At 45.6% G+C, this 57671-nt stretch carries 45 protein-coding genes (2 of these 45 cut by a window edge); 34 read left to right on the top strand and 11 right to left on the bottom strand.

Annotated elements, in window-relative coordinates:
* A protein-coding gene (locus tag BN1546_RS13930; RefSeq protein WP_013373372.1) for a cold shock domain-containing protein crosses the window boundary here: on the top strand, positions 1 to 67 show its end. Its footprint begins 131 nt before the window's first position; only the last 67 of its 198 coding nucleotides appear in the window; its start codon lies beyond the left edge, outside the window; it ends in the stop codon at positions 65 to 67.
* 159 nt (positions 68 to 226) lie between these two features.
* On the opposite strand, the gene BN1546_RS13935 is transcribed toward BN1546_RS13930, so the two are convergent.
* The 3 genes from BN1546_RS13935 to BN1546_RS13940 are packed head-to-tail and all read right to left on the bottom strand — an operon-like array spanning position 227 to position 2415.
* Positions 227 to 1447 carry a COG1361 family protein gene (locus BN1546_RS13935; protein WP_369690600.1) on the bottom strand — a complete coding sequence of 407 codons (1221 nt, stop codon included), beginning with the start codon at positions 1445 to 1447 and terminating at the stop codon, positions 227 to 229.
* On the bottom strand, positions 1360 to 1995 hold the full coding sequence (locus BN1546_RS27865) for a DUF11 domain-containing protein (protein ID WP_255305354.1): 636 nt from the start codon (positions 1993 to 1995) through the stop codon (positions 1360 to 1362). The genes BN1546_RS13935 and BN1546_RS27865 overlap by 88 nt, the downstream gene beginning before the upstream one ends.
* A gap of 18 nt (positions 1996 to 2013) precedes the next feature.
* Entirely contained in the window at positions 2014 to 2415 is a 402-nt protein-coding gene (locus BN1546_RS13940; RefSeq protein WP_016324801.1) for a hypothetical protein, read from the bottom strand.
* 435 nt (positions 2416 to 2850) lie between these two features.
* Between BN1546_RS13940 and raiA the strand changes: the two genes are divergently transcribed.
* The 4 genes from raiA to BN1546_RS13965 all read left to right on the top strand — a co-directional run bounded on the left by raiA (position 2851) and on the right by BN1546_RS13965 (position 8894).
* Positions 2851 to 3411, top strand: a complete 561-nt coding sequence (raiA, locus tag BN1546_RS13945; RefSeq protein ID WP_090737990.1) for a ribosome hibernation-promoting factor, HPF/YfiA family — start codon at positions 2851 to 2853, stop codon at positions 3409 to 3411.
* 411 nt (positions 3412 to 3822) lie between these two features.
* Positions 3823 to 6273: a preprotein translocase subunit SecA gene (secA, locus tag BN1546_RS13955; protein ID WP_013373368.1), complete on the top strand. Its 2451-nt coding sequence runs from the start codon at positions 3823 to 3825 to the stop codon at positions 6271 to 6273.
* Between the two features lie 510 nt (positions 6274 to 6783).
* Positions 6784 to 7897 (top strand): peptide chain release factor 2 gene (prfB, locus tag BN1546_RS13960; protein WP_129550094.1). Its coding sequence is split into 2 segments (ribosomal slippage): positions 6784 to 6855 and positions 6857 to 7897, totalling 1113 coding nucleotides; the frame shifts between segments, so codons are not numbered across the junction.
* Between the two features lie 97 nt (positions 7898 to 7994).
* Positions 7995 to 8894, top strand: a complete 900-nt coding sequence (locus BN1546_RS13965) for a YitT family protein (protein ID WP_090737992.1) — start codon at positions 7995 to 7997, stop codon at positions 8892 to 8894.
* Positions 8895 to 8987: 93 nt separating this feature from the next.
* Here the strand turns inward: BN1546_RS13965 and BN1546_RS13970 are convergent, their stop codons facing one another.
* Positions 8988 to 9872 carry an SMP-30/gluconolactonase/LRE family protein gene (locus BN1546_RS13970; RefSeq protein WP_176702334.1) on the bottom strand — a complete coding sequence of 295 codons (885 nt, stop codon included), beginning with the start codon at positions 9870 to 9872 and terminating at the stop codon, positions 8988 to 8990.
* Between the two features lie 382 nt (positions 9873 to 10254).
* Here BN1546_RS13970 and argC point away from each other — a divergent pair, with 382 nt between their 5' ends.
* The 13 genes from argC (at position 10255) to BN1546_RS14035 (ending at position 26658) form a co-directional block, all read left to right on the top strand.
* Positions 10255 to 11304, top strand: a complete 1050-nt coding sequence (gene argC, locus BN1546_RS13975; protein ID WP_016324796.1) for an N-acetyl-gamma-glutamyl-phosphate reductase — start codon at positions 10255 to 10257, stop codon at positions 11302 to 11304.
* Between the two features lie 105 nt (positions 11305 to 11409).
* On the top strand, positions 11410 to 12636 hold the full coding sequence (gene argJ, locus BN1546_RS13980) for a bifunctional glutamate N-acetyltransferase/amino-acid acetyltransferase ArgJ (protein WP_040102744.1): 1227 nt from the start codon (positions 11410 to 11412) through the stop codon (positions 12634 to 12636).
* Between the two features lie 117 nt (positions 12637 to 12753).
* Positions 12754 to 13593, top strand: coding sequence for an acetylglutamate kinase (gene argB / locus BN1546_RS13985; protein WP_013373361.1), 840 nt, complete (start codon positions 12754 to 12756; stop codon positions 13591 to 13593).
* Positions 13594 to 13645: 52 nt separating this feature from the next.
* Positions 13646 to 14896 carry an acetylornithine transaminase gene (locus BN1546_RS13990; RefSeq protein ID WP_090737996.1) on the top strand — a complete coding sequence of 417 codons (1251 nt, stop codon included), beginning with the start codon at positions 13646 to 13648 and terminating at the stop codon, positions 14894 to 14896.
* Positions 14897 to 14944: 48 nt separating this feature from the next.
* Positions 14945 to 15901, top strand: a complete 957-nt coding sequence (gene argF, locus BN1546_RS13995; protein ID WP_058830185.1) for an ornithine carbamoyltransferase — start codon at positions 14945 to 14947, stop codon at positions 15899 to 15901.
* A gap of 51 nt (positions 15902 to 15952) precedes the next feature.
* Positions 15953 to 17188 carry an argininosuccinate synthase gene (locus BN1546_RS14000; RefSeq protein ID WP_013373358.1) on the top strand — a complete coding sequence of 412 codons (1236 nt, stop codon included), beginning with the start codon at positions 15953 to 15955 and terminating at the stop codon, positions 17186 to 17188.
* An 87-nt stretch (positions 17189 to 17275) separates the two neighbouring features.
* Positions 17276 to 18688, top strand: coding sequence for an argininosuccinate lyase (gene argH, locus BN1546_RS14005; protein ID WP_058710910.1), 1413 nt, complete (start codon positions 17276 to 17278; stop codon positions 18686 to 18688).
* Positions 18689 to 19204: 516 nt separating this feature from the next.
* The gene (locus tag BN1546_RS14010; protein WP_090737998.1) at positions 19205 to 19456 is read left to right on the top strand and encodes a hypothetical protein; all 252 of its coding nucleotides are present in this window, start codon (positions 19205 to 19207) and stop codon (positions 19454 to 19456) included.
* A complete protein-coding gene (locus BN1546_RS14015; RefSeq protein WP_013373355.1) occupies positions 19449 to 21908 on the top strand; it encodes a glycosyltransferase family 2 protein in 2460 nt (819 codons plus the stop codon). Before BN1546_RS14010 ends, BN1546_RS14015 begins: the two co-directional genes overlap by 8 nt.
* A 23-nt stretch (positions 21909 to 21931) precedes the next feature.
* Entirely contained in the window at positions 21932 to 22939 is a 1008-nt protein-coding gene (locus BN1546_RS14020; protein ID WP_017427078.1) for a glycosyltransferase family 2 protein, read from the top strand.
* Positions 22902 to 23321 (top strand): GtrA family protein, encoded by a 420-nt coding sequence (locus tag BN1546_RS14025; RefSeq protein ID WP_013373353.1) that lies wholly within the window; start codon positions 22902 to 22904, stop codon positions 23319 to 23321. Before BN1546_RS14020 ends, BN1546_RS14025 begins: the two co-directional genes overlap by 38 nt.
* Positions 23318 to 24934 carry an ArnT family glycosyltransferase gene (locus BN1546_RS14030; protein ID WP_090738000.1) on the top strand — a complete coding sequence of 539 codons (1617 nt, stop codon included), beginning with the start codon at positions 23318 to 23320 and terminating at the stop codon, positions 24932 to 24934. The genes BN1546_RS14025 and BN1546_RS14030 overlap by 4 nt, the downstream gene beginning before the upstream one ends.
* 89 nt (positions 24935 to 25023) lie before the next feature.
* Complete coding sequence (locus BN1546_RS14035; RefSeq protein ID WP_090738002.1) at positions 25024 to 26658, top strand: glycosyltransferase family 39 protein; 1635 nt, start codon at positions 25024 to 25026, stop codon at positions 26656 to 26658.
* Between the two features lie 79 nt (positions 26659 to 26737).
* On the opposite strand, the gene BN1546_RS14040 is transcribed toward BN1546_RS14035, so the two are convergent.
* Complete coding sequence (locus BN1546_RS14040) at positions 26738 to 27526, bottom strand: alpha/beta hydrolase (RefSeq protein ID WP_090738004.1); 789 nt, start codon at positions 27524 to 27526, stop codon at positions 26738 to 26740.
* A 267-nt stretch (positions 27527 to 27793) separates the two neighbouring features.
* Here BN1546_RS14040 and BN1546_RS14045 point away from each other — a divergent pair, with 267 nt between their 5' ends.
* The gene (locus tag BN1546_RS14045; protein WP_090738005.1) at positions 27794 to 28978 is read left to right on the top strand and encodes an S-layer homology domain-containing protein; all 1185 of its coding nucleotides are present in this window, start codon (positions 27794 to 27796) and stop codon (positions 28976 to 28978) included.
* A gap of 72 nt (positions 28979 to 29050) precedes the next feature.
* On the opposite strand, the gene BN1546_RS14050 is transcribed toward BN1546_RS14045, so the two are convergent.
* Positions 29051 to 30469, bottom strand: a complete 1419-nt coding sequence (locus tag BN1546_RS14050; protein ID WP_090738007.1) for a VanW family protein — start codon at positions 30467 to 30469, stop codon at positions 29051 to 29053.
* 223 nt (positions 30470 to 30692) lie between these two features.
* On the opposite strand from BN1546_RS14050, the gene ftsE reads away from it, so the two are divergent.
* The 9 genes from ftsE to BN1546_RS14095 all read left to right on the top strand — a co-directional run bounded on the left by ftsE (position 30693) and on the right by BN1546_RS14095 (position 43348).
* On the top strand, positions 30693 to 31379 hold the full coding sequence (gene ftsE / locus BN1546_RS14055) for a cell division ATP-binding protein FtsE (protein WP_007432660.1): 687 nt from the start codon (positions 30693 to 30695) through the stop codon (positions 31377 to 31379).
* Positions 31369 to 32286 (top strand): permease-like cell division protein FtsX, encoded by a 918-nt coding sequence (gene ftsX, locus BN1546_RS14060; protein WP_016822951.1) that lies wholly within the window; start codon positions 31369 to 31371, stop codon positions 32284 to 32286. The genes ftsE and ftsX overlap by 11 nt, the downstream gene beginning before the upstream one ends.
* Positions 32287 to 32370: 84 nt before the next feature.
* The gene (locus BN1546_RS14065) at positions 32371 to 33654 is read left to right on the top strand and encodes a murein hydrolase activator EnvC family protein (protein ID WP_013373345.1); all 1284 of its coding nucleotides are present in this window, start codon (positions 32371 to 32373) and stop codon (positions 33652 to 33654) included.
* Positions 33655 to 33858: 204 nt separating this feature from the next.
* Positions 33859 to 35325 (top strand): S41 family peptidase, encoded by a 1467-nt coding sequence (locus tag BN1546_RS14070; RefSeq protein WP_090738009.1) that lies wholly within the window; start codon positions 33859 to 33861, stop codon positions 35323 to 35325.
* A gap of 164 nt (positions 35326 to 35489) precedes the next feature.
* Positions 35490 to 36806 (top strand): PDZ domain-containing protein, encoded by a 1317-nt coding sequence (locus BN1546_RS14075; protein WP_090738011.1) that lies wholly within the window; start codon positions 35490 to 35492, stop codon positions 36804 to 36806.
* A 178-nt stretch (positions 36807 to 36984) separates the two neighbouring features.
* Positions 36985 to 37542: a class I SAM-dependent methyltransferase gene (locus BN1546_RS14080; RefSeq protein ID WP_016324784.1), complete on the top strand. Its 558-nt coding sequence runs from the start codon at positions 36985 to 36987 to the stop codon at positions 37540 to 37542.
* A 273-nt stretch (positions 37543 to 37815) separates the two neighbouring features.
* Positions 37816 to 38199, top strand: coding sequence for a hypothetical protein (locus BN1546_RS14085; RefSeq protein ID WP_016324783.1), 384 nt, complete (start codon positions 37816 to 37818; stop codon positions 38197 to 38199).
* A 373-nt stretch (positions 38200 to 38572) separates the two neighbouring features.
* A complete protein-coding gene (locus BN1546_RS14090; protein WP_090738013.1) occupies positions 38573 to 42637 on the top strand; it encodes a glycosyl hydrolase in 4065 nt (1354 codons plus the stop codon).
* A 351-nt stretch (positions 42638 to 42988) separates the two neighbouring features.
* Positions 42989 to 43348 carry a BLB8/JUQZ-1 family protein gene (locus BN1546_RS14095; protein WP_064797862.1) on the top strand — a complete coding sequence of 120 codons (360 nt, stop codon included), beginning with the start codon at positions 42989 to 42991 and terminating at the stop codon, positions 43346 to 43348.
* 72 nt (positions 43349 to 43420) lie between these two features.
* Here the strand turns inward: BN1546_RS14095 and BN1546_RS14100 are convergent, their stop codons facing one another.
* Positions 43421 to 44557, bottom strand: a complete 1137-nt coding sequence (locus BN1546_RS14100) for a DUF4179 domain-containing protein (protein WP_090738015.1) — start codon at positions 44555 to 44557, stop codon at positions 43421 to 43423.
* Positions 44529 to 45104, bottom strand: a complete 576-nt coding sequence (locus BN1546_RS14105; RefSeq protein WP_017428690.1) for an RNA polymerase sigma factor — start codon at positions 45102 to 45104, stop codon at positions 44529 to 44531. The genes BN1546_RS14100 and BN1546_RS14105 overlap by 29 nt, the downstream gene beginning before the upstream one ends.
* 295 nt (positions 45105 to 45399) lie before the next feature.
* Here BN1546_RS14105 and BN1546_RS14110 point away from each other — a divergent pair, with 295 nt between their 5' ends.
* The gene (locus BN1546_RS14110) at positions 45400 to 46773 is read left to right on the top strand and encodes a helix-turn-helix domain-containing protein (RefSeq protein WP_090738017.1); all 1374 of its coding nucleotides are present in this window, start codon (positions 45400 to 45402) and stop codon (positions 46771 to 46773) included.
* Positions 46774 to 46839: 66 nt separating this feature from the next.
* Positions 46840 to 48237 carry a helix-turn-helix domain-containing protein gene (locus BN1546_RS14115; protein WP_090738019.1) on the top strand — a complete coding sequence of 466 codons (1398 nt, stop codon included), beginning with the start codon at positions 46840 to 46842 and terminating at the stop codon, positions 48235 to 48237.
* A 99-nt stretch (positions 48238 to 48336) separates the two neighbouring features.
* Here BN1546_RS14115 and BN1546_RS14120 read toward each other — a convergent pair whose 3' ends face one another.
* Positions 48337 to 48675 carry a helix-turn-helix domain-containing protein gene (locus tag BN1546_RS14120; RefSeq protein ID WP_255305360.1) on the bottom strand — a complete coding sequence of 113 codons (339 nt, stop codon included), beginning with the start codon at positions 48673 to 48675 and terminating at the stop codon, positions 48337 to 48339.
* Positions 48676 to 48819: 144 nt separating this feature from the next.
* Between BN1546_RS14120 and BN1546_RS14125 the strand changes: the two genes are divergently transcribed.
* On the top strand, positions 48820 to 50223 hold the full coding sequence (locus tag BN1546_RS14125; RefSeq protein ID WP_090738024.1) for a DNA-binding protein: 1404 nt from the start codon (positions 48820 to 48822) through the stop codon (positions 50221 to 50223).
* Between the two features lie 242 nt (positions 50224 to 50465).
* A complete protein-coding gene (locus tag BN1546_RS14130) occupies positions 50466 to 50693 on the top strand; it encodes an aspartyl-phosphate phosphatase Spo0E family protein (RefSeq protein WP_016822961.1) in 228 nt (75 codons plus the stop codon).
* A gap of 233 nt (positions 50694 to 50926) precedes the next feature.
* On the opposite strand, the gene BN1546_RS14135 is transcribed toward BN1546_RS14130, so the two are convergent.
* Positions 50927 to 51742, bottom strand: a complete 816-nt coding sequence (locus BN1546_RS14135) for a flagellar motor protein MotB (protein WP_013373324.1) — start codon at positions 51740 to 51742, stop codon at positions 50927 to 50929.
* Positions 51726 to 52553 carry a flagellar motor protein gene (locus tag BN1546_RS14140; protein WP_064961717.1) on the bottom strand — a complete coding sequence of 276 codons (828 nt, stop codon included), beginning with the start codon at positions 52551 to 52553 and terminating at the stop codon, positions 51726 to 51728. Before BN1546_RS14140 ends, BN1546_RS14135 begins: the two co-directional genes overlap by 17 nt.
* A 208-nt stretch (positions 52554 to 52761) precedes the next feature.
* On the opposite strand from BN1546_RS14140, the gene uvrB reads away from it, so the two are divergent.
* Complete coding sequence (gene uvrB / locus BN1546_RS14145) at positions 52762 to 54753, top strand: excinuclease ABC subunit UvrB (protein WP_013373322.1); 1992 nt, start codon at positions 52762 to 52764, stop codon at positions 54751 to 54753.
* Positions 54754 to 54922: 169 nt separating this feature from the next.
* Positions 54923 to 57671 carry the 5' portion of an excinuclease ABC subunit UvrA gene (uvrA, locus tag BN1546_RS14150; protein WP_090738026.1) on the top strand. 113 nt of this gene lie beyond the right edge of the window, so 2749 of the gene's 2862 nt are visible here — the first part of the coding sequence; the start codon lies at positions 54923 to 54925; its stop codon lies beyond the right edge, outside the window.

Genomic DNA, 57671 nt, shown 5'->3' on the forward strand with positions numbered 1-57671 from the left:
AGACGTGGAGTTCGACATCGTCGAAGGCGCACGTGGACCACAAGCCGCTAACGTAACCAAATTATAATCATCCCCGGCATAGCCGACCTACATAATTGGTAAGATGGTTAGCAATGGATAACGCGCTAGCAACTGCCCTGGAATATATTTCAGGGCTTTTTTATGTTTTCTAAATACATAAAAAGCCCCTTACCACCGGGTAAGGAGCTCAGTATAACAAAATGCTTTACTCTAGAGAACCGTCAAAGCCAGCCATCTCTACAAAAATGGTATTGGAGGAGGCAGATTGTTTCTCTACGCCTCCGTCTGGATAACGGAATTGATAGCGCAGAATGGCCTGGGCGATCAGATACGCGCGGAGTGCAGATTCGATATCGAATGAGAAGACGATAACGGCTTTGTGGTCAGGATCAAGCTGGCCTAATGGGATACCTTGGAGCAAATTAGGATGCGGAAGCGGCACTGAGTTCACGGTGACGGTTCTCAGTACAAGGAAATCTTCGGCTGAGAATGGTGCTGTGAGCAATAGCTCTTCCAATGGAGTATTTCCGATGTTTTCCACCTGGAGTGTAAAGGACAGGGTATCTTCTTGCGCGACACGCAAAGCGCTGGAGCTAAGTGTAAGTTTAGGAATAGCTGCGATGACAGTCAAATCTATGGTATTAGTTTGGATGGTTTCCTTCAGGGTCTCTCCACCACTACGACGTGAGCTATATTCGATGGTGGCCTGGTTGCTGAATGTTCCATCTGTAGGTGCTTCACGAATTTGTGCCTGGAGAGTAAGCGTAAGCGTCTCCCCTGGTGCAATATCCGGGAGTGTGATACCAGTGCCAGGATTAGCGCCTGGCTGCGTTTTATCTTGGATAGTCAGGCTGTTGGGTACATAAACAAGTCCATGCGGCAATGGGTCGGTGAACAATGGATACTGCGCTGAGATTCCTCCTTTATTTGTAATCTGAATGGTGAAGGTAAGTGTGTCTCCTACAGAGGCGTCATAGGTGTTCACCTGTTTCACCAATTCGAGCAGTGGGAATACCACTGGGATCGTCACGGTATTTGTAGTCAATGTGCCCGGTACGATTCTTCCTCCAGGCAATGTAAATGAGTAGGTAAAGGCAGCTTGATTTTCGATGTAGCCAGATGGAGGCGTCTCGGATACGGTTACTTGATAATTCAGGGTCAATGACTGACCAGGTTCCACAGATCCAAGACTAACTCCGACAGCAGGGTTGGCTTCTGCAAACGTTTGAGCGTTCAACTGGAGGCTGTCAGGAATGTAAAGGGTTCCGGCAGGGACAAAATTTTGAAAAATAACTTCTGAAGCAATGTTGCCAAAGTTATTATGGAGTACCGTGTAGGTCAGGTTTTCCCCTGCTTGGGCCTCCTTATGGTCTGTGGAGATGTTTGCGGCAAGCTTTGGACAGAAGTTTGGAAACTCACGATAAATGTATTTCCAGGTGCGACATTTCCAATGGCAATTCCAGCAGTTGGCGAGGCGTTAGGGAAAGGTACACCGTCGATAAGGACACTACCCGGAACGAAGGAAGTACCTGCTGGGATTGTATCGGTCACAACGGTATCTGTGACGGAATCCACACCGTTATTCGTAATGCTTAGTGTATATCTGATCGTATCTCCAACTACAGCAGCTGCCAGACTGGATGTTTTAGTCACCTGAATATTAGGTGCAGACACAGCGACATTAACTGTATTAGTGGTACCGAAGGTCCCCGTCGTGACCAATGTGCCGTCATCCCCGTTAATTTGGGACGCAAAAAAATTAGTCGAAAAATTGTTGGGCCCAGACAGCGCAGTTAAGTTGGATGTGGTAGGTCCAAACAACGCACGATCCCCGGTGATATCTACGTCACCCTCTTGGGCGCTAATTAACGCCCTGCCGCGCAAAGTCCCCTGTACAGGCGTGGCAAACCCGCTTATTACCACGTTGACCGAGCCAGTAGCGCTGCTGACCCCTGCGCCGCCTTGAATGACCAAATTTGTTACATTTGCGGTTCACACATAGGTACTGAGACTGGTGACGTTGATCGATGTTGCAGATTCGGGACTGACTGTAGTAGATAAAGCAGGCGTCTGAAATGTGATCGGATTGCTGGCGCTGGACAATACATTGGTATTGCCGTTGGCATAGCTTCCTCCCCAAATAAGTTCAGCATATAGCACGGTACTGCCCGCAGGGAGCACAAGGAATGCCGTCGATGAGTTACTGGCAAAAGCAGAAGTCGTGCCGAATGGATATGTGCCGAAGCGAGAGGCTGTATTGGTTGTGATGAAAGCGCCAATGCTGGTCACTGTACCTGGCACCCCCGCCGAAGCAGAGCGTGCCAGCCCGAGTGTATTTCCTATAAAGGTAATAGCCCCGGTCTGGTTCGTTGCATAACGCTGAATAAAAGCCATGGATTAACTTCCTACTTTCCATCTCTCCCCAATTAGCTGTCTTAGGATTTTTGCAGGGGAAGAGCCAGCTGGGCTGGGTGTAATGATCCTTTCGTATAAATTGCCTGCATGATAGTCAGGTCTTGCTTTTAGCATAGGTTCTATACCGGATTCAGTCTGACAAATAACTCCCTCCCCAGTCGATAAAATACATAGCATGAACTCGAAATAGTGGATTTGTCATGACACCAGCAGAGTAACTTTTTAAATTTCTCTTCATTATTCACATATGTATGCGAGCTGAATTTAAACATGACCCTTTTCATAGAATGGCGTTATGGGAAGCGTTTTGTCGAATCATGAGGAAAATTGTAAAAAATCTCCGAAATGTTGATCTCCTTTTTTACTTGGCGTTAACATATGTGTTATACTGAAGAGGCAAAGGAGGCGTGCCTTATGAACTTAACAGTACGAGGTCAACAGATCGAGGTTACCGACGCTTTGAAGGACTACGTTGAAAAGAAATTCAGCAGACTTGAAAAGTATTTCGATGCACCCCCGACGTCTGATGGAAGTGTAACGTTAAGCACAACCAGAGATTTGCACACTGTAGAAGTAACCATTCCTTTGCCGGGGCTTGTACTCCGTGCCGAAGACGAAAGCGATGACATGTATGCATCCATTGATGCCGTGGTAGACAAGCTAGAACGGCAAATTCGCAAGCACAAGACCAAATTAAACCGAAAATTCCGGCAGGAAGGCAGTTTAAAAACCCTTTTTGTGGAAGATCCGGCTGGTGGTGTGGCTGTTGCTGAAGATGAGGATGCAGAATTGAATGAGCTGGAAGTCGTCCGCACCAAGCGTTTCTTATTGAAACCTATGGATGTGGAAGAAGCTATTCTGCAAATGAACATGATTGGACATAATTTCTTCGTATTTGCTAACATTGATAATGAAGAAGTTAACGTAGTTTACAAACGCAATGATGGTAAATACGGTCTGATCGAACGGGAATAGCCTGTAAAGCAAGAACTTATTGCATTTTAAAATGAATAGAACTTTTTGATTGAAGCATGCTTCATGGATATCAGGAAAATGATAATAACACGAGCCTTATCCTTGCGAACCTGGCGGGATAGGGCTCTTTTATATGTTTATTGTAAACATGAATGGAAATTTAAACTTAGATCGATGTAACCAATTGTGTATTTCGTGCGTCAATTGTTTTGGTATCTTTAACCGGATGCAAATCTGCAGGCTGCTTGTGTTGCGGCATGTCCTACAAACTGTTACAATTTATGCAAAGAACATCGCACGATGGGCTGGTATAGCCGGGCCTGTCAAACATATCGGGAATCAATTTCATCATGGACCCTTTCTTATTGTGAAATTGATTCTATTAATTGTTTTGCGCGAAAGGGGTAAACCATGCTAGGAATTGTCAAAAAAATTTTTGGGGATACAAATGAACGTGACGTCAAACGTTTAATGAAGACGGTTGAACTGATCAATAAAATAGAGCCTGATTTTGAGAAGCTCTCGGATGAGGAACTGAAAGCCAAGACGGCGGAGTTTAGAGAGCGGATTGAACAAGGTGCTACGGCTGAAGAAGTGCTGCCGGAAGCTTTTGCAACGGTTCGTGAAGCGTCCAAGCGGGTGCTGGGCAAACGTCACTATGACGTACAGATGCTCGGCGGTATTGCGTTGCACGAAGGAAAAATCGCAGAAATGAAAACCGGTGAAGGTAAAACACTGGTGGGAACACTGCCGGTTTATTTGAACGCTCTGTTGGGCAAAGGTGTGCACGTGGTTACAGTCAATGACTATTTGGCACAACGTGACAGTGGAGAAATGGGACAAATTTACAATTTCTTGGGAATGACCGTAGGTCTGAACCTGGCCAATATGGATCATGCTGCCAAACAGGAAGCTTATGCATGTGATATTACGTATGGTACAAACAATGAGTTCGGCTTTGATTATCTGCGCGATAATATGGTGCTTTACAAAGAACAGATGGTACAGCGTCCGTTGTACTTCTGTATCATTGATGAAGTGGATTCCATTCTCGTCGATGAAGCTCGTACACCATTGATCATTTCAGGACAAGCTCAAAAATCGACCGAGCTGTATTTTGCGGCTGATCGTTTTGTAAAGAGTCTGAATGTTGAAGAAGATTACACGCTGGATATTAAGGTGAAGTCAGTTGCTTTGACCGAAAACGGCGTATCCAAGGCTGAAAATTTCTTTGGTCTTGAAAACCTGTATGATCAGGAAAGTGTTACAATCAATCACCACATCGTACAAGCCTTGAAAGCTAACGCTATTATGCGTTTGGATGTGGACTATGTCGTGGCTGATGGTGAGGTCCTGATTGTCGATGAGTTTACAGGTCGTCTGATGGCTGGACGTCGTTACAGTGATGGTTTGCACCAAGCTATTGAAGCGAAGGAAAACATCATTGTACAAAACGAAAGCATGACACTGGCGACAATTACATTCCAAAACTATTTCCGTATGTACCGCAAATTGGCGGGGATGACGGGTACAGCGAAAACAGAAGAAGAAGAATTCAAAAAAATCTACGGTCTGGAAGTGCTCCAAATTCCGACGAATAAGCCTAACCAGCGTGTAGATATGCCTGACGTAGTGTACAAGAGCGTGAAAGGTAAATTCCATGCTGTGGTAGACGAAATCCTGGAGCGTAACAAAAAGAACCAACCGATATTGGTAGGTACGGTTTCTATTGAAAACTCCGAGCTTCTTTCTGAAATGTTGAAACGCAAAGGCGTTCGTCATAAAGTGCTTAACGCCAAGTATCATGCCGAAGAAGCTGAGATTATTTCTCGTGCAGGTGAAGCTGGCGCGGTTACCATCGCTACTAACATGGCTGGACGTGGTACTGACATCGTACTGGGCGAAGGCGTTGCAGAACTCGGTGGTTTGCACATCATCGGTACAGAACGTCATGAATCCCGTCGTATTGATAATCAGCTTCGCGGACGTGCAGGACGTCAGGGCGATCCAGGCTCCACGCAATTTTACTTATCGCTGGGCGATGAGTTAATGAAGCGTTTTGGTGCAGACAACGTACTGAATATGATGGAGCGCTTGGGCTTTGAGGAAGATCAACCTATCGAGAGCCGTATGATTTCACGTGCTATCGAATCAGCTCAAAAACGTGTCGAAGGGAATAACTTTGATCAGCGTAAAGTCGTTCTCCAATATGATGACGTGATGAATCAGCAGCGTGCTATTATTTACAAACAACGCCGTGAGGTACTGGAATCAGAGAACATCAAGGAAATTGTGTTCGACATGATCAAGCCTGTCATTGAGCGTGTAGTGGAAGCTCACTGTGGTGATGATATCCCTGAAAACTGGGAACTGGATGAAGTAGCAGAGTATGTGAACAACAATCTGCTTGAGGAAAACACACTTTCGCGCGACGATCTGTGGGGTAAGGAAAAAGAAGAGATGGTCGATATGATCTTCGAGAAAGTTACCAACAGATACCACAGTCGTGAAGAGATGATCGGCGAAGAAATGGTACGTGAGTTCGAGAAGGTTATCGTACTACGTGCAGTTGACAGCAAATGGATGGATCATATTGATGCTATGGATCAATTGCGTCAAGGTATTCACTTGCGTGCTTATGGCGGTACTGATCCATTGCGTGAATACCAATTTGAAGGTTTCGAAATGTTCCATGCTATGATCGCCAGCATCCAAGAGGAAGTTGCGACATACATCATGAAAGCACAAATCGAATCCAACCAAGAGCGTCAGGCTGTCGTTGATGAAGATAAAATCTCTACAAGTGGCGAACCTGCGGCTCCTAAAAAGAAATCCGCTCCTTCGCGTCCGCGTAGAAAATAAGGATTGAAATTAAGGGATAGCTCTTGATATACACTATCCCCTGCAATGCATATAATGGCAGGCGGCAGTTCAACCACTGACCGTCGGCCATTTTGTGCCATCAGGGGACGACACTGATGTATTCAATATATCTCTTCTGTGAGATGGTCAGGTTGAATATGGCGATGACTGTGCTCTCCTAGTACTTTTAAAACAATTATGACAAGCAAGCAGGTCCCTGCTTGCTTGTCAGTCAATTCCGCAGTTGATCTGGCTCACATACCAGAGCCTGTTATTTAAAAGCAGTTTGACTTTACGGCGGTTGGGAGCGAAGCGGAGGATTTGAATCTGGAGAAGCGCCAGCGTTCGCCTTTGCAGTGAGATGCCAACCTTTGAATGTGTTATTTTAATCAGGGAATCTCGCTGCAACAGCGATCGTAAGATCAAATCATTCGCGCAGCGCCTACCCACCAGCCGTAACTCACAACGCTTTTATTCCCCCTAACCCTATATTAAAAGGAGAATGACATCATGATTGATCCAAGTGTAAAACATGATTTACGAGAAATAGGCAAGAAACTAACAAACCTTAGGGGGTCTCTTTGACTTAGATCTCAAACAGGAAATGATCGCGAACTTTGAGGAAAAGATGGCAGCGCCTGATTTTTGGGATGATAACGAAAAGGCCCAAGGCGTAATTGCTGAAATGAATGCTGTGAAGTCTTCTGTGGACAGCTATGAACAGTTGCGTCAGGAATATGAAGACGCAGGTATGATGGTTGAACTGGCTGAAGAGGAAGGCGATGAAGCGCTGGTTGGAGAAGTTGAAAACAGTATCAAATCCCTGCTGAGCAAGCTGGAGGAATTTGAGCTGCAATTGCTTTTAAATCAGCCCTATGACAAGCTTAATGCTATTCTGGAGCTGCACCCGGGGGCAGGCGGTACCGAGTCCCAGGACTGGGGTCAAATGCTGCTGCGTATGTATACGCGCTGGGGAGAAAAACGAGGTTTCAAGGTGGAGACCCTGGATTATCTGGCAGGGGATGAAGCGGGAATTAAGAGCGTAACCCTGTTGATCAAAGGCTACAATGCCTACGGTTATCTCAAGGCGGAGAAAGGCGTACATCGGCTTGTTCGCATTTCTCCATTTGATTCCTCTGGTCGTCGTCATACATCGTTCGTGTCTTGTGATGTGGTACCGGAAATTGCGGATGATGTGGATATTGAAATCCGCACGGAAGATCTTAAAATTGATACGTACCGGGCCAGCGGTGCAGGTGGTCAGCATATTAATACGACTGACTCAGCTGTTCGGATTACGCATTTGCCTACTGGTATTGTCGTGACTTGTCAAAATGAACGTTCCCAGATCAAAAACCGTGAACGTGCGATGACTATGCTTCGTTCCAAGCTCTACGAGCGCAAGATTGAAGAACAACAGCAGCAATTGGACGAAATCCGTGGTGAACAGTCCGACATTGCATGGGGCAGCCAAATTCGCTCCTACGTGTTCCATCCATACAGCATGGTTAAGGATCATCGTACCAGTGTGGAAACTGGCAATGTAGGGGCTGTTATGGATGGCGATCTCGATCCGTTCATCGATGGTTACCTGCGCAGCCAAATTAAGCTGGACGCAGAATAATTGCCTGTACGTTTTCCTACAGAACCGCAGTCCATGTGCCTGCGGCCTGTAGGAATTTTTGTGTGACGGTATTTTTTATTAAAGGAGAACATGAATGATGTCTCAATTGAATCCTCCCGCTTACCGCCGAAGAAGGCGTAAGCCTCTGATTGCCGCCAGTGGACCAGCGCGTAACGTGACCGATGTCCTGCTGATTATACTCGGCTCCTTTATTACAGCGCTGACCTTTAACATGTTCTTGCTGCCCAACCGGATTGCATCCGGGGGTGTATCTGGCTTGTCTATCTTGGGTGAGGACCTGTTTGGCCTGGAACCGGCCTATACGCAGTGGGGAATGAATATTCCGTTATTTATAGCAGGAGTACTGCTGTTAGGAAAAAAGTATGGCTTGCGTTCCCTGCTGGGAAGCATCATGCTGCCACTATTCGTTTATGTGACGAAGGATTGGGCAGTACCGACAACAAATCCGTTGCTGGCTTCGCTGTATGGTGGAATCGGAGTAGGATTGGGTTTGGGCACTGTGTTTCGGGGCAGAGGCTCAACGGGTGGACTGGCTATTTTGGCGCAGATTATTCAAAAGTATACCGGTTTTAGTCTTTCTCTTTGTGTCATGCTCATGGATGGCACGGTAATCACGCTAGCTGGTTTCGCCCTATCGCCGGAGCGGGCCCTGTATGCATTGATTGGCTTGTTTGTAACCGGCAAAGTCATTGATGCTGTAGAAATGGGGCTGGGCTACTCCAAAGTAGCTTATATCATATCCAATCAAAAAGAAAAAATTACGCAAACGATTTTACAGGATTTGGATCGGGGTTTGACAGAGCTTGCAGGACGGGGGGGTTACACGAACGAAGAACGTCCTGTACTTATGGTTGTAGTCGGGCAAAACGAGGTAACCCGCCTCAAAACGCTCGTCCGCTTGGTAGACCCGGAAGCTTTTGTGATTATTAGTAACACACGTGAAGTATTGGGTGAAGGGTTCAAAAGGGAAGGCTAACTTAATGTGACCTTCTGAACGCTTGCTCTTAACTGAATCAATGTAGAAGAGCTCACTGATGTAGTGGGCTCTTCTCTTTTCAGAACCGCTTTATCAATTCCTTTTTAGTAATAGATCAAGCCAATTTGCCGGTTGTCCTTGATTAAAATATGAGGTTGGTACTCCTTTTACCCCGGTTTTGACCATAAATAAACCACCTGCAAGTGGTTGGCTGGTATTATCGTCATCTTGAGCAGTTGTGATATACAACTCATCCAGATGTTCACCACCAAAAGCGCACGAAGTCACACGATTGACTGGAAGTAACACCTCAGCAATCACTTCTCCCTGAACAGGATGGATACGAGATACACGTTTACCGCCCCAACGCGCGATCCACAACATGCCCTCTGCATCGATGGTCATGCCATCGGGATATCCTTCACTTTCATCCAATCTAGCTACCAATTGCTTATTCCTAATAGTACCTTGTGTCACATCGTAATCGAAGGAGACCACTTCTAAGGTCGGAGTATCAATATAATACATGGTACGGTGATCTGAGCTCCAAGCTAAGCCATTAGATGTGGAAGCTTTATCAACCAGTAAGGAGACATTTCCTTTTGTACTCAGACTATACAATGCTCCTTGCGAACGTTCGCCATTTAGACTCATTGTTCCAGCCAAAAACCGTCCTGCAGGATCGCATTTACCATCATTAAATCGATTTCCTGGCCGACCTTCCTCAGGATCGTGGATCAATACTTTGGTCCCTGTCTCTATATCCAAACAGTATAGACCGCTGATCATTGCTACGATTACTTTATTTTTAAGATAAGGTACAACTGCACTAATATGTTCGCCTACATCTATAGTACGATCTGTGCCTATAGATGGATCGTAGATGTGCAATTGAAAGCCTTCAATATCGACCCAAAATAAACGTTGAGACTGGTGATCCCAACTAGGACCCTCGCCTAATTTGGCTTTAGCATCCATCACTATATTCGCTGTATAGGTTTCGATGTGTAACACTCCTAACGTATAGGTTTATTTTCGAACATACTCACTCTTTTTACCCTATTCAATGTTCAACGAATACATAAGTGCAGCAAATAGATAATCCAGATGAATACCAATATACAAGATAATATAAAAAAGGAACGATCTTTTTCTTTATGCAAAATAGCAGACTGGATTCACAAGGGGGTCTGTCTTTTTTGGTTTCCTCAGTTATAGCCTGTACAGCTTGTCGGTCAAAAGAATGGGCAAGAATGCATATTTTAAATTTTGAAGAATAACATGACATGAGGTGTTGTATTTATATGAATAGAGTCGTATAATAATACATATTTCATAGGGACGGAATGGAGGAAGGTCTGTGAGCAGTAAGCTAAAAGTGGCAATTGTCGGTTCCACTGGATATGGTGGGGTGGAGCTGATTCGATTTTTGGTTCATCATCCGCAGGTGGAGATTGTATCTGTTATTTCTTCGTCCAGCGCGGGTGTTCCGATTAGTGATGGGTTTCCACATCTAACGGATATTGTGATGCAGGATTTGGACGGTGTCGATATCCATGAAATTGCTGCCAAGGCTGATCTGGTTTTCACAGCTACGCCATCAGGCGTTAGTACCCAGTTAGTGCCACAGCTTCTGGATGCCGGACTGAAGGTGATTGACCTTTCCGGGGACTTTAGGCTCCGAAGCGGGGAAGTGTATGAAGCTTGGTATAAAAAGCCTGCGGCTTCACCTGAGTATCTCAAGCAAGCAGTATACGGACTCAGCGAGGTGTATGCAGAAAAGCTTGCTGGAGTTTCTTTCATTTCGAATCCAGGCTGCTATCCAACGGCAACACTATTAGGAATTATTCCTGCCTTGGAGGCGGGGTGGATCGACCATCGGTCACTGATTGTGGATGCCAAATCCGGGGTATCTGGCTCCGGTCGGGGAACAAGTCTTGTTTCGCATTATGCGGAGATGAATGAAAACTTTAAGGCTTATAAGGTCAATAAGCACCAGCATATCCCAGAGATCGAGCAGGTACTGGGTGATGTTGCGGGCGAGGATGTTACGATTACGTTTACGACACAGCTTGTGCCTATGACGCGAGGAATTATGAGTACAATCTATGTCACGTTGAAAGGTGATCATACGGATCAGGATCTTATCGGGTTATACCGGGATTATTATAAAGGTCATCCTTTTGTCCGTGTACGTGGCGAAGGTATATGGCCGGCAACGAAAGAAGTATTTGGTTCAAACTACTGCGACATCGGTTTTGCAGCAGATGCTCGTACCGGGCGTCTTACCATTATTTCTGTCATTGATAATGTTGTGAAGGGTGCCGCCGGACAGGCGATTCAGAATTTAAATTTGATGATGGGATGGGAGGAGAACCTCGGACTGGGCTTCATACCGGTATATCCGTAAGTAGCACGTAAACGCAACAGGCTGCGGGGACGACAGCGAGCAGGTTGGAGAACGCAAGCGTCCAGCTGTCATGACTCCTATATGTTGCGAACGAGGGCACATATTATGGGCAAAGTAGGCTTTACAGTAGTACATGAGGGCAACATCGTAACTCCGCGTGGCTTTACAGCTGGGGGATTGCACTGTGGATTAAAAAATACGAATCGCAACGATATCGGCGCGATTCGCTGTGAGGTAGAGGCGACAGCTGCTGCGGTGTATACCACCAATGTGTTTCAGGCTGCGCCGCTGAAGGTGACTCGCGAGAGCCTGACAGACGGTCGATTGCAGGCGATAGTAGTGAACAGCGGGAACGCTAATGCCTGTACGGGACAGCAAGGGGAGCAGGATGCTTACGCTATGCGTTCGGCCGCTGCTCATCAGCTGGGTGTGGCGGAGAGCGATGTAGCCGTTGCCTCGACTGGTGTAATTGGCGAGCATCTGAAAATGGATCGTGTGCTTGGCGGTATATCGTCACTACCTGAGCGGATGAGCGAGGCAAGCGATGGGGCGGAGCAATTTAGCCAAGCCATTCTGACAACGGATTTGGTTAAAAAGGAAGCGTGCGTGTCAGTTGAAGTGGATGGTGTGACTGTGCACATCGCCGGGGCGGCAAAGGGATCGGGTATGATTCATCCGAATATGGCAACCATGCTCGCTTTCATAACTTGTGATGCAGCCATTGGACAGACGGCCCTTCATCAACTATTAAAGCAGGCCACGGATACCAGCTTTAATATGATTACGGTCGATGGGGATACCAGTACGAATGATATGCTAATCGCTATGGCAAGCGGACTTGCAGGCAACAGCGAGTTGAACGTAGAGCATCCCGATTGGGAGGCTTTTGCCGAGGCATTCACTTATATCTGCCGTGAGCTGGCGAAGGCGATTGCCCGTGATGGAGAAGGTGCTACGAAGCTGGTAGAGGTGTCTGTAAGCGGAGCGATAAGCGATGCATCTGCCCAGGCGATAGCCAAGACTGTGATCGGGTCCAGTCTGGTGAAGTCAGCCGTTTTTGGCGCAGACGCCAACTGGGGACGGATTATTGCAGCCGTCGGACGTGCCGGAGAACCGGTGAATCCGGATACGGTAGACATTCGCCTGGGGGATATTATCGTGCTAAGCCAATCAAGTCCAGTAGCTTTTGATGAAGCCGAGGCGCTTTCCTATTTACGTGGAGATACGGTGCAAATTATCGTTGATTTGCATCATGGGAACGGGACCGCTACAGCATGGGGCTGTGACCTAACCTATGATTATGTGCGGATTAATGCGGCTTATCGGACATAGATACCCGATTTAATTACGGATGGATATTTAATAGTTAATAGAAGAAGCGAGCGAATATAGCTTCGGCATCATTTGAAAATCGCACAAAATTGTGCAGAGGAGAAAAGGAGAGATGATATGCAATCGGCAGTGGGACACGCGGATCAAGCGAAACATGCGGGAGTGGCACGTCGTAATTTTGTGATGAAATGCGGAGGAAGTACGCTGGCTGCGTTGCCTGATTCCTTTTTTGACGACTTGGCCCGTCTGCAGTCGGAAGGCCTTCAACCAGTCATTGTACATGGCGGTGGGCCTGCGATCTCTGACAATTTGGCGAAGCTGGGAATCGAAACGGAGTTCATTCATGGATTGCGTAAAACGACTGAACCCGTGCTGGATGTCGTGGAAATGGTGCTGGCAGGCAGCATTAACAAGCAGATTGTTCGCAGAATAGGGATGCACGGAGGGCGAGCGCTGGGTTTGTCAGGCAGTGATGGCTATTTAATTGAAGCAAAGCCTGTGACGAATGCCGCAGAGGTCGGCTGGGTTGGAGAGGTAACACATGTTCAAGCTTCGATTATTACCGGTGTGCTGGATATGGACTATATGCCAGTTATTGCGCCTATTGGCATTGATCGATCCGGTCAGCGTTACAACATTAATGCCGATACAGCGGCGGGCGCGGTGGCTTCTCATCTCGGCGTCAGTCGAATGATTGTTGTGACGGATGTACCCGGTATATTGAAAAAGAATGGTGTAGAAAAGAAGGTGCTGGAGTCAATTACCATACAGGAAATTGAAGATATGATCAGTACGGGTGAAATCTACGGTGGTATGATTCCGAAAGTGAGAGCGGCTATAGCCTGCATTCACGGTAAAGTGAAGGAAGTTGTCATTGTGGACGGCAGCGAACCGCAGGTACTCAGCCGTGTGCTGGGCGGAGAATCAATTGGAACACGCATTGTGCGTATGCAGTAATTGCGATATATGCTCAACCTATATAACCAAACGATAAAGGGGCGTGAACGATATGAGTAAGGAACCGAATACGCTGGTGAGCGAGGAAATGCCAAGTACGAATGGAAGCGGAGCGCAAGCGGCAAAAGTGCAGGCAGATAGCTCTCTTTTTCCAAACTACGCAAGATATCCGCTTACACTGGTGAAAGGACAAGGAAGCTGGCTGTGGGATGATCAGGGCAAACGTTATCTGGATTTCATGTCAGGTATTGCCGTTACCAATCTAGGCCATGCGCCTCAAGCTGTAGCGGAGCGTTTGAAAAAACAGATCGATGAACTGTGGCATGTATCCAATCTGTTTCATATTCCCGGGCAGGAACGGGCCGCTGCCTTGCTGACAGCCAATAGCAGCGCAGATGCCGTGTTCTTCTGCAACAGCGGAGCTGAAGCGAACGAAGCTGCCATTAAGCTGGCGCGTCGTTACCACCAGAAGGTGAAGCAGACCGGTCGCTATGAAATCATTACGTTCACGCAATCCTTTCACGGACGGACGCTGGCAACCTTGACTGCTACGGGTCAGGACAAAGTGAAAGAAGGTTTTTTACCGCTTCCCGCCGGATTCAAAAGCGTTCCGCTTCATGATCAGGCTGCGCTCGAAGCAGCTATCAATGAGAATACAGCGGCAATTATGCTGGAAATGGTGCAGGCCGAAGGTGGCATGTATCCGGTAGACCCTGCTTTCGTAGACGTGATTACCAAGCTGTGCCATGAGCATGGATTGCTGCTGATCATTGACGAGGTCCAAACAGGTATGGGGCGGACAGGTAAGCTGTTTGCCTTTGAGCATTATGGAATAGAACCGGATATTTTTACATTGGCGAAAGGATTGGGCAGTGGCTTTTCGGTCGGTGCAATGCTAGGCAAAGAATATTTGCGTGAAGCGTTCACAGCGGGCAGTCATGGTTCTACCTTCGGGGGTACACCGCTTGCTATGGCAGCAGTTCAAGCAACCATTGAAACGATTATTGATGACAAGCTGCCAGAACGTGCTGCTGAAATGGGAGATTATCTCTTTCATAGTCTGCAAAAACAGCTTAAAGATATTCCTTTTGTCCAGGATATCCGCGGAAAAGGTCTGATGGTCGGGATTGAGTGTGCGGAGCCGGTAGCTGAGCTTGTTTTGGCAGGACAAAAGAAGGGCATTCTGTTCATTACAGCAGGACCGAACGTGATTCGCCTGTTGCCTAACCTGTATGTAACGAAAGACGAAATAGATCAGGCTGTAACATGGATTGCTGAATTGATTCGGGAGCACGTAGCTTAGTGTAGAGCCAGAGGCATCCGAGATTAGAGTGTAAAAGGAGAGGATCGCATGAGTCAGGGCGGCGCATTGCAACAGGTGAATTTGAAAGGACGGGACTTTCTAGAACTGGACGACTACTCGCCAGAGGAAATCCAGTATTTAATTGATCTCGCCATTGAAATTAAGCGTAAACACAAAAACGGAGAAGCTTATCAGCCGCTGAAGGGGAAAACACTTGGACTGATTTTCGAAAAGTCTTCCACACGCACACGGGTATCCTTTGAAGTCGGAATGTATCAATTGGGTGGGCATGCCCTTTTCCTCAGCAAAAATGATATTCAACTGGGACGCGGTGAACCGATTAGCGACATGGCCCAAGTCATGTCACGTTATCTGGATGGCATTATGATTCGTACCTTCGGGCACGATAATGTCGTAGAGTTGGCCCGTTATGCATCCGTTCCGGTAATCAATGGCTTGAGCGATTTGGCGCATCCGTGTCAGGTACTGGCTGATTATCAAACCTTGTATGAGCAAAAGGGTAAGCTAAAAGGGCTCAAACTGGCTTATATCGGAGACGGCAACAATATGGCGCATTCTCTCTTAATTGGTGGAGCCAAGCTCGGAGTGCATGTCTCCATTGCAAGTCCGGCTAGATACGAGCCTGACCCGAGTGTGGTCGCGGTTTCCCGTGAGATTGCCAAACAGACAGGGAGTGAAATTGTGATCACGCAAAGTCCGCAGGAAGCAGTACAAGATGCCGATGCGATCTACACAGACGTGTGGGCAAGCATGGGCTTTGAGGAAGAGCAGAAGGAGCGTGAGCTTGCTTTTGCTGACTTCCAGGTGAATGAGGAGCTGGTTAAGCTCGCAAAGCCAGATTATTTATTTTTGCATTGTCTACCTGCGCATCGTGGCGAAGAAGTAAGTGCAGGAGTAATCGATGGTCCCAACTCGGTCATTTTTGATGAGGCGGAAAATCGTCTGCATGCACAAAAAGCGTTGCTAGTTGCTTTAATGGGATAAGGTTGATCGTTAAGAAGATAGAGGTATAAGCATTCGGGGAGGACTTCAACAATGGCAAAAGAAAAAATCGTACTCGCATATTCCGGCGGTCTGGATACGTCGGTCATTCTGAAATGGCTCAAGGAAACATATGATGCTGAAATTATTGCTTTCACCGCAGATATCGGACAAAAGGAAGAACTGGACGGTTTGGAGGAAAAAGCACTTGCTACAGGAGCCTCTAAAGTGTACATCGATGATCTGCGTGATGAATTCGCCAAGGATTTTATTTACCCGATGTTTCAGGCGGGTGCTTTATATGAAGGGCAATACTTGCTCGGAACGAGTATTGCACGTCCATTGATCGCTAAGCGGATGGTCGATATTGCGATTGCCGAGGGAGCAACAGCCATTGCTCACGGCGCAACAGGCAAGGGTAACGATCAGGTGCGCTTCGAGCTGAACGCGGCGGCGCTAACGCCGGACATCCAAGTCATTGCACCTTGGCGGCTGGAAGAGTTCCGCAATCAGTTCCCGGGTCGGGCAGAAATGATTGCCTATGCGGAAAAACACGGTATTCCGGTAACGGCTTCTGCAGCCAAGCCGTACTCCATGGACCGCAACCTGCTGCATATCAGTTATGAAAGCGGCGTGCTGGAGGACCCTTGGTTTGATCCGAGCGCTCCTGAAAATAAAGAAATGTTCTTGCTCAGCAACGCGCCTGAGGACGCGCCTGATGAAGCAGAATACTTGGAGCTGGAATTTAAAGCAGGCAACTGCGTTGCTTTGAACGGTGAACAGTTAACTCCGCTGCAAGTGATGGAAAAACTGAATGAACTGGGCGGCAAGCACGGGATCGGACGTGTAGATATGGTGGAGAACCGTTTTGTGGGTATGAAGAGCCGCGGAGTCTATGAGACGCCAGGCGGTACAATCCTGTTCACTGCTCATCGCAAAATGGAATCGATCACAATGGATCGCGAGGTTATGAATCTGCGTGATAGCCTGATTACCCGTTATGCTACCTTGGTGTACAATGGATTCTGGTTCGCGCCGGAACGTGTCGCTTTACAGGCTCTGGTTCATGAGAGCCAGAAAAATGTCAGTGGTACGGTGCGCGTGAAGCTGTATAAGGGCAACATTATTGGTGCAGGCGTTAAAAGTCCGGTTAGCTTGTACAACCCAGACATTGCAACCATGGAAGCTGATCCGACACAAGCCTACGATCAAGGCGATGCTACAGGCTTTATCCGCTTGAATGCTTTGCGTTTGAAGGTCAACGCGGGCGTAACACAAAATCATAAATAAGATGTAATCTAAAAAAATGTACGGAATGCGGGCCGTTCTTGTCCAAACGACGAGGGCGGCTTGTTATTGCAGAGAGGGGATCATGCAATGAGTAAGCTATGGGGCGGACGGTTTACAAAGCAAACGAACAAGCTGGTAGAGGAGTATACGGCTTCTATTGGGTTTGATCAGGCGTTGGCGGAAGAAGATATTCAAGGCAGTTTGGCTCATGTGGCCATGCTGGGCAAATGCGGTATTATTCCGCAGGAGGATGCGGACACGATCAAGGGAGGACTGCACACCGTTCTGGAGCGTATCCGCCGTGGGGAAATTGAATTTTCCGTTTCGGATGAGGATATTCACATGAATATCGAAAAAAACCTGATCGAAGTCATTGGTCCGGTCGGCGGTAAGCTGCACACTGGACGCAGTCGTAACGATCAGGTAGCAACGGATATGCACTTATATTTGCGCGGACGTGTCGTATCACTGGTGGGTATGCTGCATGATGTACAAGTTGCATTAATTGGGCAGGCCAAGGACAATCTGGACACAATTGTACCTGGATACACACACTTGCAGCGTGCGCAGCCTATTTTGTTCGCGCATCATTTGCTGGCGTATGTGTCTATGCTGGAGCGTGATATTGACCGACTCAAGGACAGCTACAAACGCATCAATGTGTTGCCGCTGGGCGCTGGCGCTCTGGCTGGAACCACTTTCCCGATCGATCGTCATTTTGTAGCAGAGCAATTAGGCTTTGACGGAGTCTATGAAAATAGCCTGGACGCTGTCAGTGATCGGGACTTTATCGTGGAGTTTTTGGCCGGGGCCTCGCTGATTATGACGCATTTGTCCCGTCTGAGCGAAGAACTGGTGCTATGGAGCAGCACAGAGTTTGGTTTTGTCGAGTTGGATGATGCTTTCTGCACAGGCAGCAGCATTATGCCACAGAAGAAAAACCCGGACGTACCGGAGCTAGTACGTGGCAAAACCGGGCGTGTCTATGGAAACCTCGTTGGTCTGCTGACCGTACTGAAGTCCTTGCCGCTGGCATACAACAAGGACATGCAGGAGGACAAGGAAGGGATGTTCGATACGGTTGCTACGCTGGAGGGAGCCTTGCAATTGTTCGCTCCAATGATCGCCACGATGAAGGTGAACAAGGATCGGATGCGTCAAGCGGTCAACCAGGATTTCTCCAACGCAACGGATATTGCGGACTTCCTGGTCGGCAAGGGGCTTCCGTTCCGTCAGGCCCATGAGGTTATCGGCAAAACGGTGCTGTATTGCATCCAGCAGGGCAAATATCTGCTTGATTTGAAACTGGATGAATTCCAGCAGTTTTCGGATCTGTTCGACGAGCGCATTTATGAGGTGCTTCAACCAGAAGCGGTAGTCAATGCTCGGAATGTGTATGGCGGAACCGCCACCGGTCAGGTGCAGGCAGCCATTGGACGCAGTGAACAGCTTCTAGTGAACACGTCAACATGGTATGAAAATCATAAGCCAAAAAAATAATCCATACAGAAAGAATTATTCTCTTGCACAGCAACGGGATGCTGTGTAAAATCAGATTTTAAGAATATTTGCCATCTATGTTTTCAAAGGCACCGTTCGCGGTGTCTTTTGTGTTTTCTGAGGTATTTGAATGATTTATGATCAGAATAATCATGAACTACATAGATTTATTAGAAGAATATCGTTCAAGATGTTTAATATCTAGTTCTATATACCTATCTATACATTAGTGTGAAAGTTTCTAGAATTTACATTTTTGTATACTACACCTACTAGGATTATGGTAGAATAGCACTAAGTTTTTCATTGAATTACCAATTCGATAGAACAAGAAGCATATGCGATAAATCATTTTCAAGTTTTTATTGGTTTTTTTGACCAGGGAAATTGCATAAATGTGTAAATGAAGGGCTTGAATGAGAAAGCAGGTGTGTCCTGGTTTTGGAAGAAAGCCAGTAAAAATATTGAAGTAGCGACATAGCAAAAGTCAGAGTCGGGACGATCCAGGGAGGTATTATGAGAACTAAACGAACGACGCGTCAGCTAAAGAGCGCTTGGATCGGTTATCGCGCTTCTGACGCCGATGGATTGGTATCCTCATTGCATGAGGAGCGAATCCAGGCAGAGAGGTTGCTACGTGAGGAGTGGGAGCTTTTCCATGCGGCGCTGGAGCGGAAAAAGCAGTGGGATACCGAGTTAAAGCAGCTGCTTGCAGATGCGCTTGCGGAAGAGCGGCGCTGGATTGAAAGGGCGGGAATTCATGGGTGACAAGCTTAGGTGGCAGGTTGGAGGAGTTTCAATTCGCCAAACCAAGAGAAGAATAAAAGAAGAGCGTCAGCGAATCGAACAACTGCAACAACAGCTAGAGGCTCAGCGTGCAGAGCAGGCCCCGATACTGTACAAGCTTGATTTTCATATCGAAGAGTTGGAACGGCGACTTCGGGATACAGAACTTCGTATTCAGGCTATACAGAATGCCAATGATACAGCAGCAGCTGTGGAACAATTGCTGGATGAAGGAATACAGGATGGACAGGTGCAGGAGGCGCAAGTCCAGTATGCATCTGGGCAGGAACAGGCAGCGGCAGGAGCAGCCATGGGTCTTGCTTCCAGTATCCCTGGTGCAGAAGGCGGAGAGGCGGCAGCAGGAACGCAGACCGGACGAAACGGCAAGGCCCGTCTGGGAGATCAGCTGGTGGAGAACGGGATGATTACCCGGGATCAGCTGACAGATGCTATCCGCAACCAGAAGCGTTACGGTGGTAGACTGGGCGATATTCTTGTAGAGATGGGTTTCATTACAGCTGAGCAGCTACAAGAGCAAATTGACGGTGATGAATCCAAGGAGAGACTGGGCGACATGCTGGTTCGTTCCGGCTATATTACACCAGAGCAGCTAGAGCGAGCGCTCGAGTTCCAGGCGAAGAGCGGCGGGCTGCTCGGCGACATCTTGCTATCATTGCAAATGCTGGAGCCTGCGGATTTGTACCGCGCGATTGCTACCCAGAACCGAATCGGGCGTATTGGTGAGGAGCTGGCGCTGGATGCGGCGTACAAGCTACCCGAGCAAGTGGCAATGGCTTATGGCGTGGTCGTCATCCATCAATATATGAACCGCTATATTGTAGCGGTCAGTGATCCATTACCAGAAGAGCGACGCTTGAAGCTGGAGGAAATTCTGGGTATGCCGGTAGAGCAAGTGCTTGCAACAAAGGAAGAGATGGAGCAGCTCTGGGGTAAAATCTACGGCGAGGAAATGATGCAGGAAAGCACAACCGGGTTGTTGGAAAAGGAACCGCACAATTCGGCGCGGACCACCTTTACCAAGGGCCAGCTCTGGGTGTTTGCAGCTATGGGAATGATTACGCTGCTCGGCCTCCTCTGGAACAGCTGGAAGACGGTGTTGATCATTAATATGATGATCCAGCTGTTTTATTTTGCTATGACGCTATTCAAATTTGGTATTATCTATCTCGGTTCCAGGCGTGGGGCTCAGCTTCGCTTTACGAAGGAAGAAGTAGACGCCATGGATGAAAAAAGACTGCCGATCTATACGATTCTTGTACCGATGTATAAGGAAGCGGGCGTGCTTCCGATGTTGTTGCGGAATTTGGAGCAGCTGGATTATCCAAAGTCCAAGCTGGATGTACGGCTGCTGATTGAAGAGGACGACATTGAGACGATTGAGCTGCTGCGTGAAATGAAGCTGCCTGCCTATTACACGACACTGGTCGTGCCTGATGGCTTGCCAAAAACCAAGCCGAAGGCATGTAATTATGGACTTATTCGCGCCCGCGGCGAGTTTGTCGTCATTTACGATGCTGAGGATCGTCCCGATGCTGACCAACTTAAAAAAGTCATTGCAGCGTTTGATTCACTCCCTGAGAATTATGCGTGTATTCAAGCGAAGCTCAATTATTTTAACAGTACACAAAATTTGCTGACCCGCTGGTTCACACAAGAATACAGTATGTGGTTCGAATTGCTGCTGCCAGGAATTATGCAGTTAGATACCCCTATTCCGTTGGGCGGTACGTCCAATCATTTTCGGGTATCTGTATTGAAAGATATTAATGCGTGGGACCCCTATAATGTAACCGAGGATGCCGATCTGGGCATTCGTCTGTATAAAGGTGGTTACAAAACGGCCATTGTTGATTCCCGCACATGGGAGGAAGCGAACAGCCGCGTGGGCAACTGGATTCGTCAGCGTTCACGTTGGATCAAGGGATATATGCAGACATGGCTGGTTCATATGCGCAATCCGGTTAAGCTAGTGCGCGAAGTGGGCTGGAAAGGCTTTTTCGGTTTTCAGGTAATGATTCTGGCGACTCCGATGTTGCCGTTGCTGAACCCGATTTTTTGGGGCTTGCTTATTTTATGGTTTGGCTGGGAGTTGTCCTTTATTCCCAAGCTGTTCCCGGGTTATGTGTACTACCTAGCCAGCGCGGAATTTTATATCGGTAACTTTCTGTTCGTATTCAGTAATGTGGCTGGCATGTATTGGGTCATCGGTGAGCTGGAAGAGCGCGGTGAACGAACATTTTCATACGCGATGGTCAAATATGGGCTACTCTCGCCGTTATATTGGGTACTTATGAGTATAGCTGCGATAAAAGCAGCTTGGCAGCTTATAACCAAGCCGTTCTATTGGGAGAAAACGACGCATGGTCTGACCGATATGCATGACTTGGATGATGCCCCGGCACAGTCCTCCTGAATATGAAGAAAGAAGGAGCAAGAATGGAGACAAAAAACCCTTTTTTATCCGTCGTCATTCCTATGTACAATGAAGGCTCACACCTCGAACGTTCTCTTAAGGTGATTGATGGGGTGCTGTCTGTTGTCACCTCACGTTATGAGCTCATTATTGTAGATGATGGTTCCAAAGATGATACATGGCTCAAGTTGTCCGAATTGTCCCGTCGTATGCCCTCTTTGCTCGCACTCCGGCTGAGTCGGAATTTTGGTAAGGAGCTGGCGTTGTGCGCAGGTTTGGAAAACGCCTCGGGTGATGCGATCATTGTCATGGACGGTGATTTGCAGCATCCTCCTGAAATGATCGGGGAAATGGTGCGTTTGTGGCAGAACGAAGGTTATGATTTAGTTGAATGTGTGAAAGAATTTCGGGGAGAAGAGTCTGTAGGCAAAAAGCTCGGAGCTTCTTTGTTCTACGCGACTTTGAATCGTTTGACGGGCTTTAATCTCAAGGATGCCTCCGATTATAAGCTGCTGGATCGACGAGTGGTGGATGCCTGGATGGCGATGCCAGAGCGTATGCCGTTTTTTCGCGGGATGACCGCCTGGCTCGGTTTTCGTAAAACCCAGATTACATTCCGAGTGGCTCCACGAGAAGAGGGTCCAAGCCGCTGGAGTCCGTTAGGGCTGTTTCGATTGGCCGCGGAAGCGATCGTTTCGTTCTCGACGGTACCTTTGCGGGTAGTGAGTTTAATGGGTCTCATTTTCATGCTGATTTCGGTCGTGTTGGGGATTCAAACCTTAATGCACAAAATAACGGGTGACGCTGTGACCGGGTTTACCACTGTCATTTTACTGCTTTTGATTATCGGCAGTGTACTCATGCTGTCGATTGGAGTGGTAGGAGAATATATTGCCGCCATATATCACGAAGTCAAAGCCAGACCCCGTTATCTAATTGCAGACAAACGGGCGAATGCTGACCGATTGTGGGTGGATAGGGAGTTTAATCAACATGATCAGACGTTCGTATCTAAAGTATCCAATCATTAAATACGGTATTGTCGGACTGCTGGGTACAGGCATTCACGTCGGTGTGCTTGTGCTGCTAGTGGAGTTGTTTGCGATACCTGCAGTAACGGCTACTACCATAGGTTTTATCGTTACGCTGCTCGTTTCGTATGTGCTGAATCGTAACTGGACGTTCGAGCCTACCGGCGAAGGGAGCCGCACTCAGTTTCTTAAATATTTATTGGTCTGTACCTGCGGCTTGCTCCTGAATGCCGCTCTGATGTACGTAACCATTCACTGGATTGGTTGGTCATATCTGATCGGTGAAGTCTTAACTACCATCATCGTGCCAGTTCATAATTATATCTGGAACCGCTATTGGATCTTCTCCGTTCCGCAACAGCGTCAGAAAGAGGTTTCATGATCGTAAGGAAACATGGAAAGTTGTTGTCATTGTTTGCTTGTATTGCTGCTCTAGAATTAGCCGTGGGTGTTTATTTTGCATGGCATCTTGGCTATATGCATACCGATGCGCTCAGTCGAGTAGCTAATGCATTTTATGTACTCTATAGTCGTGACCCGCATTTGGGTGCTATTGGGTTTGTGTGGAATCCGCTACCGAGTTTGATGGAACTCATTGTGCTGTTGTTCTATCCTTTATTTCCCGCACTCGCTTCCCATGGGCTGGCAGCAGTGATTGTGAGCAGCCTGTTTGCTGGGGCGAGTGCAGCATTATTGTACGGGACGGGAAAAGAACTAGGGCTTCACGGTGCAACCAGTTTGCTGATTGCGCTGTTATTTTCACTGAATCCGTTTATGTTTCTGTTTGGCTTCAACGGCTTAAGTGACTCGCCATATATCTTTTTTATACTGCTGACAGTGAGTCGATTCTGTATGTGGCTTAAGGATCGCAAGGCGGCGAATTTGATCGTATCCGGTTTTGCGCTTGCATTGGCATTTTGGGTTCGCTACGAAGCAGTTCCCCTGGGGGTTGCGCTGGCTTTGGGCGTATTACTGACGATTTTTTCTCTGCATCGGTGGCGTACAAACAGAGAGAGCGTTAGAACGCAATTGTCTTTAAAAGAGCGCCTGTACAAGGTAGAAGCGACATGGCTTCTATTGTTGCTGCCGCTTGTCTTTTCCGGTTTGCTGTGGCTCTTTTTTAACTGGATTATCATGGGCGACCCGCTTTACTTTTTACGTTCGCAGTATTCCAATTCCACACAATCAGCGGCTTTGCTGGAGGATCAGCGCTTTGTGGAAATGTTTGCTCATCCTGTGCTGATGCTAAAGTTTGTCGGGCAACGAACCTTATGGTATGCGGCTCCGTTAATTGCCATTTTGCTTATACGCCTATTGGACAAACGTCTGTGGAGTTGGAGCACGTTAACGCTGCTGGCTATCTTTTTATCGGTACCCGGGCTTCAGCTTTTACTTATGCTTAAGCATTCTTCGTTTGGCTGGTTCCGATATTTTATGTATGTATTCCCAATTACGGTTGCTTGGCTGCCGTATGAGCTTAGTCTGTTGAAGGGGAAAATGCGGGGGATCGGAATCTCACTGGTAACGGCAGGGATGTTGGTAACAGTAAGCTTGTTATCCTACGCACTGACGAACCCCGCAATTGCGGCGGATGAGCATAGCTATCTGACGCATAGTGGCAATGAAAGCTATACTCGGCAAATTGTTGAACGGAAAATAGGGTCATGGCTGGATGAACATTATGGTTCATCTCTCATTTTGACTGATTCTTATACGGCCTATCCGATCATTTTGAGCAGTAAAATTCCGAAGAAGTTTATGATAACGAGTGATTATGATTTTGGAAAATCTTTAACGGATCTGCCCGCCTCCAAGGTGGATTATGTTTTGGTTACGCGCTTGGTAGAAGGGGTACCGCTGGATCAGGTGAACCGGAACTATCCTGATTTGTTTGAAAAGGGGGCGCCATGGGCCTCGTTGGTGCATGACTTTGACGGGGAGTGGCGATTGTACAAGATAAAGCATGAAGACTGCAATGATTTTATTGTATTTTAGTGCATCGTAGCGGAGGAAAGGATACAGCTGTCGGGCGTAATTTCCCTGCAGCTGCACCGCCGCAAGAAGTTTGAGGGGGAACGAGAGGAATGTCCTTTCGAAAAATGTCTGCAAGCAGATGGATGGCTATAGGTCTGTTTGTGTTTATACTTGCATTGGAGCTGTCTGCGGGCATCTATTTTAGCTATGTTCTGGGATATATGCACACAGATGCGCTCAGTCGCGTAGCTAACGCATTTTATGTGCTGTACAGCCGTGACCCGCATTTGGGCGCCATCGGATTTATCTGGAATCCACTACCCAGTCTTCTGGAAATGGTAATTCTATTGCTGTATCCAATCTTTCCGGCATTAGCCTCCTATGGATTGGCTGCTGTTATTCTGAGTGCTACCTTTTCTGCTTTGACCGCAATGTTGCTATATCGGGCAGGTGTCAGAACAGGGCTTAGCTCTAGGATGAGCTTGCTGCTGGCTTTGTTGTATGCACTGAATCCGTTTATTTTACTGTTTGGTGCCAACGGTCTGAGCGATTCGTTATACATATATTTTATTATGATGACAGTGATTGAATTTGCGCTGTGGCTCAAGGACCGCATGACGGCAAGTCTGATTGTTTCTGGATTAGCGCTTGCCATGGCGTTCTGGACTCGTTATGAAGCGGTGCCTCTAGGCGTGGCAATGGCTGTTGGCGTAGTCTTGGCGATCTTATTTCTTCATCGCAACTTGGGTAGACGCGAGCTGGCCCTGCGGGAAAAGCTGCATAAAGTCGAGGCAACCTGGTTACTTCTTTTGCTTCCTGTGGTCTTTTCCGGGCTGTTGTGGATTTTCTTTAACTATCTCATTATGGGGAATGCCTTTTATTTCCTGAATTCAGAGTATTCAAACACGGCCCAATCGGCAGAGTTGCTGAATGATGATAAATTTGTAGAGATTTTCTCCAATCCACTGGTAGCCTTGAAGTTTATTGCTTCCAAAACCATCTGGTACTCTGTACCATTGTTTGCTATTCTGTTCATCCGTCTGTTGAGTGGACGCTTATTCCGGTGGGGAACCCTGATTATTTTGTTATTGTTCCTGTCTGTGCCGGGCTTGCAATTTTTACTTATGATGAGACAATCCTCGTACGGGTGGTTTCGTTACTTTATGTATGTATTCCCAATTACCGTAGCCTGGTTGCCTTATGAGTTGAGCCAGCTTCAGGGACGATGGCGGAGGGCGGCCTTTGGTCTAGTGTCCGTCAGTCTGCTACTTACCGCTGGATTACTCTCCTATGCGTTGACTCGCCCGGATATTGCACCGGATGAGAATAGCTTTCTCACACGTACAGGGAATGTGAACTATGTGAGACAGGAATCAGATCGTAAGATTGCCGTTTGGCTGGATGAGCATCTGCCGAAGTCTACCATTATGACTGATTCAGCTTCAGCCTACACAATGATCGTCTACAGCCAATATTCCAAACGTTTTCTGATCACCAGTGATTATGCGTTCAATAAGGCATTAAGTTATCCGCAGGAGAATCATGTGGACTATATCCTTGTACCTAAGATTATGTCAGGCATGCCGCTGAGTAAGATTAATATGGTATATCCGAATTTATATGAGCATGGTGCCCCATGGGTTCAGCTTGAACGTGAGTTTAACGGCGAGTGGCGCTTGTATAAAGTACTGCCTAAGGCACTAACTAATGGATCTCCAACGACGGAGACAACGACAAATCCCTGATGGGCATAACAACAATCCCCGGAGCCTATTCCCTTCGTATGGTGCGAGGAGGAAGGCTCCGGGGATTTTTTTGCCTGTTTTAGTGTCCTTTAAGCGGTAGCCACGCCAGTACGTCCTGGATTTTAGCGTCCCAATATCCCCATTCATGAGCTCCAGGACCTTCTTCGTAGGTCAGCGGAACTCCAAGAGAGGTGCATGTTTCACGAAAAGTCTGATTCCCCTTATATAAGAAATCCTCTGTACCGCAGCATTGATAGAGTTGGGGGAGTGAGGTCCCCGCAGTGGCATGACGTTGTAGCAGCTCCAGCAAGTCGTGATCTGTTCCGCGTATTTCATCTGGTCCAAAAATGTTAAGCCATTCCGCTGGACTCATAGCATTTTGCTTAGGATCGGTGCGTGATGCGTGCAAATCCATGACCCCCGAAAGACTGGCAGCGGCTGCAAAGCGCTCTGGATGCTGAAGTGCCAGTTTGAAGGCGCCATACCCACCCATAGAAAGCCCGGCTACAAAATTGTCTTCACGCTTGTCGGACAGAGGAAAAAATGAACGTGCCAAAGCTGGCAATTCTTCACTGATAAAAGTCCAATAAGCTGCTCCTTGCTCCATATTCGTATAGAAACTCCGATGTACCTGAGGCATGACGACCGCTAGGCCCATGGAGGCGACGTAGCGTTCAATGGAGGTTCGACGCAGCCAGGTTGAATCATCGTCTGACAGGCCATGCAGTAAATACAGTGTCGGATGTGGTCCTATTCCTTGCTTGCCCTCCATTCCAATCTGTGATCGGGTTGCCTGCGGAAGAATAACATTCATGGATGTGCTTAGACCAAGAACTTCCGAATAAAACTGACATTGAATAAGAGCCATAAGAAAACCTCTTTTCCTAGGGGGATGTGACCTCATTGACCTGTTCCAGCATACAACTGATTATTCATCCAGTATACAGTGACCTGTCCAAATATACATATCCAAGTGAATGGCTAGGTATTAAGTCCTGTTTCTTTTTTATCCTACATTAGGAGGGGGTATGGTTATATGGGACGATTTTTTTAATTTAGGGGTTATTTGGGTTTGATTTCTGGTAAAGTGTTTAAAAAAGATTGATGAATCCAATCTGAGGGAGGAATTTATAGCATGGGGAAAAAGTTAAGGAACACAATTACAGGTGTACTGAGCACAGGTCTTATTCTTAGCGCATTCAGCGCAGCGGCAGCTGCTCCTCAAACTACAAGCGGCCATTGGGCAGGAGATCAGGTGCAACGCTGGTCAGCTACAGGGCAATTGAATGGAGCGGTAAAACCGGATGCGGCGATCACACGCGCAGAATTTATCGTTCTTCTGAACCGCAGCTTGGGAACGTTCACGCAGGAACTTCCAGCAGTGACAGACGTAACGTATGCAGGCGGTGTGAAGGTAAACGGTAATGGAAGCAGAACGTTCACAGATGTTCCGGCATCCCACTGGGCATACAACGAACTGACAAGTGCCGTGAATGCAGGCTACATAAGCGGCTATGCAGATAACAAGCTCAAACCAAATGGTAAGGTAACTCGTCAGGAAGCAGCTGCGATCATTGGCAAAGCTATTGGACTGACTGCGGGTAACGCAGCAGATGTTACTAAATTCATTGACTCCGACAAAATCGGATCTTGGGCGAAGAAAAGTGTAGCGGCAGCTGCGGAGCAAAAAATCATCAACGGTTATCCGGATGGTAAATTCCAGCCGCTGAAGCCGCTGACTCGTGCAGAGGCGGTTGCTATTCTGGATGCTGCATCCGGGTACAACCTGAGCTCTGTCGATAATCTGACGACGACTCCTGGTGGAACGGTAACGAATTCCACGTACGGTAACGTGACAGATTCCACTTACGGTAATACGTCGACTACTTCTGGAACTGAAACAGAAGATAGCAGCACAAGTACTAGCACAGATAGCACGTCTGCGACTACTACAGACAACTCTACAACAACAGATACAAGCACTGATACCAACACAACTACGGATACGACTACAGACAGCAATGCTGACACTTCCGCTGACGCGGATGCTACTTCGAATGCTGCTTCGAGTACACTGAAAGTCAACGATGTGCATGATGGTGAAGGTACAATTACAGGAACAGCAAAAGCTGGTTCCACAGTAACTGCCTATTCCAACGATCTGCCTATCGGCAGTGCAGTAGCCAAGGATGACGGCACATTTAGTATCAGTGTGCTTACTCAAAAAGCGACAGTTAGACTGGTGATCAAAGCTAAAGATACAGACGGCCATGAAAGTGAGCCTGTAGAAATTTCGGTTTTGAGTAAACGTAGCGAGTAATTTAGAAAAAAACCCCCCCCTTTCACTCTGTCTGGAACCAATCCAGCCAGTAGTGAAGGGGGATTTTTTCGTTTATTCGCTTATGCCATCTTCCACAATAGGTTTCTCCAGTTCGCGTGTTTGTGGCTCAGACGATGTGCTACCGCCATAACTAGCTATAATGCGCTGCTGCGCTCGGTACGTATCGCGGCTGATTCGAGTGCGCTCGACGGGTTTTCCATCTACCTTTTTTATTCGAAATGTTTCTACCACATACCCTTCTTTGCCCTGTCGAATGACTTGATAGAAGCCGGGAGATAGGGAGTCATTACGTATTCTTTTTACCGGTATAGGCAGTACGCGAACGGTGTGAGATTCAAGTTCATACGAAATATTGGATGGGAATGTACCAAAAATTTTAACAGTAAGCGTTCGATTTTGGACCACAGCGCGAAGGAGTAAATGTTTGCCGGTATTATTTCTAAAACGAAAATTAATGGACCCTGTAGCAAAAGTCGCATCCTGACCTTTGGGCAAGTAGCTGACTGGCAAGGAATGGTTGCGGCGTTCGACAATGTCCAAGCCGACTCGCAGCGCTGCATTATACACCGTGCTGGATACCTGACAAATCCCACCGCCAATGCCGGACTCCAGCCGTCCGTTCACGATCACTGGAGCCTCACGAAAGCCATGGGTGAGCTCAGCCTTGGCAATCACCTGGCCGTAGTCGAATATGTCACCCGGTTTGAGAATTAAACCATCGACGGTGCTTGCCGCTGAATTAACGTTATACACACGTCCTTCCGAACTGCTGCCGAGACTGGTAGAAAACTGGGTGATTTTTCGCTCTATACCTTCGCTGCGCAGACTGTCGACTGTAATTTTCGGCTCCAGCTGGTAGAACGGTAATTCCACCCGGATCGGCTCCTCAGAAGCCGTAAAATCCTTAGGGAGTGCCTGGTTCATTACGACGTCCAGTTTGGGCCAATCCAGGCGCCGGGCAGAGCGCTCCGGAATATAACGAACCTGATCGTTTGCATCAATCTGACGCACCGCATTGATAGGCATGCCGTACCGTTGCTCCTCCCAATCAGCTCCAAATTTGGATTTCAAGATCTTCTCTTGCTGGAAAGGTATGATAGACCACTCCTTCTCAAAGCTAAAACGTGTCTGTACGCGAGTCCATAGATGCTTCGCGCTTAGTGCCTTCACCGCATTTCGGAATGCATCCGCTTTATAACTAATCCCTGCTTCCGCGAGTGTTAGCTTTATATCCTGTGCACTGCTGTCACTGTCCGTGAGGAGCAGAGGACGTTGCTTCAATGCATCCAGTTTTTTCTCCACCAGCCGAAGAGCATCCGTTTTATACATACCGCCTACGTTGACTCCTCCGACTCGCACTCCCTGTGGTAGAGTTTGTCTGTCGGCGTACAGATGAAGTCCACCCCACAGCACGGCCAGCGCCAGAACACCAGACCATATCCAAATGACAGATAAATGAATTTTTTTCATAATGCAGATGTCTCCTGTCTGATAAGCTTGATAGCGTTTCGTGTGCCACAATATTCATATATATGTGCCAAAAGCAGAAAACTTTCGGTACTATTTAGGTAACAAATTTGTTACAATGATAAACGGTATGATGAAATACAGAAGTTTTTAAAGGAAATGCATGGAATATGTCGAATGGATACTAGGTTATACGTAATATGATTAAGCAGCGGGAAGTGATCGAGTGATTGAAATGCAGGATGTGTGGAAGACCTATACGAACGGGACCCACGCACTTCAAGGAGTATCGGTCAGAATTGACCGTAATGAATTCGTATACGTAGTCGGCCCGTCTGGAGCGGGTAAATCGACTTTTATGAAGCTTATTTATAGAGAAGAAGTACCGACCAAGGGACAAATTTCAGTCAATGGTTTTAATATCGGGAAGCTCAAGCAGCGCAAAATTCCCTACGTTCGTCGTAACATCGGAGTCATTTTTCAGGATTTCCGGCTTTTGCCGCGTTTGACAGCCTATGAGAATGTGGCATTTGCTATGGAAGTTATAGAGGCTCCCAAGAAGCTGATCCGCAAGCGGGTTCCAGAAGTGCTCGAATTGGTTGGCTTGAAAGAAAAAATGAATCGTGAGCCTGCCCAGCTTTCTGGTGGGGAGCAACAGCGTGTAGCGATTGCACGGGCCATCGTGAACAATCCCTCGGTCATCATTGCTGATGAACCAACGGGGAATCTGGACCCCGAAACATCGTGGGAGATCATGCAACTGCTGGATGAAATTAATTTTCGGGGCACGACCATTGTGATGGCGACACACAATAAGGACATCGTGAACTCCATGCGTAAACGCGTCATTGCGATCGAAAATGGCAATATCGTAAGAGACCAGGTAAGAGGGGAGTACGGATATGACTTTTAATACCTTCTTGCGTCATATGCGGGAAGGTTTCAAAAACATATTCCGCAATGGCTGGATGTCCGTAGCATCCGTCACCTCAATTATTGTGTCACTGCTCATATTGGGCGTTTTTATCATGCTGGTGCTTAACGTCAACTCCTTGGCTGATCAAGCAGATAGTCAGGTGGAAGTTAACGTGTTTCTGGAGCTCAATGTCGATCAGAGCATGCGTGAAACGCTGCAAAAAGAAATCGCGGCAATGCCGGAAATCAGCAAAACGACCTTTGTGACGAAAGCTCAAGGTTTGGAGGAGCTGCGCAAAGATTTGGGAGACAGTGGCAAGGATCTGCTAGAGGGCTTTGACAAGGACAGCAATCCACTGCCGGACAAAATCGTGGTAGAGGTTATTGAACCAACGACGGTTCCATTTGTGGCTGAGAAAATTGAGAAGCTGAATACATTGCATCCTGAAAAACCGATCTTAAAGGTTCGTTACGGAAAAGGCACTGTAGAGACGCTCTTTACCATTACCAAGCTGATCCGCAATGTTGGTTTTATATTTGTCGCCGGACTGGCGATCATGTCTATGTTCTTAATCTCGAATACCATTCGAGTAACGATATTGGCACGACGCAGAGAAATCAGCATTATGAAGCTGGTCGGTGCGACCAACTTTTTCATACGATGGCCGTTTTTTATCGAAGGCGCGCTTATTGGTCTTATTGGTTCTCTTATTACTGTAGGAATTTTATTTACAGGCTATCAGCGTTTGCTGACAGCCGTTCAAGGAGATATCGCTCTCAATATGTTGAAGCTTATGCCGCTTGAAGGCATTTGGATTCAGCTGAGTGCACTGCTGGTTATTTTGGGGATGCTGGTCGGAATTATTGGCAGTACCCTGTCCATGCGCAAGTTCTTGAAAGTCTAAGAAGCATTTGGTGGAACGTCGTGGTCGATTTAATAGAACGGGGAAGCCCGGTGTTATTTTGCGATAAAGGATGGGGAGTGCAAGTTGAAAAAAATAGGATCTGTGTTGGCTGCTACGTTGGTAGCTGCATTGCTAATCCAGCCTTCTGACGGATATGCCAAAAGCGTAAGTGAAATCAATTCGCAACTGAACCAATTAGAAAAGCAAGCCAAATCTGCGAAGCAACAGCAGCAAAAGGCTGCTCAAGATAAACAGTATGCTCAGCATTATAAAAATAAAACCGTGCAAAACCTGAAAACGGTACTTGCTCAAATTAACAGCGTCAGTGATCAACTGACTCGTGTAGCGGTTCAGATCGATCAAACGGAAGATAATCTGCGTGCGACTAAAAAAGATTTAGCCGAAGCGATTGATCGCATCAATTCGCGGGAAAAAATGCTGGAAACTCGTGTGCGTCTCATGTATACGGATGGAACGGTATCCTATATGGACGTGCTTATGTCCTCAACCAGCTTTAGTGATTTTCTCAGCCGGGTGGATTCTCTGAAAACGATCGTGGAGCAGGACCAAATTCTGTTGGACGAGCATAAAAAGGACAAGGCTCTGGTCGTTAGCAAGAAGAAGCAGCTCGACACGGAATATAAAAATGCCAAGAAGTTGTATGCACTCAAGCAGGACGCCAAAGCTCAATTGAATTCGAAGGAAAAAGAGAAGCAAAGACTGATTGCCAACTACGATCATGATATTGCTGAATCCGATGAAATCAGTGAAGAGCAAAACGATATGCTGGTAGCCCTCGCGAACAAACGTGTGGCTCTTGTGCAGGAGAAGAACAAGCTCAGAGCGGAGCAGGCTGCCAAAGCAGCACGCGCTAGAGCGGCTGCACGTGCAGCTGCAGCTAAGCGATATGCATCTTCATCCTCAGGCGCCGCCTCGAATTCCAGTCATACGGCAGCCAGTACGTATACAGGCGGATCAGGTACTTTGGCTACGCCTGTAGCCCATTACCGACTCTCATCTACTTTTGGCATGCGGGTACATCCGATAACCGGCAAGCTTAAAGGCCATACAGGTATTGATCTGGCGGCTCCGCAGGGAACCGATATTCATGCAGCCGAAGACGGTGTTGTCATTGTTGCTGAATGGTGGAGCGGGTATGGCAACACGGTTGTCATTGATCACGGAGACGGACTATGGACTCTATACGGACATATTCGCAACGGTGGTACGGTGGTTCATACGGGGCAAACGGTGAAACGTGGTCAAAAAATTGCGGAAGTGGGTTCGACGGGGAATTCCACAGGACCTCACTGTCATTTTGAAGTGCGCGAGAATAACAAACCTGTAAATCCGATGAACTATTTATAATAGATAAGGTAAGCCCTATTTGTAACCAATCCGGTTGTAGATAGGGTTTTGCTTTAATGCTTCATATTCAATGAAGAACATGTGCATTGAAACACGGAGTAGGATACAATTAACATATTCCGTACAAGCTAGACGTATACTTCGTGAATGGATGCGTTGTGAGGAAATAGGATACAAGATAAAGAGAAGGCGGTGGACGATTAGATGTTGAAAAAAAGTACAGCGGTACTCTTGATGGTGATCGGGTTGCTTGGCGGCAGTCTGCTCACTTTTGCTTATACTGGAACAACCACAGTTGGGAACAGCGCTCTGGGCGAAGGACTGCTGGCGAGTGTAACAGGGAGTAGTTCCTCCTCCAGAAGTGATATTCTCAAAATTGAGACAGCGATGGACTTAATTCAGGGACAATACTATCAGGATGTGGATCGAACCAAGCTGGTGGATGGCGCCATTAATGGGATGATGGAGTCGCTTGGCGACCCGTATTCCTCTTATATGGGTAAAGAAACTGCACAGCAGTTCGAGCAATCCATAGAAGGCTCCTTTACCGGGATTGGAGCCGAAGTAGCAGCTGAAAATGGGAAAGTAGTCGTAGTCACACCAATTAAAGGCTCTCCGGCTGAGAAGGCGGGACTACGCGCTAAGGATATTATATTGTCTGTTAACGGTGAAACCCTGGACGGATTGGATCTGAACAAGGCCGTTTCCAAAATTCGTGGACCAAAGGGCAGTCAGGCAAAAGTCAAAATTCAGCGTAACGGTTCTCCGGATCCACTTGAATACACGATTACCCGTGACAACATTGATATGGAAACTGTAACGGCTCATATGGAAGGCGACGGTGTAGGTGTCATTACGATCACCCAGTTCTCCTTAAATACGGCAGAACGCTTCAAGGAAGAGTTAGCCAAGCTGGAAAAACAAGGGCTTAAAGGACTCGTCATTGACGTGCGTAATAACCCGGGTGGAGTGCTTTCTGTCGTTATTAATATTGCAGAGCAATTTGTACCTTCCGGCAAAACGATTGTACAAGTTGAAGATAAAAATCAGAAACGTGAGGAAGAAAAATCCAAAGGTTCGCGCAAAAATTATCCGGTGACTTTGCTCATGAACAAAGGTAGCGCAAGTGCGTCCGAAATTCTGGCAGGTGCTCTCCAGCAATCCGCTGGCGCAGTGTTGATCGGGGAAAACTCCTTTGGTAAAGGTACTGTACAAACCAGCTATGACAAGCAAATGGGTGACGGTAGCCTGCTCAAAATCACGATTGCCAAGTGGCTAACGCCAAACGGAACATGGATTCATAAAAAAGGGATTAAGCCGGATATCGCGGTGGATCAGCCTGAATACTTCACGGCCGCGCCGCTGAACAAGGAAAAATCCTTGAAATACAATATGAATAGCAGTGATGTAAAAAATGCACAAATCATTCTGCAAGGCTTGGGCTACAAACCAGGTCGTGAGGACGGCTATTTTGACAAAGTGACTGAAAGTTCTGTTATGGCTTTCCAAAAAGAGGCGAAGCTGACGGCTAACGGCATCATTGATGCCAAGACAGCAGCAGCAATGGAAGCCAAGCTGATTGAAAAAATTCGCGATCCGAAAAATGATAATCAACTCAAGCAGGGGATTGAAGAGATTCGGAAGGAAATGAAGACAAGCGCAGCGAAATAATAGTGAAGCTACAACAAGGGGGCTGGAAACAGCCTCCTTTGTTATTGGGATTTATTTGCAGTCTGTCGGTTTGTCTTCCCTACGTTGGCAATTTCATATAGAATAAATGGATATGAAATGTACGTGATCCGCTATATAGCGGGCCAGGGGCATAAGGAGTGTGAATGGACTTGGAATGGGCATTACAATGGGGATGGAGCGTCTTGAATGCTTGCTTGTATCTGCTTTTGCAGCCGTTTTATTATATCTCGATACTCATTGTCGCGCTTGGCTATCGTCGGCAAATGCTACTAGAGCGCAAGCTATTTCATACTAGAATTCATAGCTGGGCTGCAGAGACCTGGCGTGTCGTATGGAGCGGCTTGCTTGCCGGGATGGTACTATCCGCTCTAGGAATGTTCGTCAGCGTGCATCTGAACCCGACTTCCATCGTGTGCCTGTGGATAGCCACATTATTGCTCATGCTGGTACGCGTCCGCTACCTGTGTCTTGCTTATTCGGTAGGTCTGCTAGGTGTAGTTCAATTTTTTCTAAACGTAGCCAGTGGCTGGCAGCCTGGGGGAGCGCTCGGGACATCGGTAGCAGCTATCCGCGGATTGGATATTCCAGCACTCTTAGTGCTCGTTGCTGTGCTGCATGTGGCTGAAGCGCTGTTGGTTCGCTGGCAAGGAGGAAAGGCAGCTATGCCACTGTTTGTTGAGGGCAAACGGGGGAGATTGGTCGGTGGCTATCGTATGGAAGATCTCTGGCCCATTCCGTTGCTGTTGCTGGTACCCGCTCAGGGAGGATTCATGCTTCCCTGGACACCTTTGTTCGGCGGCGATGCCGGAACGGGGTATATGCTAGCAGCTCTGCCAGTCCTGATGGGCTTTAGCAGTGTGACGCTCGGCCAGCTACCACGACAGAAGGCAGTACTCACTTCGAACCGATTGCTCCTGTACAGTGTGGCTTTGCTTCTGCTAAGCCTGTTAGCGGCCTGGTGGAGTCCGCTAATCTTGCTGTCAGCGTTATTTTCCTTCCTGGCCCATGAAGCGCTGATTTGGTACGGAAATATAGAGGAAAGCCGTCTTAGCCCGATGTTTGTACATCCAGAGCAAGGGATGCGTGTTCTCGCTGTGCTGCCAGATAGCCCGGCGACAGCCATGGGCATACTACCAGGCGAGGCCATTTATCGTGTGAATGGCATGGTTGTGAACAGCCGTGCCGAGCTGCACCAGGCCTTGCGGATCAACTCTGCTTTTTGTAAGCTGGAGGTACGCAATCTGCAAGGTGAGAGCAAGTTTGTACAGCGAGGCATGTACGATGGCGATCATCACCAGCTAGGGGTTGTTCTTGCACCGGATGAACACGCAGGCTGGGCCGTATCCATACAACCGGCCTCCATCTACCGAATTGTGGCCATGCACATAGGCGCACGACGACGTAAAGCGGAACAAGCATCCAAGGCAGAGAGTACGCATTTGGACACCATGGACCAATAGATATTACAACAAGAGGGTAGTCATTATTTGATTAGAATCGAATAAGGCTATCCTCTTTTGTATATGGCGACAGTAGCCTGCTTGAAATCAATATTCTCATCGGTATACAATGAATATGTAATGGAAACCTTTGATGAACCGAATGCCTATCATGTGTGTCAAGCAGGGAGAGGAAAAGATGAACGCGATTCACTTTATTCGAGAGTACATCAGGCACCCACGCAGCGTAGGCGCTGTTATACCCAGTTCAAGACAGCTGGCCAAGCAAATTGCCACACCGATTTACTTTGATAAAGCCTCATGCATTATTGAATATGGGGCAGGGACCGGTGTGTTTACGCAGGAGTTGATTTTGAACAAGCGTCCAGAAACGTTACTGTTAGTGATTGAAGCTAATGAATCGTTTTATAAAACATTACAAAGCAAATACGGACACTTGGAAAGGGTACACATTATTCATGGATCGGCCGAGCATGTAGCGCGGTATATGAAACAGTATCATGTCTCGAAAGTGGATTATATCGTATCGGGGCTACCATTTACCAGCTTACCCGCTGCGTTATCCAGTCTCATTTTGGGACAAACGGCTGAGGTGTTAGGCCAGGAGGGCAAGTTTATTACGTTCCAGTACAGCAAGGTTAAGCACAATTTCTTCCGTACTTTTTTTGCAGATATCCAGATTAAAAAGGTAAACTATAATGTTCCGCCAGCCTATGTGTTCACTTGCAGCCTGTGACCCTTCAGCTATGTAGGAGATTAGAATAAATACGAATATCCATATGCGGATGAATATGAGAAGACTAGGTCAGCATCATTAAGATGTTGAAACGGTCTTTTTTGTTGCCTACTTTTATGGAAATATAAGAGAATGGATATGTTAAATAGCAAAATTGTTTTAAGGAATCATATTTTAAAATGGGGCTTAACCTATATATTACATAAGTTGGAACCTGTTAGATTTTTGTAGGATTCATAATAAATCTGAACTTTTGTTAAAGGAGATTTATATATGGTAAAACCGCTGATGTTCATGCGCTGGTGTGAGTATTATGGGTTAAGCGACCGTGAGACAGATTTTGTATCTTTTTTTATGATGAATTTTTCAGCTGCACGATCAGGCAATCAACCAAAACTTAAAGAGCAATTTGTTGAGATTCAAAAACAAACCTTTCCAGAATACCCGTTTGATATTAGCCCGGAAGAACTGGATTATAACAAATTTGAAGAACTGATGAAACGAGTGTTGAACATTCATTTTGACACGGCTGAACTGCTGTACTCCTTCTATCTCCAAAAGCTGTGTGCACCTTTAGCAGAATACATTTTATCTACTGGAGATGCCGAGCCTGCACGAATTTACTATGAGCTTATTCAAAAGGATAAAGTACGGTAGAGATAAAAAAGCCCCTTGACTAAGGGGCTTTTTTCTATACTCAGGCTATAAAGTTATTTAATAAGTTAACTCTAGTCAATGTTCTGCTATATGGATATATGGAATAATCTAAGTATATGGACATTACGTCCCATAAATGGTTCGATATGAAGATTTGGTCGGTAGAACGTATAGCAAAGCTGTATTACAACATTTGAAGATCCGAGCAATTCTGAATTTCGGACGGAGAGGAGAGTGTAATCAACCGAATACCTGGAGCTTCGAGACGCTGTACCGGAACGATTAACTCGTTAGGAATCAGGAGCCTTAAAGCCTGATGGAGCGGCACTCGTATGGGGTGCTGCTCTTTTCAAATGTAAAGGAGGAAAGTGGTATGAGGGCGAAAAATAGTAGTAATCTTTTGTTCAAACGTTCCAAATGGCTGCCTGTCGTCATGGCATGCATAATGATAGTAGGAGGGGCTCTACCAGCTCCAACTGTAGTTCACGGTCAAACGGCAAAAACTATTACCATTAAAGTAGATACATCCAAGGATCGTAAGCCTATTAGTCCTTATATATACGGTACGAATCAGGATTTGGCAGGCGATGAAAATATGGCTGCCAGACGACTTGGTGGCAATCGAATGACCGGATACAACTGGGAAAACAATATGTCCAATGCAGGAAGTGACTGGCAGCAATCCAGCGATAACTTTTTATGTAATAACGGTGGCCTGACAGGAGCAGAATGCGAAAAACCGGGAGCGGTGACGACTTCGTTTCATGATCAATCGCTGAAGCTAGGCGCTTATTCTTTAGTTACGTTGCCGATGGCCGGCTACGTGGCCAAGGATGGAAACGGCAGTGTGCAGGAAAGCGAAAAAGCCCCTTCCGCTCGTTGGAATCAGGTCGTAAACGCCAAAAATGCACCGTTTCAGCTACAGCCTGATCTGAATGACAATCGGGTCTATGCGGATGAGTTCGTCCATTTTTTAGTGAACAAGTATGGCGCTGCTTCAACAAAGACGGGTGTGAAAGGATATGCACTCGACAATGAACCCGCTCTCTGGTCGCATACACATCCGCGTATTCATGGCGAAAAGGTTGGGGCGAAAGAGTTGGTAGACCGGTCAGTAAGCTTATCCAAAGCTGTGAAGGCGGTTGACGCGGGTGCAGAAATTTTTGGGCCGGTTCTTTACGGTTTTGGCGCTTATAAAGATCTGCAAACCGCACCTGATTGGGACTCTGTAAAAGGCAGCTATAGCTGGTTTGTGGACTATTACCTGGATCAAATGCGCCTCAGTTCGCAAGCCGAAGGCAAGAGATTGCTGGATGTCTTCGATGTGCACTGGTATCCCGAAGCGATGGGCGGAGGCATACGAATTACGAATGAGGTAGGCAATGACGAAACGAAGAAAGCCAGAATGCAGGCACCTCGTACTTTGTGGGACCCGACCTATAAGGAAGATAGCTGGATCGCCCAATGGAACAGCGAATTTTTGCCTATACTGCCTCGATTGAAGCAGTCGGTGGATAAATATTATCCAGGAACCAAGCTGGCAATGACCGAGTATAGCTATGGCGGCGAAAATGATATTTCCGGCGGGATCGCGATGACCGATGTGCTCGGCATTTTAGGCAAAAATGATGTCTATATGGCAAACTACTGGAAGTTACAGGATGGTGCCAACAACTACGTTAGTGCCGCTTACAAGCTTTACCGCAATTATGACGGAAAAAGCTCTACTTTTGGTAACACCAGTGTTAGTGCGCAAACGTCGGATATTGTCAACAGCTCAGTGCATGCTTCCATAGCGAATGCATCCGACAAGGAACTGCACCTCGTAGTCATGAATAAAAGCATAGACAGCGCATTCGACGCCCAATTTGATCTTTCTGGCGAGACGACTTACGGCTCCGGTAAAGTATGGGGCTTTGATAAAACTAGCTCGCAAATTAAAGAAGCAGCGCCAATCACGCAAATTTCAGGAAACCGTTTTACTTATACCGTACCGCCTTTGACGGCTTATCATATCGTACTGACTGCCGGTAAAGATACGTCTGTGCCACCAGTGGAAAATCCTGAGGGCTTTAAGCTGAAAGCAGAGGCAGGCGATGGGCAAGTCCATTTGTCCTGGGACGCTTCCAACGGAGTTGTGGGCTACAGTGTACAGCGGGCAACGGATGGAAACGGTCCTTTTACTACTGTAGCATCCAACTTGATCGAAACGTCTTATACGGATACTAACCTAACGAACGGCTCCTCATACTATTACAAAGTAACCGCCAAGACAAATAAGGGAACGAGCGAATCTAATGTTTTGAAAGCGGTTCCGAAGGTGTCTGTGAACGATCCGGTTCGCTATGAAGCTGAAGACGGCACGCTGAAGGGAACCATTGTAGAATCCAGTGGAACTGGCTACTCCGGTACTGGTTATGTAACGAATTTTCACAATGCAGGGGATTCTCTAACGATGACGATCCAGGCTCCCACGGCAGGCCTGTACAATCTTACAATCGGCTATCGTTCTCCTCATGATGACAAACGCACGAATTTCTCATTAAACGGCAAAGCGTTTGGAGAACTGGTGCTCGGGAAAACGGCTGATTTCAAAGAAACTTCCGGAGGCAAGCTTCTGTTGAATGCAGGCGCGAATACGATCGGTTTTGAAACAGGCTGGGGCTGGTACGATATCGACTATGTCAGGCTGGAGCCTGCTGCTGATCGCCCACCCCATGCGGTAACCAAAACGCTCACTAATCCGAATGCGACGGTAGAAGCAAAAGCATTGATGAACTACCTGGTTGATCAATACGGGAAGAATATGCTCTCTGGTCAAGAGGAAATAAACGAAATTGATTGGCTTCAAGCTAATGTAGGTAAAAAGCCGGCGATTGCAGCGCTCGATCTGATCGACTATTCGCCAAGCAGAGCAGAGCATGGTCTTAGTTCTACAGAGGCAGAAAAGGCGATTGCATGGGATAAGCAAGGGGGCATCGTTACCTTTGCATGGCACTGGAACGCGCCGAAAGGTCTGATCGATACGCAGGGAAAAGAATGGTGGAGAGGCTTCTATGCCGATTCGACCACATTTGATATAGAATATGCGATGAGCCATCCAGAGTCCGAGGATTATAAATTACTCATTCGCGACATCGATGTGATCGCAGCGCAATTAAAGAAGCTGCAGGATGCGAAGGTTCCTGTCCTGTTCCGTCCTTTGCACGAAGCAGAAGGCAAATGGTTCTGGTGGGGCGCCAAAGGCCCTGAGCCTGTTAAAAAATTGTATATTTTAATGCACGACCGATTGACGAATGTGCACAAATTGAACAATCTGATATGGGTATGGAATTCTGTTGCTCCAGACTGGTATCCGGGAGACGAGTATGTGGATATTTTGAGTTTTGATTCTTATCCGCAAGCAGGTGATTACAGCCCGCAAATTGCAAAATACGAAGACCTTGTTACATTGGGCAAGGACAAAAAGTTAGTTGCCATGAGCGAAAACGGACCGATCCCAGACCCTGATCTAATGAAGGCGTATCAAGCCCATTGGAGCTGGTTCGCTACATGGTATGGGGATTTCCTGAGAGACGGTAAACAAAACAGCCTTGAGCATCTGAAAAAAGTGTATAATCATCCGAACGTTATTACGCTTGATGAGCTTCCAACGAACTTAAAAACGTATGGCATTACCGAGCAGCCGTCAGTACCGGGCAGCTTCACGCTGAACGCCGCGGGCGAAACGGCGAAAGTATCGCTAAGCTGGACAGCATCGGCGAATGCAAAAAGCTATGAAGTGAAGCGTTCGACGGCTGAAAACGGCGCGTTCGCCACTGTAGTGAGTGATGTATATGGCAGTAGCTACACTGACACAGCTGTAACGGCAGACACGACATACTACTACCAAGTCGTAGCGAAGAACGATGCAGGACAGACGCTGTCGAACACGGCTAGCGCAGCGCCAAAAGCGGATACTCAGCAGCCAACAACAGGACTGCTGCTCCAGTATCGCACAGCGGATACCAAGGTGAACGACAATCACCTGAATCCGCATTTCCAAATTGTAAACCAAGGCACAACCCCCGTACCGCTCAACGAGTTGAAAATTCGTTACTACTACACGATCGACGGTGACCGTGAGCAGACTTTCAACTGCGACTATGCGGCGCTGAGCTGCTCGAAGCTGAACGGTAAACTGGTTAAAATGGAGAAGCCTGCAACCAGTGCCGATTATTATTTGGAAGTCAGCTTCAACTCGGACGCAGGCGTGTTAGCACCTGGAGGAAGCACGGGCGAAATCCAAACCCGTATTCATAAAACAGACTGGTCAAATTATAACGAAGGTGACGATTACTCCTATAAAGGCACACAAACCTCATATGCCGATCATATGAAAGCTACCTTGTATCATAACGGTGTACTTGTTTGGGGAACTGAACCGACAGCTAATTAAATAAATGTTTGATGTGCGGTGACATGTGCAATCAACCGATTTTTTGCGCCGATGGGGAGATCCCGCCATTTTAAACTTATATAAATAACATTGCTGAAATGAGCAGGGGATTTATATCCCATCTGCTCTTTTTTTATACGAGAAAACTCATATATGATTATTTTGTAAAAAATGAAATGATATGTTTATTTCTATTCTTTTTGTAACACATCAAGAATTAGACTGGAATTAATTAGAAGGAAGGAGATGAAAAAAATGAAATAACTCGTATTTTGATAATGTCTACTGTCTACAATTGCTTGGAAGTCTAATGTTTAATCAGTACAAATACTTAAAGAGGAGAAATGACAAATGAAAAGAGCGATCTTAGCACTATCAATTTCCGCGTTAGCTTTATCTTTAGGGGGAGTAGCTTCGGCTTCACCAGTAAGTTCAACAATATCTGTTGGAGCTCCAGCCACAGTGAAAGTAACATTTGTGCCTGCTAACGGAGAAAAGGCACCTATTAAACTACAAGACACAGAAGTACCTCTTAGTATGGGAAGTGACTACTACATGGAAGGTTCAAACTGGATGCTTTTGTATGGAAGTAACGTTATTAAGCTCACTGGTAATAAAGCTACAGTTATTGGTTATGGTACAGCCCAAGTGGCGGCATATAAATCTAATGGTGACAAGTTAGGCGTTTATACATTTATAGTTAAAAGATAAGCTAGTGAAGAAAGAGAAATATATTTTCACTTTCTTCACTGAGGCTGTCGAGATTCCTCTCGACAGCTATTTTTATGAGTTTATTGGTAAGCTAATCTCTAGATCAGGGAAATACTCCTTTATTGGGTTACCGTCCTTATCCAATTCAAACTGACTTTTATTCCCTTCTTTAAAAATGTTTTTATAAACTTTAATAGTAATAACTTTTGGAGGGGATATAAAGGGTTCAAACTGAGAATCAGTCATTTGAACATTACCGTCTGTTGCACTCCAACCTCTGCCCCAGATTTGTTTTATTTCATTTCCCTTATCATCGTAAAGTTCATAACTTAGTAAAGGTAAACTAGAGATTTTTAGGGGTTTGGGTAATTCAATACGTGTAGTTATATTAGTTGTAATTGGGGTCAGCTCAATCTTTTCCAATGTATAATGAATTTTCTCATACTGACGCTTAAGGCCAGGTGTCTGTACTATGTTGTTTTTAGTATTCTTCTCGACAGGGATATGAATTTTGAACGGTTGTTGAACCCCTGCTACGGGCATGGAAAGTGTTAAATCAAACTTATCTGGAAAGGATTTCCCTCCCTGGTTACGTAAATCTGAGAACTGTATAATTACTGAGTTGGAGCTTTTTCCAGGAATCATATAAGGATCAATGGAGTTGCTTGTATTAGCAGGTGCATAAGAGTTTATTTCTTTTCCGTTAATAGTAAGTATTATATCGTTGATCAGTGATGATACTGCTTCCTTTGTAAATCTTTTGTCAGTGGTTTGTCGTTCTAAGGCAATGGATACACGTGTTCCATCAAACATGACCTCTGGTACGCTGAGAGTCAGGCCATCGTGAGTATCACTAAGATTTGGCTTTGATACTAGCCCTTTTTCGTCTGCTGTTTGTAAACCAAGATCACCAGCAAGCTGGAATATAGAATCTATACCTGGAATTTGTTTTAAGGACGAAGCCATTGTTGGTGAAATAAATCCAGTACTAATGACAAGTGCAAACGTTACTACAAGTGCAGCGGAGGTTCCGAAAAAGGTATTACGAACCCTTTTTGAACGAGAGCTAGATTGCTTATAGCGTCTTGTTTTCTTGTTACTATAGCGTTCCATAGTTTTATCAATTAAATCCACTTGGAAAGGGGTATTCCGAATAAGCTTTTGTAAGTGCTCAATTTCTTTATCTTCCGGGTTTAAATGAGTGCTCAATTTGTTTTCCTCCCTTTTCATTGTAGTTGATTAGCTTTTTACGGAGTCGCTCATATCTTTTTCGGATCGTGGATGATTTTAGCCCCATAATTGTAGCAATCTCTTCGTAGTTGTAATCCTCAAGCGAACGTAGTAATAAAATTTGACGATCTTTTAATGATAGCTGGTCCAGTAACTCGTGAATTAAATTTGTATATTCGTGCATTGGCTGTTGCTTTAGATTCAGTTTGTACTGAATGAAGGATTTGAATGATCTAGCGTTTCTTTTTAATAAGTCAGTACAGTGATTTTGAGCGATTTTGTAAAGCCAAGCTGAAAAAGAGACGGTCGGTACAAAATGATGTATATGTTCTAGCCCTCTAATGAATATTTCTTGAGCAGCATCTTCCGCTTCTTCCCGATTTTTAAGTAAATAGTAGCAGTATAAAAAGATCTGTTGTTGATAACGTCGTATGATATGTGTGTATGCTTGTTTGTCGCCTGTTTGGACCTGCTCTATGACAAGATTGATATCTGCATTTTGATTATTTGTATTTAGCTTTTCCATTAACGTCCCTCCCTTCTGCCTATATAACTGAAAAAGATATGCATTTGTGACATTCAAACAAAGAAACTTGAAGTTTGCTTTTAATGGTTCTCCAGATGTACCTCATTCAGCTTTTCAATTATCACGGAATTCGTAAAAAAAGGCTTCCTTCTAAGGCATCATAAAATAAAATGACTTTATAGACCATATATTTCACTATTTTAATTATTTTGTAATGAAATGAAGTTCTTACGACAGAAATCACATGTTAAGTATGATTTACGATATATCTGCAACTATATTGAGGGGGATTGAAATGGAACATGCACCTACGATCCGCTCAACGATAGAGACCGAACTAAAGCAAAGAGGATATACATTTAGCAGTTTTAGTAAAATATCCGGTATTAATCGTGGTACATTTAGCACCATGCTGAACAGTAACCCACCCAAGCCGATCTCCGTTCGGCAGATGGACTTGATTACTAAGGCATTAGGATACCCAGAAGGCTGGCTGTATGAGCTGTACATAGATGAATGCTTTCACGAGGGGAAAGGGCACTGGAAACGGATCAAACCTTTTTTATTGCGTTGTGTAGAGTTGGGGAGGAAGGAGTGTATTCAAAGGGTATTGTCGAGACTAACGGAGGACTTGTCCTATGTGTCGACGGTATTTGAGTTTGCAGAAGAACTGCATGAAGGTGGGAGGGAAAACGAAGCTGTCCCTTTTTACGAGTGTGTGATAGAGAACGAAAGATATTACCACTCAGAGCGGCTGGCTATTAGTCAATACAGATTGTTTCGCATACAATTAGGTACCAATGCAGAAGAGAATTTAAAACTAACTATCTTATTTTCTCCTTTTCTAGATCGTTTACCTGAAGCTTATCAGTTGGATGCTTTATTGCAAATGGCTAATATTTATTCTTCTTTGCACAAGTGGAGTCAAACCATTTTTTGTAGCCAGAAATTGCTGGAACTCACAAAACGTATATACGAATATAGGGTAGCTCAAGATAATATAAATCATGAAGATATAGAGCCATATTCCAGTGAACGATCATTAGTAGTGTATTATGGACAAGCGTTATTGATGCAAGCATACTCATTACAAAAGCAAGAATTGTATCAGGAGGCTAAAAAAATTGTCTTGAGATACGCAGATTTAAGTTGGTTCAAAGGTTTGGATGAGGTAGGCCAAAGAGAAGTTGAGAAATTAAAAATGTATGCAACAGCTAATGGGTATGTACTGGATTTATTAATAGGGGATAAAAGTAATTTAGAAAAGTATATTTTACTACTGGAAGAGAATGAGAAAGAGATATTACCAGGGATTCTCACATTATTAGAGGTGGCAAATAAGCAATCTTTTAATATAGACAATATATTAAAGCGTTTTAGTGGTTACATTCAAAAGTTCTCTGAAAATGAAGATGCATTATATATGGATGATTATTGTAATTTTAATTTGCAATTAGCCATCTATCAATTTAATTTTAACGATTATACGGCTGGAATAAACACGATTCTTAAAAATATAAAACTGGCTACAGTGGTGAATAATTCAAGTGTATTTGCACAATCTATTATATTGTTTGAGAAGTACAAAAATTTTGCTACAGAGTGTCAGTATAATGAACTTACAATTCATAAAGAGAATTTTGGGAAGGACTTTAATTTTGCGTTTTAAGCCAACGATCAAGGAATATGAAGTCGATTTTGAGCTAACAGTATTATTTGAAAATGAGGTGTTAACATGGAACATACACCTACGATCCGCTCGACGATAGAGACTGAACTAAAGCAAAGAGGATATACATTTAGCAGTTTTAGTAAAATATCCGGTATTAATCGTGGTACATTTAGCACCATGCTGAACAGTAACCCACCCAAGCCGATCTCCGTTCGGCAGATGGACTTGATTACTAAGGCATTAGGATATCCAGAAGGCTGGCTGTATGAGCTGTACATAGATGAATGCTTTCACGAGGGGAAAGGGCACTGGAAACGGATCAAACCTTTTTTATTGCGTTGTGTAGAGTTGGGGAGGAAGGAGTGTATTCAAAGGGTATTGTCGAGACTAACGGAGGACTTGTCCTACGTGTCGACGGTATTTGAGTTTGCAGAAGAACTGCACGAAGGTGGGAAGGAAAACGAAGCGGTCCCTTTTTACGAGTGTGTGATAGAAAACGAAAGATATTACTACTCGGAGCGGTTGGCTATTAGTCAATACAGATTGTTTTGTAACTCTCTGAATACTGACTTGGATAATAATCGTCAAGCAGCTATAAAGTTTGCTCCGTTTCGAAGAAACCTTCCCGATAATTACCAATTAGATGCATTATTAAAATTGGCTAATGCCTATTTTCAACTTGATGATTGTGAGACGGTTATACAGTATGCTGAAGAACTAAGAGTACTAGCTACGAATATCTATCAACAGCAGGTCAGAGAAAAATTGAAGAGTCGTGAAGTTAAGCCACTAAACACAGAAAGGCGTCTAATCGTGTATTATGGTCAATCCTTTTTATTGAAAGGAAATGCCTACGAGAAACAAAGGTTATATCAAAAGGCCCTGGGTTTTATTCCTTATTACGCAGAGTTAACTGGTTTTGAAGGGCTTGACGATATAGGGAGGATAGAGGCAGAAAAATTTAAAATGTGGGCGAAAGCAAACAAGTTAAGTCTCGAAATTCTAATGGGGAAAATGGATAGTTTACCAGCCTATGTTGAGCTTCTTAGAAATAACCCGCAAGAGATATTACACGGGCTATTGACTATTGTTGAGTCAGCTAATGCCTACAATTATCCAATAGATGAAATCTTAATTCTCTTTGCCGAAAAAATTGATAAATTCAGAGAATTAAATACCAATATTTCTTACTATCATACGAATTATAATCTGATCACTTATTCTCGTTTTTTTCTTGAGCTTAGTCGTTATTATTTCAATACAGGAGCTTATTTGAAAGCCATGGATGCTATGTTGAAAAGCTTCAAAGCATCTTCTCAATTGAATGATAAAGCCTACTATATCAAGTCTATAACACTATTATTTGAGAAGTATAAAGATCATTCCACGAACGGACAACGGGAGGAATATGAAAAATTGCTTGAAGAAGTACAGCATAATGTAAACCAGATGATTCCTTAAATCACAAAAAGGCTAGGTACTTTTTTACTTATTAAGTAGAAAAGTACCTAGCCTTTTTATTCTTCGTAGAATATATAACAAATAATAAAAATATTAAACTCATCTCTTGCCTTTGGAATCATCGGAGTTATCTTTAAGAAGCTCACTCTCTGTAAACAGTTCCTTTAAAATGCGATAAGCTTTATTTTGCTCCGTTTCACTCTGCTGTGAAAGAATATGAATGCATTCCCATATCCAAGGCTGACTTTTGAGTTCTTCATAGGGATTGAAGTCAAAAAATGCAAAAACGTTTGTGTTGAGTGCCTCGGCAATTTTCTCCAAATTTTTAATTTGTACATTGATCCCACCACGCTCCAACTTGCCGATATAGGAGCTTGTTGAATCAGATGTTTCTGCTAACAACACATGATTTTTTAGGATTGGTGGATTATTATACACATTAAATTCCATAATATATTGAAATGGTGTAGAATAAAGGATTGACCGTTATCCAATTTATTCATATAATTTCTAGTATATTGTAATTGATTGTCGAGGAGGGTGATTTTTTAAAATCATCTGAATACGCCGGGGGTGTTTTTATTGGAAAATACAACCACGATTCGTTCGGAAATTGAGAAAGAATTAAAACTTGGTGGCTACACTTTTAATAGTTTTGGACAAGCTACGGGACTTAACCGGGGCATTTTTAGTGCTATGCTTAATGGAAATCCACCTAAACCTATCTCCGTACGACAAATGGACTTGATTACTAAAGCGCTTAATTATCCAGAGGACTGGTTGTATGACTTGTACGTTGATGAATGCTTTTACGATGGAAGACCTCATTGGAAAAGAGTTAAGCCATTTCTTATACGCTGTGTTGAAGTAGGAAACTTGAGATGCGTGGAAAGAGTGCTATCACGCTTAATGGAAGATCTAAACCACATTCCAACAATCTTTGCTTTGGCAGAGGAACTTTATGAGGAAGGAAAACTACAAGAGGCAATTCCTTTTTATGAGTGTGTAATTGAAAATGAAAAGTACCAACACTCTGAGAGATTGGCAATCAGTCATTACAAAATTTTTTCAATTTCAGTTAGTGAAAATTTAGAAACGAACCTAGAGGCAGTCTTAAGGTTTGTACCCTTTAGGAATCGTTTGCCTGTAGACTATCAATTAGATGGTTTATTAAAGATGGCTAATATATATTTTTATCTTCATCAATGGAAAGAAGCTGAAAGATACGCTGACGAATTAAGAAATCTTACAAGTACTGTTCTTTCATTGAAAATTTACAAAGGTAAGAAACGACTTAACACAGAACGACATTTGGTAGTTTATTATGGACAGGGCTATCTAATCAAAAGTGCTGCTTTGGAAAAGCAAGGATTCTTTGAAGAGGCTATGAGTTATATCCGTTATTATGAGGATTTAAGTTGGTTTGAAGACTTAGATGGAGTTGGCGAAGAAGAGGTCCAAAAGTTTAAAGTTTGGGCTGAGGCTAACAAGCTTAATCTTTATATTCTTATGGGAGATGTCAACAGATTACATCTTTATGAAGATTTTCTCAAGAAAAACCCTCCAGAAATAATTCCTGGTCTACTTACTATAGTAGAATCAGCAAATATAAATGGGTTCTCAATAAATGAGACACTGCTTAAGTTTTCTCAGGAGATAGAAGGTTTTGATGATGTTTCTTCGATGGATGGTAATTACTATCCAGAGTCTTCAAGTTTAGATACATGTGCTAATTTATTTTATCAAATCGCTGTATATCATTTTAATCATTCTAATTATGTATTAGGGATAAACTATTTATTAAGAAGTTTAAGGACCTATCTAAAAATAAATGATAAGCCCAATTTTGTGCAAGGCACTGCTTTGTTCGAAAAATACAGACATGCTGCTACTCCGGTTCAGAAAGCAGAGTATCAGTATATTATGGAGGAGGTACTAAACAATGCACAAAAAAGCAATGTTCATCGTGCTGTTTATAGGACTTAGCAGCCTTAGTGATTTAGGAAGCAAAATAATCATATTTGCACATGGTATCGGCGCTTAGTCATTATACAAAAGGTTTTATGCTTATTACAGCCATAAATTCCTCAGGCCAATTCATTCGGATTGGCTTTTTTAATGCATTCCGTTAAAGGGATGAAATGGGTTTTATTATATTTTTAACCTGTAGGGAAGGTATCAGCTTGTAAACTAATGTAAATACCACACCGAACAGGAGGTTTATTGATGTGAAATGGCAACAATTGGAGGAGTGCATCGAAGAAAAGCGAAAAGAACTAAATGATTTGGCGAAAGAGGTGGGATTGAAGGATCGACGGGTGTTGACCAAGTCTATGGAGTTGGATCGGCTCCTTAATAAGTACAGCGACTGGAAATATAGCTATCGTAGACAACAGAGCGTACCTCAAAGTTCACAGATCCAAGAGAAGCAACACGAGCTCGTCCTATCTTATTAACATCAAGCATCATGACAAGATAAAACCTAACTTCACCTTGGCTTCTAATACATAGTGAGATATAGCATAAACAAAATAATCTCTATTGCATCTTGTACGCCGCCCTTATCCACGTTGTTCGTACAGTTTATTGTTCTGCGTCTACATCAGAGCGGAAGCCACGTAACATGATGATACATCTTAAAAAAACCTCCCCATTCACGTTATTGCGTGACTCGGGAGGTTTTTGGATTTTACTGCTGCAGCTGGCGCAGCACAGTGATTTCGACACGGCGGTTTTTTTGTCGTCCTGCTTCGGTGCTATTGTCACCAACCGGACGGGTATCTGCATAACCCGCATACTGGAAGCCTGATGGGGATAACTGCTCTCGGTCGATAAAAAACCGGAGTACAGACAGTGCCCGAGCGCCGGAAAGCTCCCAGTTGTCCTTGTAGGTCGACGAGTTAGAGGAACGCGTGAATGGAATGTTGTCCGTATGACCTTCAATGCTAATCGGTGTTTTCAAATCTCGAAATAGACTGGCTAATTTGGATAACGTGTTTGCAGAACCCTGCTTGAGTGCCGCTCTGCCTTGGTCGAATAGAAAGCGGTCATTCAGCGTAATGACAATGCCACGCGGTTGATCGGATACGAAAATCTGGTTTTGTAGCTTGTTGTCTGTAATATATTCCTGAATGACACCCATTAGGTTTTGCAGCTCTTTTTCCTGCTTGCGAAATGCTTGTTCACGCTCGGTGAGCTTGGTTGATCCCGCTTCTTTTTTATTAGAGGCCGGTTGCTTCGTCGCGGGTGGATTCTTGCTGGTATAACGATCGGCAGTTCCTGTAATGCCCGAGCCTTGTTCCAAAATAGAATCTCCCTTGTGGAACGTATCCTGGAGGGATTGAACAACGACGTCGTATTTCTTAGCATCCAGACTGCTCATGGCATACATCACGACGAAAAAAATGAGCAGTAGGGTGATCAGATCGGCATAGGTAATCATCCAACGATCTCGTTGGTCTCCGCCGCCACCTTGACGCCCACGGCGCTTAGCGCGCGCTCTCATGGAAGTCCTCCTTTGGAGTAGCGCTCTCTGTACGTGAGCGACGAGGTGGTTTGCGATCTATATTTTGCTCTGAGCGGATAAAGAACTCCAACTTCTTGCGTACAAGCTTAGGGTTCTCTCCGTTTTGGATAGCCAGGATACCTTGCAGCAGCAAATCCATCGTAATAATTTCACTCTCACTGGCTGCTCTTATTTTGGACGCTATGGGCAGAAAGATCAGATTGGCGCTAGCAACGCCGTATAATGTTGCGATAAAAGCTACAGCAATCGACGGTCCGAGCGCAGTAGGCTCGGTTAGGCTCCCAAGTACATGGATCAGACCCATGACTGTACCGATAATCCCCATCGTAGGGGCATAGCCACCTGCCGATTCAAATATTTTGGCGTACCCCTCATGTTTGTGCCCAATAGCATCTAACTCTAGTTCTAAAATTTGCTTGATCTGTTCCTGTTCAGTGCCGTCAATGACTAGTTGAAGACCTTCCCGCAAAAATGCATTCGGATGCTCCGATGATATGCGTTCTAGCGCAAGCACACCGGATCGGCGGGAGGTGGCGGCCATGGAAACCAAATCTTCTATATATTGCTCCGTAGGATTATCCTCACGACTAAAAGCCATCCGCAGAGCGGTGGGTATAGTCTTCAGCTTGGAGGCAGGGTAGCTGATCACAACGGCGGCGAAAGTTCCGCCGAATACGATCAGAGCTGATGTACCTTGAAGCAGCCCTGAGAATTCTCCGCCTTCCCACAAGAAGCCACCGATTAATGCTATGATTCCGGCGATGATGCCCAATACGATGGTGATATCCAAAATTCAATTCACTCCTATTCAAGACTTATCGTTTGCATCCGCGGTAAGAAAGAGGTATAATACGGGAACAAACATTCTTATTCAACCATATTTCCCAAGTATCATTGCTCGGGAAATATCGACATAGAATTACAGGCAAAGACGTTAAAGCTCGATTGGTGTAAAAACATGATGTTTCCATTTTAGACGATAAGGGTGATGCAGGGCAATGAGTGATATCGTTGTTAGCGATAAGACTTTTGAAATTCAGTCGGAATTCCAACCTCAAGGCGATCAACCCCAGGCCATTTTTGAATTGGTAGAGGGAATTGCAGAAGGAAAGAAGCATCAAACTCTATTGGGTGCTACGGGAACAGGTAAGACGTATACCATCGCTCAGACCATTGCCAAGCTGAATCGGCCTACATTGGTTATTGCGCATAACAAGACCTTGGCTGCTCAACTGGCAAGTGAGTTTAAAGAATTTTTTCCAAACAACTCAGTTGATTATTTTGTCAGCTACTATGATTACTACCAACCGGAAGCGTACATCCCTTCTTCCGATACGTATATTGAGAAGGATTCCAGCATCAATGAGGAGATTGATAAACTTCGCCACTCAGCCACAAGCTCTCTGTTTGAGCGTCGTGACGTTATTATTGTAGCGAGTGTCTCTTGCATTTATGGTTTGGGTTCCCCGAAAGAATATTCAAGCTTGCTGCTCTCGCTTAGAGTCGGCATGGAGAAACCCCGCAATCAGATTTTGTCCCGCCTGGTCGATATTCAATATCAGCGGAACGATATCAACTTTGTGCGGGGTACTTTCCGTGTACGGGGGGATGTTGTTGAGATATTCCCGGCTTCCCATGGAGAAAATGCAATACGGGTAGAATTGTTCGGAGATGAAATTGAACGAATTACTGAGATTAATGTGCTTACAGGTGAATTGATCGGTGAACGTGAACATATCGCTATTTTCCCGGCGTCTCACTTTGTTACTCATGAGGATACGATGAGGGTAGCATTGGTTAACATTGAACGTGAGCTAGAAGAGCGGTTAGCAGAGCTGAAGGAACAAGGGAAGCTGTTAGAGGCGCAACGTTTGGAGCAACGTACCCGCTATGATATCGAGATGATGAGAGAGGTTGGCTTTTGTTCCGGTGTCGAAAACTACTCGGGTCCACTGACATTCCGCGAGCGCGGAGCAACACCATATACACTTTTGGATTATTTTCCAGATGATATGCTGATCGTCATCGACGAATCTCATGTTACATTGCCGCAGATTCGTGCGATGTATAACGGGGACCAGGCGCGTAAAAATGTGCTGGTTGAACATGGTTTTCGTTTGCCATCTGCCTTGGATAACCGTCCGCTGAAGTTCGAAGAGTTCGAGGACAAAGTGAATCAGATTATCTATGTATCGGCTACTCCAGGCCCGTATGAGATGGAAAAATGCGATACGATGGTGCAGCAGATTATCCGTCCCACCGGTCTCCTTGATCCTATTATTGAGGTGCGTCCGAGCAAAGGGCAGATTGACGATCTCATTAATGAAATACGGCAGCGCATAGAACGTGAAGAACGGGTACTGGTCACCACACTCACGAAGAAAATGGCTGAAGATTTGACTGACTACTTAAAAGAAGTGGGCATCAAAGTTCGATATATGCACTCTGAGATTAAGACTTTGGAGCGGATGGCCATTTTGCGGGATCTTCGTCTGGGAACCTTCGATGTGCTGATCGGGATCAACCTGTTGCGGGAAGGTCTCGATTTGCCGGAAGTATCGCTGGTTGCGATTTTGGATGCGGACAAAGAAGGCTTCCTGCGTTCTGAGCGCTCTCTGATTCAGACGATCGGGCGGGCAGCACGGAATAGTGACGGACGTGTTATTATGTATGGCGATAAGATTACCGATTCTATGGATAAAGCGATCAAGGAGACGGAACGTCGCCGTGCGATTCAAATTCAATACAATGAAGAACATGGAATTACCCCGCAAACCATCCGTAAAAAGATTCGTGATGTCATTGAAGCAACCAAGACGGCAGAGTCCAAAAATGATTACCTTCCTAATGAGACGGGTAAACTTTCCAAGAAGGAGCGTCAATCCCTCATTCAGCGCCTAGAAGCAGAAATGAAGGACGCGGCCAAGAATCTACAATTCGAACGGGCCGCCGAGTTGCGTGATGCTTTGCTGGAGTTGCGGGCTGATTAAACATCGGGAATAAGCTATAAGCAAAACATATTGATAATAAAATGTTTGATTGCTTTTAAGAAATAGTGAGGACGGCCGACGTGGTCGTTCTCTTTGCGATATATCACTTCCATCGGATAATCTAATGCGATATAGGATGACGTGAATTACGGCTAAGGAGATGAAACATTTGGCGAATGAAAGCATCATCATCAAAGGCGCACGCGCGCATAATCTCAAAAATATCGACGTGACGATTCCACGGGACAAGTTCGTCGTCCTGACGGGGCTTAGCGGCTCAGGTAAATCATCACTGGCTTTCGATACGATCTATGCAGAAGGACAGCGGCGGTATGTGGAATCATTATCTGCGTATGCCCGTCAATTCCTCGGGCAAATGGAGAAACCGGACGTCGATTCGATTGACGGCCTGTCTCCTGCCATTTCCATTGACCAAAAAACGACAAGTCGGAATCCTCGTTCTACGGTCGGAACAGTTACAGAAATCTATGATTACTTGCGGTTGTTATTTGCCCGAGTGGGTCATCCTCATTGTCCTGAACATGGCATTGAAATCACTTCACAGACCGTCGAACAGATGGTAGACCGCATTTTGCAGTATCCTGAAAAGACGCGGCTGCAAATCCTGGCTCCATTGGTATCCGGTCGTAAAGGTGAGCATAAAACACTGTTCACTGATATAGCCAAGCAGGGCTTTGTACGGGTACGTGTGAATGGCGAACTGCGTGAATTGTCCGAGAAGATTGAACTGGAGAAGAACAAGAAGCACTCGATTGAAGTGGTCGTAGACCGGATCGTAGTCAAGGAAGATGTACGTGCGCGTCTGTCCGACTCTATTGAGACGGCACTGAATCTTTCAGGCGGACAGTTGCTTGTAGATATTATAGGGCAAGAGGAGTTGCGATTTAGCTCCAACTTTGCGTGTCCGATTTGCGGTTTTAGCATAGATGAGCTATCTCCACGGATGTTTTCTTTTAATAGTCCGTTCGGCGCTTGTCCAGATTGTGATGGGTTAGGAGTCAAAATGGTCGTTGACCCTGATCTGCTCATACCCGATCCAGAAAAAAGTGTAGAAGATGGGGCGTTCCAGGCATGGAGTGGAGGAACTTCCACTTATTATCCTCAATTTTTACAGTCCGTATGCGAACACTACGGTATTCCGCAGGATATTCCTGTAAGCCAATTGACGTCAGAACAAATGAATCTTATTTTGCACGGAACAGGTGACCAGAAGATCCGTTTCCGCTATGAAAATGATTTTGGTCAACGTAAGGAAGCCTATGTGACCTTTGAAGGCATTATCCCGAATTTGGAGCGTCGTTACCGTGATACCGCTTCTGAGGGAATACGTGAATTTATTGAAGGCTTTATGAGTGCAAAGCCATGTAACACCTGTAAGGGGCACCGACTGAAAAAAGAAAGCCTGTCGGTAACCATTCAAGAGCGCAATATCGCTTATGTGACAGCTTTGTCTGTCGGGGAGGCTTCTCACTTTTTCCATACACTGGAGCTGAGTGAGAAAGAGCAGTCGATCGCCAACCTCATTTTAAAGGAAATTAACAGCCGACTGGGATTCCTTGTGAACGTTGGTCTGGAATACCTGACTTTAAGCCGTGCAGCAGGTACATTGTCCGGCGGGGAGGCACAACGTATCCGATTGGCGACACAGATCGGGTCTAGTCTGATGGGCGTGCTTTATATTTTGGACGAGCCAAGTATTGGGCTGCATCAGCGCGATAATGATCGTCTGATTAGTGCTTTGGAACATATGCGGAATCTGGGCAATACGTTGATCGTGGTGGAGCATGACGAAGATACGATGATGGCGGCAGACTATATCATTGACATTGGGCCAGGAGCCGGAATCCATGGCGGGATGATCATGTCGCAAGGGACTCCACAGGAAGTTATGGAAGATCCGAATTCCCTGACCGGGCAATATTTGAGCGGTCGCAAGTTTATTCCGGTCAATACCGAGCGGCGCAAGCCTGCGGATAAGTGGCTGGAGATTCGCGGAGCCAAGGAGAACAATCTCAAAAATGTGAATGTCAAAATTCCATTGGGTGTTTTCACGGCTGTTACTGGCGTATCCGGGTCTGGAAAATCGACGCTGGTCAACGAAATTTTGTACAAAACGTTGGCGCGTGATCTGAACCGTGCGAGAGTACGCCCAGGTCAACATAAAGAAATTCGCGGGCTAGAGCATATCGAAAAGGTTGTTGAGATCGATCAATCGCCAATCGGCCGTACCCCGCGTTCCAATCCTGCAACTTATACAGGTGTGTTCGATGATATCCGTGACTTATTCTCGCAGACGAACGAGGCTAAGGTTCGAGGCTACAAGAAAGGCCGGTTTAGTTTTAACGTTAAGGGAGGCCGATGTGAATCTTGCAGAGGCGACGGGATCATCAAGATTGAGATGCACTTTTTGCCTGATGTGTACGTACCATGCGAAGTGTGCAAAGGCAAACGCTATAATCGGGAGACCCTTGAGGTTAAGTATAAAGGGAAGAGTATTGCTGATGTGCTGGAGATGACGGTAGAGGATGCAACAGCATTTTTTGGAAATATCCCGAAGATTCATCGCAAGATTCAGACGCTGATGGATGTAGGTTTGGGGTATATCAAGCTGGGTCAACCAGCGACTACCCTGTCTGGTGGTGAAGCACAGCGTGTGAAGCTGGCTTCCGAATTGTATCGTCGCAGCACAGGCAAAACCATTTATATTTTGGATGAGCCGACAACCGGTTTGCATGTTCACGATATTGACCGATTATTGACCGTGTTGCATCGTTTGGTCGATTCAGGCGAAACCGTACTGGTTATTGAGCATAATCTAGATGTAATTAAAACAGCTGATTTCCTGATTGATCTGGGGCCCGAAGGTGGAAGCGGCGGTGGAACGATCTTGGCTACCG

Origin of the sequence: Paenibacillus sp. Mc5Re-14 (assembly GCF_001049835.1) — a bacterium.
Classification (GTDB): domain Bacteria; phylum Bacillota; class Bacilli; order Paenibacillales; family Paenibacillaceae; genus Paenibacillus; species Paenibacillus polymyxa_C.

Bases quoted from the DNA above. Each gene is read 5' to 3' on its own strand.
- BN1546_RS14000 (WP_013373358.1), top strand. From the start codon at position 15,953: ATGGCAAAAGAAAAAATCGTACTCGCATATTCCGGCGGTCTGGATACG.
- argF (WP_058830185.1), top strand. From the start codon at position 14,945: ATGAGTCAGGGCGGCGCATTGCAACAGGTGAATTTGAAAGGACGGGAC.
- BN1546_RS14045 (WP_090738005.1), top strand. From the start codon at position 27,794: ATGGGGAAAAAGTTAAGGAACACAATTACAGGTGTACTGAGCACAGGT.
- BN1546_RS14015 (WP_013373355.1), top strand. From the start codon at position 19,449: ATGGGTGACAAGCTTAGGTGGCAGGTTGGAGGAGTTTCAATTCGCCAA.
- BN1546_RS14115 (WP_090738019.1), top strand. From the start codon at position 46,840: ATGGAACATACACCTACGATCCGCTCGACGATAGAGACTGAACTAAAG.
- secA (WP_013373368.1), top strand. From the start codon at position 3,823: ATGCTAGGAATTGTCAAAAAAATTTTTGGGGATACAAATGAACGTGAC.
- BN1546_RS14025 (WP_013373353.1), top strand. From the start codon at position 22,902: ATGATCAGACGTTCGTATCTAAAGTATCCAATCATTAAATACGGTATT.
- BN1546_RS13990 (WP_090737996.1), top strand. From the start codon at position 13,646: ATGAGTAAGGAACCGAATACGCTGGTGAGCGAGGAAATGCCAAGTACG.
- BN1546_RS14080 (WP_016324784.1), top strand. From the start codon at position 36,985: ATGAACGCGATTCACTTTATTCGAGAGTACATCAGGCACCCACGCAGC.
- BN1546_RS14105 (WP_017428690.1), bottom strand. From the start codon at position 45,104: ATGGAAAAGCTAAATACAAATAATCAAAATGCAGATATCAATCTTGTC.
- BN1546_RS14035 (WP_090738002.1), top strand. From the start codon at position 25,024: ATGTCCTTTCGAAAAATGTCTGCAAGCAGATGGATGGCTATAGGTCTG.
- BN1546_RS14110 (WP_090738017.1), top strand. From the start codon at position 45,400: ATGGAACATGCACCTACGATCCGCTCAACGATAGAGACCGAACTAAAG.
- BN1546_RS14070 (WP_090738009.1), top strand. From the start codon at position 33,859: ATGTTGAAAAAAAGTACAGCGGTACTCTTGATGGTGATCGGGTTGCTT.
- BN1546_RS14135 (WP_013373324.1), bottom strand. From the start codon at position 51,742: ATGAGAGCGCGCGCTAAGCGCCGTGGGCGTCAAGGTGGCGGCGGAGAC.
- argB (WP_013373361.1), top strand. From the start codon at position 12,754: ATGCAATCGGCAGTGGGACACGCGGATCAAGCGAAACATGCGGGAGTG.
- BN1546_RS13965 (WP_090737992.1), top strand. From the start codon at position 7,995: ATGTCTCAATTGAATCCTCCCGCTTACCGCCGAAGAAGGCGTAAGCCT.
- BN1546_RS14040 (WP_090738004.1), bottom strand. From the start codon at position 27,526: ATGGCTCTTATTCAATGTCAGTTTTATTCGGAAGTTCTTGGTCTAAGC.
- argJ (WP_040102744.1), top strand. From the start codon at position 11,410: ATGGGCAAAGTAGGCTTTACAGTAGTACATGAGGGCAACATCGTAACT.
- uvrB (WP_013373322.1), top strand. From the start codon at position 52,762: ATGAGTGATATCGTTGTTAGCGATAAGACTTTTGAAATTCAGTCGGAA.
- BN1546_RS14030 (WP_090738000.1), top strand. From the start codon at position 23,318: ATGATCGTAAGGAAACATGGAAAGTTGTTGTCATTGTTTGCTTGTATT.
- BN1546_RS13970 (WP_176702334.1), bottom strand. From the start codon at position 9,872: ATGGATGCTAAAGCCAAATTAGGCGAGGGTCCTAGTTGGGATCACCAG.
- BN1546_RS14095 (WP_064797862.1), top strand. From the start codon at position 42,989: ATGAAAAGAGCGATCTTAGCACTATCAATTTCCGCGTTAGCTTTATCT.
- argH (WP_058710910.1), top strand. From the start codon at position 17,276: ATGAGTAAGCTATGGGGCGGACGGTTTACAAAGCAAACGAACAAGCTG.
- BN1546_RS13940 (WP_016324801.1), bottom strand. From the start codon at position 2,415: ATGGCTTTTATTCAGCGTTATGCAACGAACCAGACCGGGGCTATTACC.
- BN1546_RS14075 (WP_090738011.1), top strand. From the start codon at position 35,490: ATGGACTTGGAATGGGCATTACAATGGGGATGGAGCGTCTTGAATGCT.
- raiA (WP_090737990.1), top strand. From the start codon at position 2,851: ATGAACTTAACAGTACGAGGTCAACAGATCGAGGTTACCGACGCTTTG.
- BN1546_RS14050 (WP_090738007.1), bottom strand. From the start codon at position 30,469: ATGAAAAAAATTCATTTATCTGTCATTTGGATATGGTCTGGTGTTCTG.
- BN1546_RS14085 (WP_016324783.1), top strand. From the start codon at position 37,816: ATGGTAAAACCGCTGATGTTCATGCGCTGGTGTGAGTATTATGGGTTA.
- BN1546_RS14010 (WP_090737998.1), top strand. From the start codon at position 19,205: ATGAGAACTAAACGAACGACGCGTCAGCTAAAGAGCGCTTGGATCGGT.
- BN1546_RS14090 (WP_090738013.1), top strand. From the start codon at position 38,573: ATGAGGGCGAAAAATAGTAGTAATCTTTTGTTCAAACGTTCCAAATGG.
- ftsX (WP_016822951.1), top strand. From the start codon at position 31,369: ATGACTTTTAATACCTTCTTGCGTCATATGCGGGAAGGTTTCAAAAAC.
- BN1546_RS14020 (WP_017427078.1), top strand. From the start codon at position 21,932: ATGGAGACAAAAAACCCTTTTTTATCCGTCGTCATTCCTATGTACAAT.